The following is a 57,671-nucleotide window of genomic DNA, read 5'->3' as shown; positions in this document are numbered from 1 at the left end:
AGTGGGTCATCGAGCAGGGCTGGGCCGAGCGCGACACCACCACCAGCCTCTACAGCGGCCAGGCCGTGACCCTCACCGCGATTGGCCAGGCGATCCTGGCCGCCTGACCGGCCGCCACCCGGGCGGGGCCACCAGCCCCGCCCCTCTGGCCTGCGATTTCTTCCGAAAGCCCTGGATCACCCCGGTGCCCCAGGGTGTTCTACGCGTTGAACATAGTGACCACCCAATAACCCTCCACCCAGGGAGCCACCATGGACGCCACCGCGATCACCGCCATCTTCACCGCAGCGGCCACCGCCACCGCCTGGAAGCAGACGAACCTCGGCCCCCGCACGAGCGTCCGCATCGACGGCACCGAGTGGACCGTCCAGCTCCCCAAGTGCAGCGGCAAGGCGTACATCGCGGGCAGCAGCGGCCAGGGCGGCGACACCGCCGCTTTCGTCGAAGCCACCTGGGCCGAGACCTTCCCGATCGTCGAGGCCGCCCTCGCGGCCGCCCGCATCCACTGACCTCCCCACCCACCGACGGCCCGGCACCCGCCGGGCCGTCCCCATTCCCGAAAGGAAGCCCGCCCATGACAGACGTCGAGATCACCCACACGCGAGCGGAAGGCACGATCCTCGCCGGCTCGGTGAAGGGTGACGGCATCTTCGCGATCGTCCGGCCCTTCGGCTTCTGGTTCTCCCAGGACGTCGACGGCCTGTACGTCAAGCGGTCACGCGACCGCGAGGCTGACATGTGGAAGATCAACCAGGCGGCCGACGCCCTGCGCGCAGCCGGCCACACGGTCACGATCGAGATCCGCGAGGAGGAGCGGCGCTCCTTCGAGGATGCCGAGACCGACCGCGTGGTGCGCGCCTGGGAACGTGCCACCCGGTTCGACGACCGGGCCGGGCGAGCAGCTGCCAACTCCGACGCCCGCCGCGACAGGGCCAACGACATCGGCCGCCGCTTCGCGATGGGCCAGCCCATCCTCGTCGGCCACCACAGCGAGCGCGGCGCCCGCCGCGACCAGGAGCGCATGCACGACAACATGCGGAAGTCGATCGAGGAGGGCCGGAAGGCCGGGTACTGGGCGGGCCGCGCGAAGGCGGCGGAGGGCTACGAGACGTTCCGGAACAACCCGCAGCGCACCCTGCGGCGCCTGCGCAAGCTCGGCGCCGACCTCCGCGCGCAGGAACGGCACATCGAGCGGGCCGCGAAGGAAGGCTGGGACAGCGGGCGGCACGAGCGCCTGGCCGAAGACCTCCGCGAAGAGATCGCCTACTGGGAGGCCGTGGTCGCCAAGGCCGAGGCCGACGGGGTCAAGCTGTGGGGCCCGGACGACTTCGCGCCCGGCGACTACGCCCTGTACTCGGGGTCCTGGTACCAGGTGGAGCGGGTCAACCGGCAGACGCTGTCGATCGCGTGGAACCTCAGGCTGGCCCCCAAGCAGGTGATGAGGCAGGAGGACGCCACCCAGCGCGGAAAGGTCTGGACGCACCCGGCCGACTACACCAACGTCCGGGCCCGATGCCCCGAGGCGGCGATGGACGCCTTCCTCGCGGACGGCAAGGTGCCTGGCATCAAGACGGCCCGCACCGCCTCCGACGAGCAGCTGGCGAGCGCCGTGCGCGAGGCCCAGGCGGCGAAGCCGAAGCCGAAGAAGAAGAGCGACCCGAAGGTGCCCAAGAAGGTGTTCGTCGTCTGCCCGATCAGCGGGGAAGAGGCGACGCTGACGTGGCTGAACGGCGGTAGCCGACCGCACAAGGACTTCGAGCCGGTGACGATCACGCCACCGGAGGGGGAGAACTTCCGGCGGGCGATCTGGTCCCGTGCCCTGAAGGCCGAGATCGCGCGGGTCCTCGGCGAGCAGGGCTACGAGTGCGGCGAGGACGACTGGACGTACGCCCGCGACAGCAGCGGGTACGTGCGGACCATCAAGCCGAAGGAGGTCGCACCCGAGGCGGAAGCCGAAAAACCTGCTCTGACCTGCGGAAACTCCGAATCTCCCCGGAACCAAACGGATGTCTCAGGCGTTGTACATAGTGACCACCCACTAGCCCCCAACCCTGAGGAGTCCGCAGTGACCGAGGAAAAGGCCCCCGGCCGCAAGCTCACCCGCAAGGAGCTCCGCGCCGCCCAGTTCGCCGAGATGGCCGAGCGTGCCGCCCAGCGCCCGGAGGTCGAGCGCACCGACCAGCTCGACGCCGCCTACCGCGCGTACGTGGACGAGGGAATCGCGTCCACCGACGGCTATTACGCCCCGCTGGACTTCCAGGCGTGGGCGGCCACCCTCGGCGCCCACCTCGTCACCGCGGCCGCCGAGGAGCCCGCCGCGGCGGACGTCGAGCCCGAGGCGGCGGCGCCCGCGACCGGAGACGGTGAGGGTGCCGGGAGCGAAAAAACCCCCCTGACCTGCGAAAACTCCGAGGAAACCCGGAACCCCAAAGCCTCCACGAGCGTTGTACATAGTGACCACCCACTAACATCCCTCATCGAGGAGGCCCCCACCATGACCACCACCGCGCCCGCCAAGAAGGCCACCACCCCCGCCAAGGCCGCCAAGAAGGACGCCCCCAAGGCCCCCGCCAAGAAGGCGCCCGCCCCGGCTGAGGTCAAGAACGTCCAGAAGATCGTCCCGCTCGACCGCATCGACCGGGACCCGAGCCAGCCGCGCGAAGAGTTCGACCAGGCCAAGCTCGAAGAACTCGCCGGCTCCATCAAGGCCCTGGGCGTCCTCTCCCCGATCGGCCTGCGGTACGTCAAGGAGACCCGGCGGTACGTGATCCTCGTCGGCGAGCGGCGGTGGCGCGCGTCCAAGATGGCGGGCCTTACCGAGATCCCTGCGGTCGTCACCCACGGCGTCGCCGAGGGCAGCCGCGAGACCCTCGCCAAGCAGGTCGCCGAGAACGTCGGCAGGGCGGACATGACCCCGATGGAGGAGGCGAAGTCCTTCCAGCGGCTGATGGACGCCGAGTACACGGTCGACGAGATCGCCGAGATGTGCGGCAAGTCCCCCGCCTTCGTCGGGTGGCGCGTCGACCTCCTCAAGCTCTGCGACGCCGCGCAGGACGCCTTGAGTAAGGCGCTCCTCCCGGTCGGCATGGCCTGGTACGTCGCCAAGCTGAGCTGCGAGAACCAGATGCGCTTCCTGGCGAAGTACACGCGGGGCGGGTTCCCGAACGACCGGGCGGCCGACGAGTTCGTGAAGGCGTGCCTGGCCGAAGAGAAGCGGCGCGCCTCGCAGGGCTCGTTCTTCGTCCTCGCCGGCGAGGACGCCGAGGGCGACGGCAGCGTCCAGGAGGCCATCCCCGGTGCGCACGACGTCACCGAGGAGGAGCGCGAGCGGATCGCGGACGAGCGCTCGAAGATGTCGAAGAAGATCGACCGGCTGTCGACCGCAGGCGAGATCCTGTCCGAGCTGGCCACCGCGGACCCGGAGGAGCTGGCCCTCCTCCTCGCCGGGACCCCGGGCGGCGTCCCCGGCCACCAGCTCCGGATGGAGCACCTCCAGAAGCTCATCGGCAAGGTGAGCGCGAACCTGCGCAAGGCCCAGGCGGTCGCGGAGGTCCGCGCGGGCGGCATCGTCGTCAACCCCGAAGCCGCCGCATAGTGACTAGTCACGGAGGCCACCCGGGCGGCGGCCCCCACCCCCTCTCTCCACCCCGCACCCCAGGAGGCACCATGATCTTTCCGACCGACGTCCTCGCCGCCCTCACGGACCCCCGCACCGAGATTCGCGGCGACCTCGTGCGCATCCCCTTCGGGCTGGACCGGCCCACGTACGAGCAGGTCGACCAGGTGCTCAAGGACATGGGCGGCCGGTGGGACGGCCGCAAGCGCGTCCGCGGTCACGTCTTCGGTCACCGGATCGAGGAGCTCATGCGCCAGTGCCTGGCGGCCGGGGAGTACCCGTCGAGGCGCGAGCAGGGCTGGTTCGCCACCCCGCCCGCCCTCGTCATGCAGATCGTCGACCTCGCCGGGATCTGCGCAGGGGAGACCGTCCTCGAGCCCTCGGCGGGCGCAGGCGCACTGACGAACGAGATCGCCCGCCGCGGCGGCCTGGTCGACGCTTACGAGATCGACGAGCGGCGCGCGGGCATCCTCCGTGGACAGGGCGACTGCCGCAGGGTCTTCGCCGCCGACTTCCTCGCCCAGGACCCGCTGGAGTACGAGGAGGGCTTCGACAAGGTGGTGATGAACCCGCCCTTCAGCAACGCCCTGGAGCACATCCTGCACGCGGTCCAGTTCATGAAGGACGACGGTGTCCTCGTCTCCGTCGCGAGCAACGGCCTGCTGTGGTGGGAGGACCGGCGGTCGACCGAGTTCCGCGAGATCGTCGAGGAGGTCGGCGGCGAGATCGAGGCCCTGCCCGAGGACTCCTTCGCGGTCTCGGGAACGCGCGTCCGCACGTGCCTGGTCTTCCTGCCCGGCTACGCGGGCAGCCGGCTCCGCACCCACGACTGGCTGCTGCGCCAGCCCCGCCAGCTCGACCTCTTCAGCTTCGCCGCCTGACCTGGCTTTCCTTGCGCCCATTTTGCAAAGTCAACTTTGGAAACCTGGTTAGCCAAAGCTGGCTTCGGGAACGATCAAGGTAGAACATCCCACCCCCACAAGCCCCCACGAAAGGGACAGCGTGAGTACCGACATCCGCCTCGCAACGTGCACCTTCCAGGAGTTCCAACCCGGCATGGGCACCCCCGTCCGCACCACCGTTGGACGGCCCCGGTTCGGCCTCCCGTACCCCATGACGGCCCACGCCCAACTCGTCACCCCGACCCGCGAACTCCTCAAGATCAACGCGCGCGACGCGTACGAGTTCAGCTACCGCCGGCTACTCAACGCGCGAGGCGGCATCGAAGCGATCCAGGCCGAGCTGATCCGCATCGCGGGCGCCTACGACCTCGACAGCCCCCTCGTCCTCCTCTGCTTCGACCGGTTCGACAAGCTCACGCCCCCCGGCGACTGGTGCCACCGCCGGATGCTGGCCGACTACATCACGGAGCACACCGGCCAGGAAGTGCCCGAGCTGGGCGCCCCGCCACGGACGTCGGCCCCGCCGTCCACCCTCTTCTAGCCGCCCCGCCCCGACAAGGAGAAAGCCATGGCCGGCGCCTACTGCAACTTCTGCGGACACCGCTGCTTCGTGTACCGCGTGATCCCGGACGGCCTCCAGAAGGGGTGGGTCGGACACCTCGCCACCTGCGCTGCCGGGATGGCGCACGACCGGAAGCAGACCGGCCACGACCACACCACCGCGACCAACCCGCAGAGCGACGACTGAGCCGCCTGACCAGCACGTTTCAACCGGCCGGGACCCCAAGGGTCCCGGCCGGACCCATGCCCGGACGGAGCGAAGGACCCACCGTGCGCGAAGAGATCACCACCCGAGTCTGCCTGGACGACTTGCTCGGCCCGTTCGACTGCAAGCTCGACCCGACCAACCGCTGGAACGGCTGGATGTCCCCCCGGTTCACCCTGGACGTCGCCCGGAAGCTGTCCGCCCAGACGCTCGCCATGGCCGACGAGTACGGCTACGACTGCACCGACACGATCCACGTGATCGAGGGCCGCGCGGACAGCCGGGACACCGTCCACATCATCGACAGCGACATCAAGCGCGAGACGGACGACGGCTGGGGCGAACGCGAGCCGCTCTCCATGGCCATCCGGATCAACTGGCGCGACCTGGGCAAGGGCGCCGAGGACGCGACCACGATCGCCATCGCCACGAAGGCCGCCCGAAAGGCGGCCCGCAGGCGCAAGCCGAACGGCAACGGCGAGACGCGCGCGGTCGTCGTCCACGTCCGCTGGCAGTGGGCGGACGAAGGCGGCGACGCCGCCAACGTCATCGAGCCCGCCCGCGACGGCCTCTACTCCATCGGCGGCTGGGAATGGTGCTGGAGCCTGGCCCCCTGGTGGTGCGCCGGATGCGGCAGCTACGCGGACTGGCACGACACCGAGTGCACGTGCGGCCTGACCCGCCCGAAGACGCCGCTCGGCGCGACCGGCTGGGGCGTCGCCTGCGTCCTTCACCGCCTGGTCCCCGAGACCACCTCGGTCCTGGTCGACCTCCACGACGACAGCGCCCGGATCGTCGGCGCGTTCGCCGGTGACGCCGAGATCGACACAGCGGACACCGGCCGGTTCGACACCGAAACGCTCGGCAAGGCGGACGGCATTCTCCGCCGGGCTCTGGTCTTGGCCGAGCCCGGCGACATCGAGGCGGCCGGCTGGGTGCACGTCCCGGACCCGGACACGGAGCACCTGTACCGGATCACCTTCCCCGCCGCCCGCAAGTAGCCCGCCCCGGGCCGGTACGGGCGCCCCACAGCGCCCGCACCGGCCCCACCTCCACCCCACCCGAACGGAATCGAGGAGGTCACATGGACACCCAGCCCCCCATCCGGCCCGCCTACCAGATCCCCGCCAGCCTCGGCGCGGCAGCGCACGCCGCGCTGGACGCCGACCGCGCGGCCCGCGAGCAGCTTGCCCGCACGATGGTCGTCGCGGCCGCCGCGGCGGTGCGCGACATCCTGACCGGCCACCAGCCGGGCGCCGCGTTCGACGCGAGTGCCGCCGAGCTCGTCGAGGGCGAGGACGGCGACCTGTTCCCCACCGGCCGGTACTGGACGCTGTCCGGCACCGAGCGGACGTTCACGGAAGCGGTCGGGCTCACCGAGGCCGGGAACGGCATCCACGGCATGAGCGAGTGGACCGCGTACCTGAACGACGAGAACCGCACGGTCTGGGGCCCGCTGTGCGCCGACCTGCCCGACCGCGACGGGCGGCCGGCGTACGCACTCGACCTCGTCCGGGGCGCCACGCTCCTCGAGGAGCCCGACCCCCGATGGGTCGAGGTCCTGGTGTCCGCGAACGAGGTCGACCGCTACCCGGCCCTGGTCGACCCCGCCGACCAGCGCGACGGACTGGTGAGGCCCTGGTTCGACCTCGACACCGTCCGCCGGATCGCCGAAGACAGCGAGGACCGCGCCGGGTGCTTCGGGCACGGCGCGGTCGACACCGTCCACGTCCTCGACGGCCAGGTCGACCAAAGGGCGCGGGCAGTAGTCCTGGTCATCTGCTGGATGTACCTCGACGGCGAGAAGCACGAGCAGGCGGTCGAGGTCCTCCAGCCGAACGAGAACGGCCGGTACGCGGTCGGCGGCCACGACTGGGGCTGGTACGCGCTCGACGGCCACCTGAACCCGATCATCCCGTTCCGCGCGGACGCCGTCTGACCTGGGCTCCTTTGTGGTCCCTTTGCGGATCATGACGGATATTCGAAAGTCAACTTGGGAAAGCTGACTTTAGAAACGCTTTCCATCCACCCCCCAGGACCGGGCCCCGCGCCCGGTCCTGGCTCATTTCCCGCGGGAGGCCCCACCCATGACCGCCGCCATCAGCCCGACCTTCCGCTCCTGGGAAGCCGCCTCGAAGGAAGCCAACGCGCCCCGGCGACTGAACGCCTACAAGCACGACAGCGGCGACCTCTCCGTGATGGATTGGTTCGCAGGTTGCGGCGGCAGCGGCCAGGGTGCGGATGCCGTCCCCGGCCTGCGCGTGACCCGCGCCGCGAACCACTGGAAGCAGGCCATCGAGACCCACCAGTTCAACTTCCCGGGCGTCACGCACTACATCGGCGACATCCGCAAGGCCCCGGTCTGGGCCTGGCCCGTCACCGACGTCCACTGGGCGAGCCCGGAGTGTTTCCCGGCCGGGACGATGATCCTGACCCGGCGGGGCCAGGTCCCCATCGAGGACGTCGTGGTCGGAGACGAGGTCTTCACCCACGAGCGCAGGTGGCGGCCGGTCGCGACCACCATGCGCAAGACGGCCGACACTGTGCTGGTGAAGGGTGTCGGTCACGCCGGTGGCATCGAGACCACCGCCGAGCACCCTTTCTACACGCGGCAGCGCGCCCGGGTCTGGCAGAACACGAAGCAGGGATACCGCTGGGAACTGACCGGCGACACCGAGTGGACCGAAGCCAAGAACCTCGAAGGCCGCATGTGGTCCACGCCGATCGACTTCGGCGAGGAACTGCCAGTCCCGGAGATCGGAGGACGCGGCGGCATCGAGTTCACCCCCGAGTTCTGGTGGCTCGTCGGCCGCTGGCTGGGAGACGGCTCGCTCCGCGTTGAGACGGCGGCCGATCGCAAGCGCGGCCGGAACGATCTGCTCGTCACCTGCGGACACCACGAGGCTGACGAACTCGCAGAGCGGCTGGATGCGATGCTGAGTGGCCTCACCTGGTACCGGCGCACTCAGCGTACGGCTACGGTCTTCGCCACGACGCACGGTGGCTTGATCAGGTGGCTGGTCGAGCACTTCGGACAGCATTCCTACGGCAAGACGATCCCGGCCTGGGCATTGACCATGCCGGTCGCCTGGCGGGAAGCGCTGCTCGCCGGCTACCTCTCGGCCGACGGCAGCGAGAACGGCGTCTACACGCAGATGGATACGGTCTCGAAGCGCCTCGCGATCAGCCTGCGACTGATGGCCAACTCCCTAGGCGTCGTGGCGAACCTGTCCGGACCGCGCACTCGTAAGCCTGCCAAGATCGAAGGCCGAGCGATCAATGCCCGGCCGATCTGGCACCTGAACTGGATCACGGAGGGGCCGAAGCGCGCCTTCCATGTCGACCAGGACGGATACCGGTGGGCGCCGGTCAAGTCGGTCGAGCCCACCGGCCGGACGGCCGAGGTCTTCAACCTGAGCGTCGCCGAGGACGAGTCGTACGTCGCGGATGGTGTGATCGTTCACAATTGCACTAACTGGAGCGTCGCGAAGGGTCTGAAGCGGTCGTGGGCCACGGCCGTCCAGGGCGACCTGATGAGCCTCTACGAGGAGCAGGAGGAGAAGTTCAAGGCGGCCGACGAGATGGACGACGGCCCGACCGAGGAGGAGGTGGCCAGCCGCGCCCTGATGGAAGAGGTCCCGCTCTACCTGCGAGGCGTCATCGAGCGCGGCGGGCTGGTCAAGGCGGGAGTCGTCGAGAACGTCGTCGACGTCCGCGCCTGGACCGAGTGGGACGCGTGGTTGAAGGAGTTCCACAAGCTGGGGTACCGGACGCGGTTGATCGCGCTGAACAGCATGCACGCCGACCCGCGCAGCGTGCATCGCGCCCCGCAGTCCCGTGACCGGCTCTACCTGGCCTACTGGCACAAGAGCCTCGGCCGTACGCCCGACTGGGACAAGTGGCTGCGCCCTCAGGCGTACTGCACGGGCTGCGGCGAGATGGTTGCCGCGCTCCAGGTCTTCCGCAAGCCGGGCAAGGACATGGGCCGGTACGGGTCGAGCTACGACTACAAGTGCCCCAAGAAGTCCTGCCGCACGATTGTCCACCCGGACGTTCTGCCCGCCGCGGCCGCGATCGACTGGTCCATCAAGGGCACGCCGATCGGCTCCCGGAAGAAGGACGAGGAGTGCCCCGAGGGTCTGGCCCCGGCGACGATGGCTAGGATCCGCGCGGGCATCGCCCGGTACTGGCCGCAGCCCGGCGAGCAGGCCGGACAGGGCTCGCTGTTCGGAGAGGGTGGCGGCGACGTCGGCCCGATGCTCGTGCCCACCGGCGGGACCTGGCGCAAGGACGCGGCCCGGGTCGACGTCCCGATGTCCACGCGGACCACGGTCGAGAGCGACGCCCTGGTGACCCCGCCGTTCCTCGTGCCCTGCGAGGGCCGCGAGGGCAAGCAGCCGATGCCGCTGGATGCCCCGCTGCGCACCCAGACGGCCCGCCTGGAGACCGCGCTCGCCTACGTCCCGTTCGTGGTGCCCATGCGAGGCGGCGGCGACAAGGAGAAGGCGCGGCACGTCACCGGCCACCCGCTCCACACCGTCTCAGCCGGCGGCAACCACCACGGCCTGGCGATGGCCCCCGTTCCGCTGGTCATGCGGAACAACACGCCCAAGGGCGACCCCGCCCAGATGGTCACCCCGGCCAGTGAGCCGCTGCGGACCATGACGACCACCGGCCACCAGTCGCTGCTCACGGCGGACCCGCTGCTTGTCCCGTACTACGGCAACGGCCAGGCCCGCACGGTCGGTGAGCCCGTCGGCGCTCTGCCCACCCGGGACCGGTACGCGCTGCTTGACGCGGACGGGAACTACGACGTGTCCAAGGTGCTTTTCCGGATGCTCCAGCCCAAGGAGATCCAGCGGGCGATGGCCTTCGGGGACCGGTACAAGATCCTCGGCTCCAAGCGGCACCAGATCCGCCAGCTCGGCAACGCCGTTACCCCGAATGCGGCCGAGGTCCTGCTGTGCGCGCTCGTCGAGTGCATCACCGGCGAGCCCATAAGCCGATACGCGCTGGCCGCCTGACCTGCGGTTTTTCTCGAAAATCCCACGTCACACCGGTACCTCACGGACAGTCACGCGTTAGGCATAGTGACTCACCAATAAACCCCCTCCCTGAAGGAGCCCGCCATGCTCGCCACCGCTATCCGCGAAGAGGCCGAACTGATCGCCGGAGCCGGGGATGCCGAAGACGCGCTCGACCTCGTGCGGCGACTGATCCGCTCGAACCAGGTCAAGACCGCGGTCGCCATCCGGCGGGCGGTCGTCAAGGGCGTGCTCGACCGGGACGCTCTCGTCCGGATCGGCGAAGAGATCGCGGCGGAGGCCGCCGCGCGGGAAGCGTGGGCGCAGGCCGAGTTCAGCGCCGTCGCCCGACAGATGGCCCGGAGCGGAGTGCGCGTCATGGCCGACGCGGGCCGCGCGGCGCTGCACGTGTCCTGACCTGCGGTTTTTCTAAAAAATCCCGGAGTTCAACCCGGAACCCCAGGGGTGGTCACGCGTTGAACATAGTGACCACCCACTAACTCAACTTCCCAAGGAGAAAGCCATGAGCATCAACCTCATCACCACCGTCCGCGCGTTCGTCCCCGCGGGCCCGACCTTCAACACGACCGGCCTGGTCACCATCCCGCTCGCGCCGCCCGTCCCGGTCGTGGAGGTGTGCGAGGACTGCGGCAGCGAGCTGGAGATCCACTGCCCCTCCTGTGTCCCGGTCGTGGAGGAGGTGTGCGAGGACTGCGGCGGCGAGCTGGAGATCCACTGCTCCTCCTGCTCCGCGACCTACTGCGAGAACTGCGAGTACGGCACCGGCATCTGACCACCACCTGGCGCGGACGGCCCCGGCCGTCCCCTGAGCAGGAGTCACGGCAGGCATCGCCGACCGTGCCCCCTGCCTGGAAGCCGCTAGCGACCGAACTACCGGAGGAAGACATGACCACCGTGACCCGCGCCCAGATCACCGCAGCGTTCGCCGCCCTCGCCATCGACGACGACGCCACCTACCTGTGCGTCATCAGCGAAGGGCGGCCGGCCGCGTTCCTCCGCCAGGACCGCATGACCGGTCTGAGGGTCCGCAACCTGATCCAGCGGGAGACCGAGTACGCCCGGAGCATCGAGCAGGACGCCACCGGCCAGATCACCGTGCGCGACGACAACGACCGGGTCTACGCCTTCTCCCTCGCGGGCGAGATGCGCGAGTTCATCATGGTCGGCCAGTGCCAGGGCACCGGCTACACCCTGTGGGACATCGCCCCCGCCCCGGTCGACCTCACCCGCCGCCAGGCGGTCGTCGAGGAGCTGGGCGTCGAGGCGGCCGACGCCTTCGGGTCGGTCAACATCGTCAGCGGCGCCACCTCCCGCGAGGCCGTCAACGGCTTCCTGACCGACCTGCGCCAGATGTCCGGCCTGGACGACTACGGCCTGGCCGCCGACAGCCAGGCCGAGCGGATCGACGAAGTCGACGCGGTCCGCGCGCACGGCGCCTCGCCGGACGGTATCGCCGACGTCCTTGCGACCGTGACGAGCGGCAGCAGCTCCTTCGCGGTGCCCGGCGCGCACCCCCACGAGAGCGGGATCCTCCGCCAGCGCGTCCGCTCCAGCATCACGAGCGCGGGCCTCACCTTCCCCGCCGGCGAGGTCGTCGCCACGATCGACAACCACCGCAACTACGCGGGCAACCTCGACCTGGCCGTGGCCTGCGCGGTTCTCGCGGCGGGCGGGCAGGTCGACCGGTACGCCCTCGACCGGATCGTCTGCCTCGCGGGAGTGAGCTGGGACGGCTTCCTGGTCCGGGCGTACGGCACCGAGCGCGCGGTGTGCGTCGCGTACGAGAACGGCTACCGGGCCGCGCTGGTCCCCGCCGCTCAGGTCATGGACGTCCGGCGCATGGGCCTCGACGGCCTGAACGTGATCGGCGCCCGCCACCTGGGCCAGGCCGTGGACGCCGTCAACGAGCTCGCCAGCGCGAGCTGACCGGAGGGGGTGTAGGGCTCTGACCTGCGCCTTTCTCGAAAAACCTCGCGTTACCCCGGTACCACCTGGAGTCCTCACGCGTTGTACATAGTGACCACCCAATAAATCCCCTCAGTAAAGGAGCCCCCCATGGCCCTCCCCATCACCACCCCCCTCCCCACCGGCACCGAGGTCTTCACCGTCGGCACCTTCTACCCGGCCGAGGTCATCTCCTCGGAGGTCGGCACCAGCAAGTTCCTGAAGGTGGCCAGGCGCCGCTCGGTCGTCCGCTGGACCCAGAGCATCCCGGCGGCCGGTGTCGTCAAGGGCGAGACGGACGTGATGGTCGAGATCCAGGGCCGCGTCTCGCGCTTCTGCGTGGGCTCCTGACCGACCGCCACCCGGGCCGGGGGACAGGCAGCGTCCCCCGGCCCAGCCCACTGATCCGAGAGGACCCACCCATGACCGACACCCTGCACACCGCCCCGACCGCCAGCGCCCTCACCGGCGCCTGCGGCAAGTCCCTGGAAGAACTGCTCGCCGCCCGCGCCGCCCTGATCACCGAGGTCGTCGCGAAGGTCGCCGACGTCGTCCGCAAGGCCCTGCCCACCGCGGCCGCCATCACCGTCGACACCGAGTACGCGGTGATCCACGAGATCCACGACGCCAATGGCCAGGCGCTCTGGTGGGCCCCGGCCGCGGTGACGTGCCCGTCCCGCGAGTTCAACGAGCGCCTGGTCCGCGAGGTCGACGACCTCCTGAGCCGCGCGGTGCCCCTCGGCGGCCTGCTCGACGCCGGGTGGGAAGCCCGCGACGAGGACGACGTGTACCTCACCGTCCGGCTCCCCGAGCCGCCCCCGGTGAAGCGCCACGCGCGGGCGTACGTGAACCACGAGGCGATGGTCTGCCACGTCCACGCCGACCTGACCCCCGCCGACCGGCCCTCGTTCCGCCTCGCCTCGCCCTACGGCGAGATGCCCGAGACTCGCGACCGCGTGCGCGCCGCGATCATCAACAGCGGCTACGACTGGCCCGAGGGCGAGCTGACCGTCGAGCTCCACATGGGCGAGCAGCGCCCCGGACCGTCCTGCGACCTGGCCATCGCCTGCGCGATCCTCGCGGTCGCCGGGCTCATCCCCCCGAACAACCTGAAGCGGACGATCCTGATCGGCCAACTCGGACTCGACGGCGGCGTGCGCGAACCGCGCGTGAACATCCGGTACGCCGACATCTGCGGCGGCCGGCGAGTGATCACGACCGTCGCGGCGGCCCAGGACTGCCCGGTCGTCCCTGGCGGATCGCTCCACGCGGTCCTCGACCTGCCGCAGGTCCTCGAAGTCCTCGCCCGCCCCGCGATCTGAGCAGCCAGCCGGGCAGAGGAGCAGGCAGCGCTCCCCGGCCCGTCCCTCGATCCAACCAGAACCGCAGAGAGGCAAGCAGCATGAGCCAGCAGTTGTTCACCGTGGACGGCACCATGTACGGCCCGTACTCGGCCCAGCCCGTTCCCGGCGGATGGCACGCCAACGACCCGATCAGCGTCACCCGGGCCACGGCCGAGGCCATCGTCCACGACCTCAACGTGCGCGACGCGGGATGCGGCCTGACCGCCGAATGGGACGGCGACCGCCTCACCTTCACCTGGACCGAGGACTACCGCTCCGAGCCCGGCACCGAGACCGTCGCCCCCGACGAGAACGGCCAGTACCGGCTCGGCGGCCTGTGGCCGTGGGCCGAGTGGGCGGGCTCGCTCTGGAAGGTCGAGATCACCGCCGAGGCGACTCTCGTCATCGCCCCGGGAGCGATCGGCATCCTGGCCTGTCAGCCGGCTCCGGACGCGACCGCGTACTGCGTGCGCGACATCGACGGCGCCGAGCCGTACGAGATCCGCGCGGATGCCACGGTGTTCCTGCGGACGACATCGGTCGGCGTCCTGCACGGCGGCTGCGAGTGCGAGGCCGAAGGGGCCAAGGAGTTCGAGACCAGAGTCCAGGCGGAGGCGTACGCCTGCGCGCTGACCGCCTGCTACCCGTGCGACGAGATGCCCGAAGTCTGACCGGCCACCGCTCACCGAGGCCCGGGACACCCGTCCCGGGCCTCACCCGTACCCAGCGAGAGGACCCAACCGATGCGCCCGTTCCGCCTGCCCGACGCCCACCTCCCGAGCATCGCCGACGGCTGGACCTGCCGGGCCTGCTCCACGCCCTGGCCGTGCGCGGAGGCCGCCGACCACCTCACCTCCAACCCGTGCCAGTGCGGCGAGAGCGTCTACCGCGAGAAGCGCGGCCCGAGAGGCTGGCACCTGGGGGAGCGCTGCTACACCCCGAAGGACGTCGTCGTGCGGGAGGCCACCGAGCTGGCCGCCGCCCGGCGCCCGCACTTCCCGCCGAGCCACCACTACCCGCCGAAGCCTGCCCGGCGCCGCCGTCAGTGCCCGCCGATTCCTCGGCACCGGGTCACCGGCCCAGGCGACGTCGGCGCGGGCACCTGGGCGTGGGTCAAGCCCGGCGGCCTGCACGCTGGCTGGGGCGACATCCACCACCTCGCCCTGGTCATCGCGGTCGGCGACTGGTGCGAGGTGTGGCTGATCCTCGACGGCACCGTCCACGACGTGCGCGCCGACCGGCTGCTTCTCGACGGCGGCCCGCGCAGGGACCGGCCCCGCTGGTGGAACTGGACGATCGCCGAGCACCTCGCCCACCGGGCTGCCGAGGAGCCCGCCCCGGCCCGCCCGCCGGTCCAGCCCGGACTGTTCGAAGCGTCTCTGCCCGTCTAAGCCGATCACCCCCCTCAGCCCTCCTCCTCTCCACGTGGCCGCCGAGAGGCGGCCACAGGCGTTTTCACGGCCTTCTCCGGTGCCCTCATCAGCGCAAACGCATCCAGTCAAGGCTTGACTGAGCAGTTCGGGGGTCGGTCAAGCCTTGACTGGGGGTACGCTTGGTGCATGGACATGGAACAGAAGCACCTCACGCCAGCGATGGTGAGAGTGCTCCAGACCTTCCTGGAAGATCCGGAGCGCATCTTCTACGCCACCGAACTCGCCGATGCCGCGCGCGTCGGTGGCGGCTCGCTCTACCCGGCCCTCGCCCGCCTTGAGAAGGCCGGATGGGTCACCTGCACCGAGGAAGACATCGACACGCGCAAGGAGAGGCGCCCCGCCCGGCACTACTACGAGATGACGGGTGAAGGTGCCCGCGAAGCCCACCTCGCCCTCGTCGAGTTCAGCGAAAGCGTCCGCCCGCCCGCCTCGTCCCCCGGCTGGGGCCTGCCCCAGGCCAACCTGCTCGCGCGCGTCCTCGGATGCTTCTCGCCGCGAACCTCGCTGAAGGGCATCTGAGCACGTGGAAAAGCTCTCGATCCTCTCCGCCGGCGGGGCCGCCGCGAACGGATTCATGCTGCTCGGTCACGACCTGAACGGCTGGAAGGTCGCCATGGCCGCGGCCTTCGTCGCCGCCGTGGTCTACGAGGTGACGATGGCGCTGACCAAGATGGTCACGCTGCGCATCGCCTTCCTCGTCCTTCAGATCGCGCGCGTCGTCACGCCGAAGGACGTCCGGGCCGAGCTGTACGGGAAGTGGAAGTCTCACCTCTGGTACATCCTGCGCGGCGACGGCATCTGGATCACGAAGTTCTGCAAGGGCATGTGGTTCGCCCTTCAGCTCGCCTTCTACGGCGCACGCTCGACGGCCGCCGCCGTCACCATGGACGGCGTCAGGCGGAGCTCGTTGCTGGCGCTCGCCTCGCGGGCGGCGGCCCACTGCGGGGTGCTGGTCCTGACCGGCTACTCCATGACCAGGACGTTGGACTTGGGGCCCACCGTCACTCTCGTCGCCGTGGTCGTGAGCGGCGTCGTCGGGGCGATGATCGGGCTCGCGGCCATGGGGCTTGAGAACTTCAGCGAGAGCTCAAAGCGCGACTTCAACGAGAGCTCAAAGCGCGACAAGTGAGGTAATGTCATGACATCCGGTCGTCCATAGCAGCGGCGCGACCGGAGATGCGCTGGTTGTGTAACTACTGCACGCACTGACTTCCAGTCGTGAGGTCCAGGTGTAAGCCCTGGCCGGCGCTCCACCCGAAGGCCCCCGCGCAGTGGCGGATTCAAGGGGTCGTCGCAACACGCGGTGAGTTGATCAAGCCGCGAGCAGTTTAGACAGACGCTCGGCTGGGGTTTCCCAGCCGAGCGTTTTGCGTGGGCGGCTGTTGAGTTCGGCGGCGACGGCGTCCAGGTGTTCGGGGGTATGGACGGACAGGTCGGTTCCCTTGGGGAAGTACTGCCGCAGCAGGCCGTTGGTGTTTTCGTTGGAGCCGCGCTGCCAGGGGCTGCCGGGGTCGCAGAAGTAGACCGGGACGTCGGTGGCGATGCTGAAGGCGTGGTGGGCGGCCATTTCGGCGCCCTGGTCCCAGGTCAGGGACCGCTTCAGATGCGGTGGGAGGGTCTGGACCGCGTCGGTCAGTGCTGTGCGGACGGTGGCGGCGCTGTGGTCGGTGGGCAGGTGGACGAGCAGCAGGTAGCGGGTGCTGCGTTCGACCAGGGTGGCGATGGCGGAGCGGGAGTTGCGGCCGACGATGAGGTCGCCTTCCCAGTGGCCGGGGACGGCCCGGTCGGCTGCTTCGGCGGGTCGTTCGCTGATCATCGCCATGGGGTGGGAGAAGCGCGGCTGGCGCTTGGCGGCGTGGCGGTGCGGGCGGCGGATGACGCGGCCGGTGCGCAGGGCGTGGGTCGTTTCGCGACGCAGTTCACCGCGTCCTTGGACGTAGAGAGCCTGGTAGACGGTCTCGTGGGTCACGTGCATCTCCGGCCGGCCGGCAAAGTGTCTGCGCAGAGCGTGCGAGATCTGCTCCGGGCTCCATCTCAGGGTCAGGTGGTCCTGGATGAAGTCCCGCAGTTCCGGGTTCTGGCCGATCTTGCCGGGCTTGGGGCGCGGCCGGCGGGCGTCGGCGCGGGCCTGGGCGGCATGAGGCCGGTACTGGCCGTTGGCGGGATGCCGGTTGCGGCGTATCTCCCGGCTGATCGTCGAGGGGCTGCGGCCGAGCTCGGCCGCGATGGCCCGGACCGCAGCCTTCTCACGCAGCCGGTCGGCGATGTGGATGCGGTCGGCCTCGCCCAGGTAGCGCGAGGCAGTCGGCGTCGCCTCAACGACAGGCGGCACCACCGCGTTGACCGGTGGTGCCGCCTTGTTCCTGCCCGAGGCGCCGCGTCCGTTCCGCCATCGTTTGCCGGTCCGGACGTTGATGCCGATGACCGCGGCGGCCTCGAAATAGCCCATTCCTTGATCCACGAGGCGGAAGTATGCCTCCCGCTCCCGGACCAGCCTCCTGGGTCCTTGCGGCCTCCGGTCCTCCCGGATCTCGAAGTCCATTGCCACCCCTGAACTGGGGTGTTGCAACGACCACTAGAACCTAAGAGTGAGCGGGGGCCTTCGGCGTGCCCGGGAAGCGAAAGCGCCCGGACGGACAAATGAGCTGTTCAGCTACCATCGCCGCCCAATTCGGCAGCGACCGCCCGGGAGTGGTGGCCCCATGTTCCACGGATCGATCCCAGCACCCCTCCGCTCGATCATCTACGAGCACGCGGGCACCTGGCCCGGCGAGGACATCTACGTCGGATGCTCCGGGAACCTCACGATCGAACGGGTGCTGCACGCCCGGTTCGGCAACGAGCGACGGATCCACGGCAACGACATCACCGCCTACAGCTGCGCCCTCGGCTGGTACCTCGCCGGCGACCCCCTCGACTACACGCTCCGCGAGGAATACGAGGAGCCCCTCGGCTGGCTCCACCCGTACCTGGAAGACCGGACCGACCTCCTCGCCACCCTGATGCTGGGGACGCGGTTCCTCCAGTACGTCGGCAAGGACGGTGTGTACTACCGGCGGATGATGGCCGCGACCCGCGAGCAGTGGCCGCGCATGCACGAGAAGACGGCCACCAAGCTCCGGAACCTGGAGACCCGCCTCGGCTCGTTCTACGCGGGCGACGTCCGCGACTTCCTCGACGACGTCCCGGCCGAGGCGCCCGTGGTGATGTTCCCGCCGTTCTACTGCCTGTCGCCCGAGCACCGGCTGCTCACCGCGGATCTGCGGTGGGTGCCGTGCGGCGAGTTGAGCGCCGGTGACCGGCTGCTCGCGTTCGATGAGGAGGTGCCGGAGGGCCGCACGCACCGGCGCCTCCGCTGGTCCGAGGTCGTACGGTCCGAGCCCGCCGTGAAGGAGTGCGTGCGCGTCGTCCTGGCGGACGGGACCGACATCGTGTGCACCGTCGATCACCCCTGGCTCGCCGACACCCACGACCGGCCGAGCCGCACCCCGCGCCGCTGGGTGCGAGCGGACCGGCTGCTCACCGACGCTCCGTACGTCATCCGGGTAACGGACACGTGGGAGCCGGTCCGGACGTACGAGTCCGGCTGGCTGGCGGGCATGTTCGACGGCGAGGGAACGGTCTCCGTCGGGAAGTCGACGACCAAGGCCGGGATCGCCCAGCTCCCCGGGCACGCGGCCGACCAGTTCGTCATGCGGATGAAAGAGCTTGGCTTCGAGACCAGCCAGTCACCGCGACCGAGCAAGGTGATCGGCATCGACGTCGCCGGGGGCTGGCCCGAGATCCTGCGCGCCCTGGGCACCGTCCGCCCGGACCGGCTGATCAACCGGCTCCAGGCGCAGGAGATCGAGCGGCTGAGCCTGCGCTCGCGCGGCAACCCGCGCGTGAAGGTCGTCGCCGTCGAGCCGGTCGGCCCGCGCCCGATCCAGTCGATCATGACGACCACCGGCACGTACGTCGGCGAGGGCTTCGCCATGCACAACAGCGGCGACTATCAGTCGCAGTTCGCGCCGATTGACGCCGCGTTCGCGTGGCCCGAGCCGTCGTTCCGCAACCTCGACGAGGACGGCAAGGAACGGATCATCGAGCAGGTCCAGGACCGGCCGAACTGGGTCCTCGGCCTGCACATCGAGCGCCCGGAGCTGCGCCCCCAGCTCGCCGGCGTCGTCCAGACCGCGAACCGCGGCCTCCCGATCTACGTGTACGCGGCGGCCGGACCGCGCCGCATCGTCCGCCCCAGGCAGCCCACCGAACCGATCCCCATGCCGAAGATCGGCCGCGACGACGAGCTCGGCGACCGCATGACGATCCACGTCCTGACGGGCGGGCAGTTCGCGGCGATCCGCTCCCAGTTCATGTCCAAGAGCATCAAGCCGGGGAGCCCGCTGATCGCGTGCGCCGTCGCGGTCGACGGGAAGGTGATCGGCGCGTTCGCCTACCTGCCGCCGAAGTTCGACCCGAACACCGCCTACCTGATGAGCGATTTCCCGGTGTCGTGGACTCGGTACCGGCGCCTCGCCAAGCTGATCGTCATGGCCGCCTCGACGAAGGAGGCGCAGCTCCTCGTCCAGCGCAGCCTGTCGAAGCAGATTGACGGGTGGGCGACGACCGCGTTCACGGACCGGCCGAACAGCTCGAAGTACGGGCGGGGCATCCCCGGCGTGAAGCTCCACAAGCGGACCGAGGCGTCCGCGAAGGACCCCGGCGACGGCATCCATCGCTACCAGCTCCAGTACGGCGGGCCCCTCGGCGCGTACACGCTCGCCGAGGCCCTCAACCTGTGGAAGACCAAGCACGGCAAGGACATGCGATGACCGACAGCCCCGCCCCGTTCCGCCCGCGCCTCGTCCGCCGCGACCCGCGGCTCCTCACCCGCCTCGAAGTGAACGCCCGGTACTTCCGCAAGGAGGAGTTCGACCGGCTCGTCGCCAACGTGCGGCGCGACGGCTGCCTCACCTCCACCCCGCTGATCTACGCGGGTGGCGAGTACGCCGAGGAGCGCGAACTCGTCCTGTCCGGGAACCACCGCACGATGGCCGCGATCGAGGCCGGTGTCGTCGAGATCGACTGCATGCTCATCGAGGAGTACCAGTCCCCGCAGGAGCTGATCGCCCGCCAGCTGTCCCACAACTCGATCGCGGGCGAGGACGACCCGGCCACGCTGAAGCAGCTGTACGAGCAGCTCGACGACGTCGACTGGCGCGCCTACTCCGGCCTGGACGACGACCAGCTGAAGCTCCTCGCCGAAGTCAGCCCCGAGGGCCTGTCCGAGGCGAACCTGGACTTCGCCACCGTGAGCCTGATCTTCCTGCCCCCAGAGCTGGAGGCCGCCCGCACCGCCTTCGACCAGGCCCGCACCGGCCAGGACGAATCCTGGCTCGCCGCCCGCGCCGACTACGAGCAGACCCTCACGACCCTCGCCTCCACCCACGCCGCCCACAAGGTCGGCAACGTCGCCACCGCCCTTCACGCCATCCTCGCCATCGTCGAGAACCACCTCGACGAACTCGCCGCCGGCTACACAGCCCCAGACGGCACCCCCCAGCACACAGGACACGTCGGCCTGGAGACAGTCCTCGGCACCCGCACGCTTCCCGCCCCCGCAGCCATCACGATCAACAAGGCCATCGCCGCAGCAGAAGGCAGAGACGAGATCTCCCCAGGGCAGGGGTGGCGTCTCCTTGAGCGCCTAGCGGGCGAGTACCTGTCGGGGGAGCAATTCACGCCCCAGGGGGACCCTGACACCGCACAGGGCCAGCCGTGACCCTTAAGCCCCCCATCGCGCTCGCACCTGACATCGACCCCTGGGAACGACAGCCCACCGAAACCGCCCGCAGACACGGCCAGTTCACGACGTACCGCGACCTCGGCCGCACCCGCACCCTGACCAAAGCCGCCGAGACCCTGACACTCGCGTACGGGCACGTGAGGAACCTGGCCGTCGAGGGCCGCTGGCGGGAGCGCGTAGAGGCGTACGACGGGCACCTGGACCGGCAGTACGAGGCCATGTGGCTGGAGGAGCGCAGGAAGGCCGCCGAGACCGACGCCAAGGTGCTGGGCGCAGCGATCGGCAAGCTGGTGCAGCGGCTGGCCACCCTGCGCGCCGAGGACCTGAGCCCCGGGGACTTCATCCGCCTGATGGACGTGGCCATGCGGCACCGGCGCGTCCTGTTCGGCGATCCGACCGAGACGATCGCGCTCGCCGGCGACGGCTCGAACCCGCTGGCCCAGCAGTTCGCCGAGTTCGCGCAGCTCACACCGGAGGCGCGGCGGGAGCGGCTGTCCGCACTGTCCGCGTCGGTGAACCGGCGCCTGCGCGCGGTCGACGGCTCCGACGACGACGAGGAGTAGTCATGACGACAGCCGTGCGCGAGCTGGAGCACCTGGACGACACCGCGGTCTTCCAGGAGCTGCGCGCAGCAGAACGGTCGATGAGCGAGGCCCTGCTCGTCGACCCGGTGACGCTCGCGCGCGGCCTGGACCCCTCGTACCGGATGCGCCCGCACCTGAAGGTGATCGGTGACGCGCTGATCGGGGTCACCAGGGGCGACTACGACCGGCTGCTGATCCTGACCCCGCCGCAGGTCGGGAAGTCCACGACGGTTGCGGAGTGGTTCCCGTTCTGGTGGCTGTGCCTGTTCGCTCGGGACCGGGTCGCGGTCACCTCCTACGGTGACGACCTGGCGCTGAAGCGCGGCAAGACGATCCGGGACTACGTCGAGGAGTACGGCGGCGAGTTCGACCTGCGGCTGGCGTGGGGCTCGACGGCAAAGCAGGACTGGTCCTTGACGGCGGGCGGGGGCGTCCGGTCAGTTTCCGTCGGCAAGGGGCTCACGGGCCACTCGGTCAATTTGCTGATCGTCGATGATCCCCATAAGGACCGGGCGGATGCCGAGTCGGAGGCGTCGCGGCGGGCGCTGCACGACTGGTACTCGTCGACGGCCCTGAAGCGACTTCAGCCGGACCGGAATGCGGTCGTCGGCATTCAGACTCGCTGGCATCCCGATGACTGGGCCGGGCGCCGCCTGTCGGAGGAGGGCCGCCTGGAGGAGGGCGGCCGGTGGAAGGTCGTCCACCTGCCGGCTCACGCGGACCCCAAGTTCGGGCCGGACCCGCTTGGTCGGGAGCCGGGGGAGCCGCTGCCGCACCCGAAGATCCCCACGAAGGACAAGCCGAAGCTGCGGGCCTGGTGGGCGGACATGAAAGTCACGTCGATCCCCCGGGACTGGCACGCCCTGTGCCAGGGCGACCCCCAGCCGGCTGTGGGTGCGCTGGTGTCGGAGGAGCTGCTGCGCCTCATCCGGGACACGACCACAGTGGTGGAGCCACAGAAGATCGCTGTCAGCATCGACCCGTCGGGCGGCGGCCGGGACACCGCGGGCGTGATCGGCGGGTTCCTCGGTGATGACGGCCGCGTGTGGGTCACCGACGACGTCTCGGCGCCCATGTCGTCGGCGCAGTGGTCCACGGAGGCCGCCCGGCTCGCCCACCGCACGAATGCGGCGGTCATCTACGTCGAGTGGAACTTCGGCCGGGACATGTGCGTCCTGGCGGTCCAGACGTCGTGGGAGAAGCTCCAGCGCGACGGGGAGATCCCCGAGGGTGTGCTGATGCCGTCGATCCTGCCGGTCCGGGCCAAGCAGGGGAAGCTGCTGCGCGCCGAGCCGGTCGCCCAGCTGATGGTGCAGGACAAGGTGCGGCTGCGCGGCCTGTTCACCGACCTGGAGCGGGAATGGGCGACGTGGCAGCCCACCGACCCCAGCTCGCCGGGCCGGATCGACGCCTCATGTGTCCTGGCGTACGGCCTGATCCCGGAAGCGAACAAGGGCGCGATTGTCCATGCGCCGCTGCCGCAGGCCCCTCAGCCGTCGAGCCCGGTCCCGCAGCCCGAGGGCGCGGCCGCCATGTACGGACGCCGTATCAGCAGGTAGCCGGAGCCGCACAGTCATCTCCACTCAGGCTCCAAGATTTCTTCACACTGCATTTACAACTTGATCACAGTGGATCTAGGGTCATGCCAACTTGATCTTGCTCCGTCGCGGGGAGTGACGGAGACAACACTGAGGACGAACACATGCTCACTCGCTTCACCACGGCCGCAGTCGCCGGCGCTCTATCCCTCGTCGGATTTGCCGCGCCTTCAGCGGAGGCGTCCAGCGGGCCCTCCATGTCCAGCCTCATAGTCAACGGTGGCAAGCCCGTCGTGCTCGACAACAGCCACGATGTGTGGGTTCCGATCACATACAGGCTGCACGGGATAGCGGGCGACTCCATGAGCGTGAGGTTGAAGGACCCCAAGAACTCCGCATACGACAGCTGGAATGACTTCTACTGCACGCTGAGTTCCGGGCAGACTGTGCGCGCCTGCTCGGGCAAGGTCCTCCTCAAGCAGGGGGCGTTCAGGATGGGCGCCCACGCCGGCTGGTGGGACCTGAACTACGGCGGTTCCCACACGGGGGGTACGCGCCAGGTGCACGGCACGATGGTGGACGCGGCGCACGTCGTCCACGCTTCACACCTGTCGGCCAACGCTGGTCCGGAGCCGGTCAAGAAGGGCAAGACGGTCACCGTGACTGGCACGCTGTCGTACTCGGCCTGGGACTTCGAGCGGACGAACAAAGCCAATGCCAACCAGCCGGTGAAGCTCCAGTTCCGTAAGAAGGGCTCCAGCACCTACTCCACCGTCAAGACGGTGAAGTCCGGGAAGAACGGCGCCCTGAAGACGACCGCCACGGCATCCGTCGACGGCTACTGGCGTTGGTCCTTCGCAGGTTCCGCCGCCACGGCCGCGATCAACGCCGCCGACGACTACGTCGACGTGAAGTAGCCCGCACGCGAGGGCGGTGGAGCCATCCGAGGCTCGCGCTGCGCCGACGAGGCCCCTGCCGATTACCAACGGTGGGGGCCTCGCTGCATTCTCGGCATGGAGATCCGCCTGCTGCACGACTCGATCCCGGAAGCGAACAACGGCGCGGTTGCCCACGCGCCGCTGTCGACGGCCCCGCAGTCGGCCACGGTCCCGCAGGCTACCGGCGCGGCAGCCGCGTACGGGAGGTGTATCGCGAAGTGACAGGCGAGGGAGGAATTCGGGCGTATCGGGCCATCGGGAGGCGCCGCAGCCTGGGTCGTGATCTTCACGACCCCTTCACTGATATGCCGCACAGGCCGGACTTGAGTGCATTGTTGCAGGTCAGTGGCGTTGACAGGGCTTCATGATGTGTAGATCATGTGCGCATTGATCATCAGTGCGCCCGGGGTCATGGGTGCTGCGAGGTGGGGTGGGTCGTGGATCAGGGCTGTATGCATGTAACGTACAACAGTTGGTGTCCGGGGTGTCGCGAGTTCGAGAATTTCACCCAGGACCAGAGGCAGGCCGATCGTGCCCATGAGGACCGGATGCGGGATCTGCAGCGGAAGGCGGCACGCGGCGAACTGTCTGCACAGGAACTTGATGAGTTGGGCCAGCCGTCGGCGCGCAGGAAGCCGAGTAACGACGCCCGCTGTGGCCACATGACCTACCACAACGACTGCTCGGCCTGTCGCCATGCCGACCTTTCGGAACGGGCGGCCAAGAAGGCCAATGCGCGGAGCGGCGAACTCGAGAAGAACGCCAGGCGCTTGGCCCGAAATGCCAGAGAGGCTGACGAGCGGACCGCCAGAGCGGCCGAAGAGCGGGCCGCCAGACAGGCCGACGAACGGACGCCCTCAAGGCCGACTCACCAAGGCGGAACCTGGTCCGACCTGTTTGACGATCTGTTCAAGGGCATCGCCATGGTGGTCGTGGGCGCCATGCTCGTCGCAGTCATGGCTACGTGCCTCGCTCCGGTCGGAGTCGTCATCTGGGTTGTCCGAGGGCTGATGCTGGCGACGAAGACAACCGACCAGCTGATCCCCGAACCTGACACAAAGCAAAACGCGTGTCTCCAGTGGTCGATGTGGACCGCGATTCCCGTTGTCTTCGTTCTGGGGCCATCCTCGGTATTCAACTTCATCCCGGGCGCATTCGCTGGAGTCGTCGCCATCGTCACGATCTCGGCGATCGTCTTTACCAAGTGGCGGAAACTTGAGCGCCGCCGGGCCCAGGGCGAGCCCATGTGACCCGCTGGAGCGCGTCGCGAAGTGCCCACGGGGCTTGGCTGCTTGTGCCAGCGTAAGCGGCCTACGTCTAGCCGAGGGGGCCCATTGACCGAGCGACCCGAGCGGAGAGTCCGGCTGCGACTGGCTCGCCGCCGGCCTGCGCCGCTGGTGGTGCGGGCCCGCGTGCCGGAACCGCGGGGGCCCGAGCCCGAGGGGCGGCCCGACCCCACCCCAGCTCCCGAGCCGGAACCTGCCCCCGAGCCCGAGCCCGAGCCCGAGCCCGCAGCGCCGACTCTGCGGCAACGTCTGCGGAGGGTCGGGTGGGCCCACACCATCACGATCGGCGCGGCGGCCCTTGCTGCTGTCGCCGCGATCGGCGGGCTCTGGGCGCAAGCAGTCGCCACGTACTGGACCCAGCAGACAGCCAGGGACCAGCTCAGCCAGTCCAGGGAGGACAGTCAGCGCGAGGAACAGGCCCAGGCGTCACAGGTCACGTTCTGGACGGAGGAGCTGAACTCGGGCGACAACAGTGAGCTGCACGTCCTGAACCGTTCCCTCGACTCGGTGACGAGCGCCTACCTAGTAGTTGTGGAATACGGCGCTGGACTCTACATCTCGCCGAGACTCGATCTGCCTCCCTGTGTCGAACAGGTTTACGACGTCGGGAAGATGAGCCTGGTCCCCAGGGGTGGTGTGGTCACCAGGAAGGGCGAGGACGTACTTGCGGATCAACTCGACAATCTGACGTTCATCGACAGCCACGGAAAGTCGTGGGATCGCACGCCGACCGGCCTGTTTGAGAGCCAACGGCTGAAGTCGTCGGACGTAGGTGGATACCTCTTGTTGCAGTTCGAGCCTCCTCGTGTGAAGAAGGCCGACAACTGCGGCGACAGCCACTGATGAGCCGGACCGGCCCGGACGTACGGGCGGCGCGCCAGTAGGGGGAGGAAGGGCGGAGGCCCGACGGTGTGACGCGGCGGGCCTCTGCCGTTCGTAGCTGCACCGGAGGGGGCCTCCGATACCCGGTCTGCTGTACGCGGCAGGCCGGGCATCGGCACACTGGTTTGTGTGAAGATGCCCCAGGTTGAGTGCCCGTGCTGCACTCGGATGATCGCCGCAGGGATCGTCGCCGGCGCCCCCAGCAAGGGCCGCGTGTGGCGGCACGACCCGCTGGAGCGCCCCAGTCGGTTCGGTGACGCTCTCGTGTCCTGTGATGGCTCGCTGGAGATCGTCGACCTGAAGGCGCCAGGCATCCAGATGGAGTTCGGCGAGGACGAGCCGCAACTGGAGATGGAGCGGGCCCCGGACGGGCCGATGGGTACAGCGGCCCTGTTCTGACCTGCGGGCGTCCGCCCGGCGGCGTGCTCGGCCGCCGAGCAGGTCAACCCGCGGAAGTGTCGCCCATGCGGAGATTGGCCGCACGACGGGCCAAGTTTCCTTCGTAGGCGCGCGGAAGCCCGGGTGCGGGCAGCCCCAAGACGGTTCGCGCCGTTGACTGAATGAGTTCAACAGCCACCTGCTCCAGGGTGGTCGGCGCGGATTCCGGCAGGTCGAGGGCTTGGAACTCGTCGTGATTGAGCGGCCGTGGCGGTGTGTCGCGCAGTACTGTGAGGCGCGGATCGCCGGGGTTCGCGGTGAACAACACCAGCGTCGTCCAGTTGCAGCCCGCTTGCAGCCGAGCCGGGTTCGTCGGAGAGGCGGGGTCCAGCGGAGAGACAGAGCCCCTCGCAAGCCATTGCACGCGCGCTGTGCACCACTCGTGATCGCCGACGCGGTACGTCTGCAAGTCGTCGACAGAGGTTGCGGTCGCACTGATGGTCTTCCATCGGAACGCTGAGACAGTGGCCGGCTCGTTCGGCCCGAGCGCATAGGTGCAGTCGAACGGCGCTTGAAAGGCAAGCCACAGATCGGCGGCCTCCCCGATGGCTGTCACCGCTTCGGGGGCTGCCAGCGCCTTCCTTGCCAGCGTCTCGTCCGTTGCTACGGCCTCGGTGAAGTGTGTGACGACCTGATCGAAGCTGGTGAAGTGCACGAGCCGGCTGCGGACATCGAAGACGTCGTCGCTCATTGGCTCGGGATACGACGTGCCGTCGCCGAAGTCCCTGGTGTTCGCGCTGACGAAGTAGACCGTCTCTGCCGGGTGCTGGCGTGCGTACTCCAAGACGGACAGCCAGATGGCGGCATCCCGGGAACCGGTCTTCTCGCCCTTCGACGTCTTGCACGGGGCGAGCCCGTTCGCCTCCCTGAAGATCGCTTCCCGCAAGACTGTCTCGCTGGTGGGCAGGACTTGAACGATCTCGCTCCATCGCGCGCGCCAGTGCGTGCGAACCGTTTCCGGGTCACACGGATCGAGTTCCGCATTCAGCTGCCATGGTGTGGCTTGCTGCAATGAGCCGAGGGCCTGCTTGGCCAGCTCGTACTTCTCGGTGTACTTGATCGCCTGCTGGGCTGCGAGTTCCTCCATGACGACCCACGGGACGGCGATCTGTTCGGCCCCCATGGCTGAAAGGGCGCGCAGCAGGTCGGCGCTGCTGCTCTCCGGGCTGAACGACCGGAGAATGCTGGTGTCCAGGATGATCACGTCCGGCTCCTCGTGTCTCGCGGCTGCGGGATTGAGGATTTCAGGACTGGGTGCATGTGTGCACCGGCTTTCTGGACCGGAACAGTCCAGGCTCTCGCGCTTGGGGATGGGGGCGAGAGCCCTGCGGGCCTGCATCCGGGCCCCCGCGCTCGGGGGCAGCGGGGGCCCGGGGGACACAGGCGGGAGGAGGGGGCACCGGCGGCCGGGGGCGCGTGATCCCTGCCGTCCGGACGCTGTAGCGGCATGACCGCCGGTGCCGTTCTCCCGGTTGCGCGCTTGCTCAAGGCGCGCGGTCGCGGACTGTAGCAGACCCGGCATTCCGTGCGCAGATACACAAGAGAGATCAAAAGCCGTCCCCAGAAGATCAGTTGAGGGCTGCATTTGTCGCGTATGACCTATAGTGCCCGGTCGCAACGCAAGATCCTCTGCAAGGGGCCGGTCATGATCGATGCTCTGGAACTCGCCGTCCTCGCCGCCGCCGGCTACCGGGCGACCCAACTGATCGTGCACGACGCGATCCTCGAAGCCCCCCGCGACCAGGTCGCTGCCTGGCACAGCAGGAAGCCCGACAGCGCGATCCGCACCGCGGTGCTGACGCTCATCAGCTGCGTCTACTGCACCGGCTGGTGGGTGTCCGGGATCCTCCTGGCGACCTGGCTCCTCGTCACCGGCCAGTTCGACGACGCCCCGCTCCTCGTCCACGGCATCCAGTGGTTCGCCGTCGCAGGAGCGGCCGTCCTCCTCAACCGGATCGACGACACCCTCGGCGAGGTCGGGAAGTGACGACCCGGCAGCTGACCGGCTCAGCAGCCCGGTACGTCACCCAGACGGTCCGCGGCTCCAAGGCCGCCGTCGACGCAAGCTGGCAGGGCCGGGCCTGGCAGCTGTACCACGCCGTCCCCGAAGTCCGGTTCGCCGCGACGTACATGGCCAACGGCATGGCCGGCGCCACCCTCTACGCGGCCCGCCGAGCCGACGACGGCACGATCGAGCCCGCCCCCGACGACCATCGCGCCTCGGAGATCGTCCAGCAGATCGCGGGCGGCCCCGACGGCCAGTCCAAGATGCTCGGCGCGTTCGGCAAGCACCTGACCGTCACCGGCGAAGGCTGGGTCGTCGTACGCCCCAACGGCGACGTCCTCAGCCCTGACGTCCCCGAGGACGGCCACGACTGGCGGGTCCTGTCGACCCGCGAGGTCAGCCAGAAGTCCGGGAAGCTCACCGCGGAGATCGACGGCAAGGACGTCGAGGTCCCGCCCGGCGACGAGGAGACCCTCGACCCGAACTCGCCCGTCGCCCTCCGCGTGTGGGAGCCCGACCCCGAGCACTCCATCGAAGCCGACAGCCCCGTGCGGGCCAGCATCGACCTCCTCGAAGAGCTGCTCCTGCTGAACAGTGCAGTGAAGGCGATCGCCCGTTCCCGGCTCACCGGGCGCGGCCTCCTCCTCGTCCCCAAGGGCGTCCGCTTCCCGACCCGGCCCGGCCAGGGCGACGCCGAGGACGACCTGATCGAAGTGCTGATGATGATCGCCGAGACGGCGATCCGTGAGCCCGAGAGCGCGGCCGCCACCGTCCCGATCGTCCTCGAAGTCCCCGCCGACTCGATCTCCGACTTCAAGCTGCTGACGTTCGAGAGCAACTTCGACGAGTTGGCGCTGAAGCTCCGCGAGGAAGCGATCAAGCGGTTCGCCACAGGCTTGGAAGTCCCGGCCGAGATCCTGCTTGGCCTGGGCGATGGAAACCACTGGTGTACTTTGCCCACTGTGCAGATCATGACCGAAAACGGGTGGAAGACGCACGATCAACTCGAAGAGGGCGAACTGGTCCTCACGCTCAATCACGACACTGGTCTGTCCGAATGGCAGCCCCTCCAGCAGGTCTTCAGATGGCAGGTCGTCAACGAGCCGATGGTCCGCATCAAGGGCAGGCGGCACAGGTCCCTCACCACCGCGGCGCACCGCTGGCCCATCCTCACTGGCCGCCCAGAGCACCAAGGGCGGGCATGGACGACCAGCGGTGACCTCTTGGCCGACCGCGCGAGAGGAGGCGCCAGACACAGCCTCGAACGCATCGTGTTGGCCGCACCGCATGCCGACCTGCCGACCGAACCGAAATACGCTGACGCACTCGTGGAACTGGTCGCCTGGTTCTTCACCGAGGGCCGTTGCGACTTGCGTGAAGGCCGTAAGTCCACCCGCGTGGACATCTACCAGTCCCACGAGGCGAACCCGGACAACGTGGCCCGGATCGAGCGGGCGCTGACCAGTCTCTTCGGGCCGGCCAGTGAGAAGCTCGACAAGGGCGGCCGGTATTCCACCCCGGAATCCGAGGCGCGGCGAGCCGAGGCCCGCCGACTGCGTCACGAGAACCCGAAGATGTCGCTGGCGGCGATCGCCCGCGAGATCGGCGTCTCGGCCCCGATGGTCAAGAAGTACCTGACGGCCGAGGCCAAGACTGGCGACGAGACGCCCCGCTGGCGCAAGATCGGCCGCCGCAACGGCAGCAGCCCGATGACCATGTTCCGGCTGAACGCCGCAGCATCCGCCGTCATCGTTGACCACGCCCCTGAGCGCTTGGTCCGCCTCGGCTTCGTACGCCAGCTGACACCGTCACAGCTGGAGCTGTTCATCGACACTGCCGTGCGCGGCGACGGCCATCTCATGCACGGCCGGACGCCACTCCTAGTGCAGAAGGACCCGGCGATGCTCGACGCCTTCGAGCTGGCCGTCATCTTGTCCGGCCGGTCCGCGCTGCGCCGAACGCACACCGGCCTGGGTGTGTCGGCCAACGGCCCCCGCGAGAGGACGCAGCACGTCGTCTCGGTGTCGGACAGTACGGCCTTCGCCCCGCAGGCTAAGCACCTGGCGGAGGAGGAGTACACGGGCACCGTGTGGTGCCCGATGACCCCGAACGGCACCTGGTTGGCCCGCGATGGCGGATCGGTGTTCTTCACCGGCAACTCCGCCTGGATGCTGACGTCCGAGGCGATCCGCATGGGCATCGAGCCCAAGCTTCAGACCGTCGCGCACGCCCTCACCCAGCAGTGGCTGCGCCCCCTCCTCCAGGCCGAGAACGTCGAGGACTGGCACCGCTGGCTCGTCTGGTACGACACCGCCGGCCTGCGCGTACGCACCAACCGCAGCGAGACCGCCCTCCAGGCGTACGACCGAGGCGTCATCAGCGCCATGGCTCTGCGTCGTGAGACCGGCTTCGAAGAGTCTGACGCCCCCACCGCCGAGGAGCAGACCGCCCGCAAGCCGCAGCCCGCCGACGACCAGTCACAGGACCAGGACCAGGAGCAGGAGCAGGAGCAGGGCGAGGACCAGCCCAGGCCGAAGCCCGACCTGCCGGTCGACGAGACCCAAGAGGAGCCCGACAGCTTGCCCGCCTCCGCCCGGCCCGCACCCAGCCCGGGACTCCTCGCAGCCGCAGACGGCCTGATCTGGGCCGCCCTGTCCTCGGCCGGGGACAAGCTGATCCGGACCCCCGCCTGCCCCCGCAGCGAGCGCGGTCGCGCCCGGGAGATCCAAGCCGCCGCCCTCCACACCGAGATCCGCGTCGAGCCCGGCCAAGTCGAGCAGTTCCGCCTCCTCGACGGCGCCTGGGCGCGCGTCCCCGAGATCGCCAAGCGGTACCAGGTCGACTCCTCATGCCTCACCGCCGCCCTCGACGCGTACGCCCGTGAGCTCATCGCCGCTGGCATCGAGCACTCCTACGACGTGGTGCCCGCCGTCGTCACCTCCTGCGTGGGACTGGCGGCATGACCGGCCAGCGAGGGAGAACCACCGTGGCTGACACGCCACCCCTGACCATCCACGTCGTCCCCGGCTCGGCCCGCGAGGACTGGTGCCCCACCTGCAAGGCCTGGACCCGCTTCACCGGCGACGTCCTGATGCTCACCCCCGGCGGGGTGTCCGTGATCGGCACGTGGACCGCGTGCGAGATCTGCGACGAGCGCGATGGCGAGGAGGAACCCCATGTGTGACACCCCTGACGAGCCAGCCGTTGACGAGCCGGTCAGGCTCCAGACGGCGCCGTCCGGCCACTCGCGGGCCGGGCACCGCACGTTCGGCTGGTGCTCCCGCTGCCCAGGTCGCGAAGTCTGGGAAGAACTCCTCGCCTGGCGGCAGCGGGACAACGAGGCCGCCGACGAGTCGCCCACCCTGGACCGAGCGCCGAGCTCCAGCCCCGAGGCGGAGGCGGTGAGCGCCGGTGGCTGATCCCGCGTTCGTGACGGATGAGGCCTCGCCCGAGAGCGCGGCCCCGATCGTCGGCCTGATCGAGAACGCCGCCACCGTGGCGGTCGCCTACTTCGACCTGCTCCCCGACGGTGAGGAAGCCAGCGTCTACGTCACCCTCACCGGCCGCACCTCGTACGGGACCATCCCGCTCGGGATGTGGATGTTCCTGCGCGCAGCCGACGGCAGCGTGACCCTCGCCGGTTCAACGCCGGAGGGCACCGATGGATAAGGAACTGGCACAGCTCCTGCTGGACGCCGAGGACGCTGTGGCCAAAGAGGTCTCGGCCGTACTGACGGAGGTCGCCGACGAGTTCGCCCACCAGCTCGCCGACGCCACCGAGCTGGTCGCCGCACGGTTCTCCGTGTCCCGCATCGCCCGGATGTTCACGGACCGGATGCCGCGCATCGTGCGCCGCCTCCTGCGCGTCTCCGAGCAGGCCGCCGAGCACACCGCCGACGCCACCGACAGCGACCTGCCCCCGGAGTGGGAAGACCTGCCCGGCCGGTACGACGACGGCCGCGACCTCCCCCCGGCCATGTCGGAGTACGTGGACATCACGCAGCACCTGCTGCGCGCGGTCGGCGACCGTCTCGCCGAGGTCGCCCGCGAGGAGCTGGCCGCCGGTGTCGACGCAGGGGAGGACCTGGAGCAGCTCCGGGTCCGCCTCCGTGCAGCGTTCGCCCGTGAAGGCGCCCAGCTCGGGGAGATGCGCGAGGAACGCATCGCTCGCACCGAAGCTGGCCGGGCCTGGAACACGGCCACCCTCGGCGCGGCCCGTGACGCCACCGGCAGCCCCGCGCCGATCGTGAAGCAGTGGCTCAGCCGGCGCGACGACCGGGTACGGCACGACCACCGCGACGCGAACGGGCAGATCCGCCTCCTGGACGAGCCGTTCCAAGTCGGCGACGTGAAGATGGACGCCCCCCACGACCCGACAGCCCCGGCGGCGCAGGTCGTGAACTGCCGGTGCATCGTTGCCGTCCACCCCGAGACCAGCGCCGCAGCCTTCGAATCTCAGGAGGCGCCTGCGACCGGAATTTCAGAAGCAAGACGGGACGGCCGCACGGCCGCCGCTGATGGGAGTCACCTCATGGGCGGAATGATCGCCCTCCTGCCCACCGCTGACGACGCCGCCCGCCTCGCGATCGAAGGGGGCGAAGAAGCCGACGAGCTGCACCTGACGCTGTACTTCCTCGGCGACGACGGCGCCGCCTGGACCGAGGACCAGCGCAACGAACTGACCGGCCTGGTCCGCGACGCCGTCACCGGTCTGCCTGGCTCGTTCACGGCCCGAGCGTTCGGCGTGAACCACTGGAACCCAGACAGCAAGACCCCGTCCTGGGTGTGGGCCGTCGGCGACGACCGCGACCGGCCCGACGACGCCCCGGCCCTGGAGCACGTCCGGAACCTCGTCACCGGGGCCCTGGAAGACACCCACGAGCGGCCGGACATGCCCGTGCAGCACTCCCCGTGGGTGCCGCACGTGTGCGCCCAGTACGGCGACGACGCGAGCGTGCTGCCCGAGCTGGTCGACCGCATCGGCGGCATCACGTTCGACCGCATCCGCCTCGCCTTCGCCGGCGACCACACGGACATCCCCCTCGGCCCCCAGCAGGAGGAAGAACTCATGGCCACCGATGCCGTCCAGGCCGCCCCCGCGACGGCGGTCCGCACATGGTCGACGCCCGACGACACCGCCATCGCCTTCGAGGACCAGGAGACCGGCGACGGCAGGATCTTCGCCAAGGGCGCCATCCAGTGGGACCGGAGCCCGATGCCGCTCCAGTACGCCGACGAGATGCTGATGGGCCACCAAGGCGCCGAACTCGCCGGGGCCATCAGGACCGTGAAGCGAGACGGCAACCGCATCACCGCCACCGGCCCGCTGTACGCGACCCGGCCGGCCGGTGCCGACGCCATCCAGCTCCTCGAGGAGGGCGCCCCGCTCGGCATCAGCGTCGACCTGGACGACGTCGACATCCAGTTCGTCGACAAGACCCTCGGCCCCGAGGACGCGGAGTACCTGTTCGCGTCCGCCGTGCTGCCGCACGCCTCGCTGCTGCCGATGGACGACGGGTCCGTGATGCTGTCCGCGTCGACCCGCGCCGAGTGGACCGCGTCCGACGGCGCGCTCTCCCGGTCCCGCTACGACCTCCAGCTGATCACCGGACCGGGCGGCGCCCTGACCGCGAGCGTCGTCCGGGACGCGTTCGCCGGGACCGGTGTCCTCACCGCGGCGGCAGGCGACGCCGACGACCCGGACGCCGGTCTCGTCGTCCACGAGATGAAGGCCGGGGATGTCCTGGTGCGGATCACCCGCGCCCGGCTGCGCGGCGCGACCTTGGTGTCGATGCCGGCGTTCAAGGACGCCCGGATCGTCCTCGACCCGCTCGACGAGACCGCCGCCGCACCCGTGCCGACCATCACGGCGGCCGGGGAGACCCGAGACCGCGTCGTCGTCTACGTGATCACCTCCCCGGGGGCCGTCGGAGCCCGCGACGTCTCCCGCGCCCTCGGCATCGCCATGAGCACCGCGCGCGGACACCTCAACGGCGCGGCGAAGGACGGCAGGATCATCCGCCTCGCCCCGGGCCTGTTCTGCGGCCCGTCGTCCATGCCCGAGGGCCACGAAGAGCCCACCGCGAGCGCCGAGGACCGCATCGCGGAGAGCACCTTCCACGGCACCAAGGGACGGCCCAGCTACCGCAAGTTCCACCCGAGCGGCCGCAACGCGGCCAGAACCCGAAAGACCCATCACGCCAGCGGCGGCTGGCTCGGCAGCAACCGGTTCACCGAGGACCAGCACGAAGACGCCATGCTCGACTACATGGGCAGCGGCTACCGCGACATGAACAGCCACCTGCGGTCTGGAGCCGATCCCCAGCGGTCCACGCTGGACGAGACCCGGGATCAGATCGCCGCCCTGGAAGACCTCATCGCGCTCCAGGACCCGCTCCCGGAGGAGATGACGCTCTTCCGGGGGACTCGGCAGCTGCGGATCGGTCTCCAGCCGGGCGACGTCTTCCACGACCGCGGGTTCAGCAGCACCTCCGAGGACGAGAGCGTGGCCAGCTCGATGACGGGCGTCGGAGGCTCTCTGTTCCGGATCACCGCCCCGTCGGGCACGCAGGCCCTGAGCGTGACGAGCCTGGGCGGCGAGGCGTCCGAGGCGGAGTTCATCCTGCCCCCGGGCACGCAGTTCCGCGTCACGGCTGCCAACGAGCCGGAAGACCCGTTGCAGACCGCCGTCTACGACGTGGAGATCATCAACGGCCGGGTCGCCTCGTCCGAGAGCAGCACCGCGCAGCCCGCACCCGAGAAGATCACCGCAGCCACAGCTGACCAGTTCGAAGAGCGCATCTCCGACTGGGACCCAGACAGCCTCGTCATCGACCGTCGCGCCTCCGCCGAGGACGATGACCTCGTGGCGTCGGCGTGGACGGCCATGCAGGGCCTCGACCCGATGCCCACCGCCTGGTTCGCCGAGCCGACCGCAGACGAACTCCCGCCCGGGTCCGGCGGCGTCCACTACAAGGACGGCCGCGTGTACGGGTGGGTCGCCCAGGCCGGTGAGCCCCACGCGGGCTACCCCGGCAAGAACCTGACGATCGAAAGCCTGGGAGTGCTCGACCTGACGCACTTCCTGCGGGCCCGGTTCGCCCTCGATGACGGCTCGTACATCAAGGCCGGGGCGATGACCATGAACGTTGGCCACCACCGCGACGGTGCCGAGTGCGAGACCGCAGCCTGCCAGTTCGACGACACGAGGACCGTCGGGGCGATCGTCACGGTCGGCATGAACGACGGCGGCCTGTGGTTCTCCGGCGCGGCCGCGCCGTGGCTGTCCGAGTGGGACCGGGCGGTCTTCGCCGCCTGCCAGCCGTCGTACCACCTGCGGCAGGCGCACGGCGGCAAGTGGCAGCTCCGCGCGGTCCTGACCGTGCCGGTGCCCGGCCACTCCTCCGCGCTCCTCGCGGCGATGCTCCCCACCGTGGCGGAGCGGTCGAACCTGGCGCTCGCAGCCTCCGCGGCCGGCCTCCTCCCCGCCCTGGACGACCCGTCCGGACAGGATCCGGATGCCCATCCGGATGCCCGTCCGGATGGTGCCCGGACCGTATCCGGGACCTCGACAGCCACCCCAGCTGACCTGCCGGGACAGCGTCCGGACATCGCATCCGGACAGCATCCGGATGCCGAGCCCGCACCGGCCGTCGCCGTAGACGTAGAGGCCCTCGCCGCAGCCCTCGCCGGCGGCCCCCTCATCGACCTGATCGCCGACGCCGTGACCCGGCGCCAGGACGACCGCCGCGCCGAGATCGCCGCCATGGCCGCCCTCGTCGCCCAAGAGCCCGTCACCCTTGCCGCACAGAACGGACTGACCTGAGATGGCGTGCAGCTGCCAGAAGGGCAACAAGGCCCGGTACGAAGTCGTCGTCACCACCGACGGCAAGGAGAAGGTCGTGTTCACCTCGGCCAGCAAGCCGACCGCCGAGACCGTCGGCAAGCGCTACCCCGGAAGCACCCTCCGCGAAGTCCCCCCGAAAGACTCCACCTCGTAGGGCCGCGCCGCTTGCGACCAGGCCCGGGGCCGTACGTACGGAGGGGCCCGCACCATCCGGTACGGGCCCCACGCACGCCTACGGCATCACGAGCGCTGGCGCCTCCAGATGAACCAGCACACCGCTGCCGCCGTCACCTGCGACACGGTCATAGCGGGGGACAGCCCGGCCCCAGCACCGAGCGCAGCGGAGTACCCCGCCGCGTAGGCCCCGGCCAATGCGAGATCCAGCCGCTTCGGGCCCTCCGGTCCGGCGCCAGGACTTGACGACGGAGTAATACTGGACATGGGTCGACTTACCTTCCCTTCAACTGGTGGGTATTGATCCGCCGCCGCCCACTGGTGCTTCTTCGCGGGATTGCCAGGGGCGGCGGAAGCTTTTTCAGCGCCGTTCGCTCTCCGCGGCCTCCGAGGGCGGGGCGGCGGTCACAGCCTCCGGCGAGCGCTGGACCTCTTCGTCCCCAGCCCAGGTTTCCCTGAGGCTTGGCCTCGTGGGGTAGTGCGTGATGATCGGCGCCACGGCACGCAGGTCGCCCAGACGGTCCAGGTCCGCTTTGCTGACCCAGGTGATGAAGTGCCCCGCGGGCTCGGAGGGGCGGTCGGGGCTCGACGCTGCGGCGGACTGCTGCTGGACGCTTACCGAGTGGGTGGGGGACGGATATCCCGGCAAGGGTGGCCCTTCCCCCACCGCATGGGGCGGGAGGTTGCGACGGCTTGTTCGGGCGGCCGCTCTCCGCTCTTCCGTGCGAGCCCAGCTGTCCGCCGCGAACGCGCGTGCTTCCAGCGTGCGGACCCGATCCTCCAGCTGGTCGAGACGTTCGGAGGAGGAATCCTGTCCGCTCTCGCCAGCAGGCTGGTTCTCTTCAGAAGGCTTCGCGGCGCAGTGCGGACAGGTCCCGACGGCCTGCGGACCGGGATAGGCCGGATACGTTTTTACCTGGACGACGGTGTGACGTCCGACGTCGACCCCAGAGACGTCGCCATCAGCCTGCGAGGCAAAGGCGTGGGCCATCTTGTTCAGGCGCGGGAACCAGTACTGGCTGTCGCTGTCGCCGCTGCTGACGACGGCGCCCGACGCGGCAGCGGTGGCGTTACTCAGGGCTGCAATGTGCTCTTGCAAGTGGATGATTCTGTCGGCGTTCTGCCACTGGTTGGCCAACTCCGTCCATGCGGCGCCGAACAAGGCCTCAATCTCCGGGCCTTGCCCCTGCTCAATGGCTTCCGTCATCCAGTCTCCGGTGCGCTGACCGAAGCGCTTCTGGGCAGCGGACTTAGTGACACCGTCGAGTACGGTGCCGATCGCCTCCCAAGAGGTGCCCTTCATGCGCTCGGCGATGACCGCGCGTTCGACGAGGAGCTGTGCCTGGTCCAGCAGCCGCTTGGCCTGGCTCACGAGATGCCCGGGTGCCGCGTCGTACGCCGCCTTGTCGGGAGAGCCGAATCCTGGGCTCGTGCTGGAAGTTGACATGCTTAAAGGGTCTCCCTGAGGTCGACGTTCTGTCAACTTCGCGGCGGTACCTCGTAGAAGTCGACTCGCCGACCTGGGGGAAGTGTTACCGGGCGCAAGGCGTGAGCCGGACGATCCAGCGAACGAACCTTCTGTGTATTCGGTTTGATCGGCGATCAGATGACGCCCGAGGCGAGCCTGCCGTGACGGCCCTCCCTGAAGTGTGGCGCCGACGTGAGCGGCAAGCGGGTGGCCGCGATGCAGTGAGGCCCGCCAGTCGGAACTGAAGGGCCTCGCCGCAGTCCAGGGTCAGCCGAACGTCAGCCCGGCCTCCCTGGCGCCGCGCCTCGTCGCCGCCAAGGCTGCGGCAGCGCCGACCGCTGTAGCGACGGCGCTCACGTGGTCCGGCGGGAGGACTGAAGCGGCTACTACCACCACCACGCCTACGAGGACGGACCTGAGACGGGGCTTGCGGTGGAGGGGGTGGCGAGGGCCATCATGGTTGGAGGGCGTTAGCACTGTTGTCGTCCTATCTGCCGCGAGAGCGGCGGTCCGGTCGCCAGGCGTCCTCACGATGCTTGCGAGGCAGAGGCGCCTGGTGACCGCCAAATTCATGGTTCAAGTCTCGCCGCGCTCTTGCCGCCCTACGAGGGGGTCGGGACAATACGCCGACAAACCGCGCTTTATGCGAGACAACAGGTGTAGACCAGATGCCGCGTCGCTCAACGCCCCTCGACCCCCAAGACGGCCCGCAGGCTCGATTCGCTCTTGCTCTCCGCCGGTTACGGGACGAGGCCGGCTTCGATGCCAAGACGGTCGAGGCCATTGCGGCCGAAAACCACATCCCGAAGTCGACGCTGTACGCCGCAATGAGGGGCACGCGCATTCCGACGGTCCCGGTGCTTGCTGCCCTCGTGCGCGCGTGGGGTGGCGACGAAAGAGAGTGGCTCGCGCGCCGCAGCGCGACAGAGGACGAGGTTGAACGGCACCGCTTGGCCAAACAGGTCGAGGCGTTGGAGCTTCCCGTGTGCGACGGCCCGGATGACGACGTTCGTTCGCGGCCGTTCACCTTTGAGGGCAAGGGGCCCACGTTTGGGGGCAATCTGTTCGGTGGAGACCAGGGCGTCCACGGTTACCAACGGGCGCTATGGCTGGGGGATCCGCAGGAGATTCCTGCGGGAAATCCCACGCCCGTGGTCGCGCTCGACGATCCGCGGGGTTATGTCCTGAGGCCTGAGCCGTACGCATCGCAGCTGCGTCACCTGTTGCACGATGATGACCGGGTGGAGCGGTGGAGGAATCTGCGGGAGCGTGCTGGAGCGCCGAGCCTGCGGATGATCTCCAGTGAGACAGGATTGCCGCAAGGCACCGTGGGGCGGGTCCTCAAGGGGGACTCGGAGAACCAGCGTTGGGTGGGCCTGATCCTCAAAGCCCTCCTCGAACTGGAGGACCGAGTCCATGGTCGGCCTCACAGGGAGTGGTTCCCGCTTGCGGGCTACTGAGAACAGCGATGAACCTGCCTGCCAGGGCATAGGGCTAATATCGGCACAGACGACCGCTGGTTTTGGGCCGGGTCTCCAAGATCGAACTTTTGGAGACCAGCCCCATGGAAGAGTTCTCGCTTCCCGAGGACATCACCGCCCTCAACGACGAAGAGCTGGACGCCCTTCTCGACGGCGCGGTCAAGGCGTTCGACTCGAAGTCGCGCAGCAGCACCGTCACCACCGACGACCTGACCCAGCTCCGCGAGCTGGCGACCGGCGTCGAGGCCATCCGCGCCGAGAAGGCAGAGCGGATCGAGGCCGCGCAGAAGGCCGCCGAGGAGATCGAGGCGCTCGCCGCCACCGTGCGCGGCGACGACCCCGAGCAGGCCGCCACCACCGTCGAGCCGACCGAGCCCGCCGCCGTCGAGCCGGCCGCCGAGACCGAGCCCGCCAAGGAGACCGTCACCGCGGCCGCCACGGTCAAGCAGCGCCCCCTGGACCTGTCGAGGGTGCGCGCCCACCAGCCCCGCGTACTGCCCGCGGACCCGAACCCGCGCCCGGAGATCACCGCCTCCGTCGACGTCCCCGGCTACCAGCCGGGCCAGGCCCTCGACATGGCCGGCGTCACCGAGGGCATCATCCGCCGCGCCAACGCCCTGAAGACGGCAGGCGGCGGCGTCGGCCTCACCGCCTCCTACCGGCTGCCGTTCCCCGAGCAGCTCATCGTCAACGACAGCTCCTCGGGCACTGAGGGCACCCGCGCGGTCGTCCTCGCCGGTGACCAGTCCCGCCTCAACGGAGGTGACCTCGTCGCCAGCGGCGGCTGGTGCGCCCCCTCGGAGACGGTGTACGAGCTGACCGGCATGTCCTGCCCGGAGATGCTGTGGGACCTGCCCGAGATCCAGCTCGCCCGCGGCGGACTCAGGTACTTCCCCATGCCGTCGCTCGACGTCGCCGCCATGACGTTCGTGCACACCGAGGCCGACGACATTGCCGGTACCGCGAAGCCCTGCTTCCGGATCCCCTGCCCGGACCCGGTCGAGGTCCGCTGTGACGCCATCGGCGCCTGCCTGGAGTCCGGCATCCTGACGCAGCGCCATTTCCCGGAGCTGGTTGCGTACTACCAGTCCCTCGCGATGGTCGCGCACGAGATCCGCATCCGGCAGGAGCTGTTCACCGCGGCCGTGGCGGCGTCGACCGCCGTCACGATCGCGGCAACGTTCGGCGCGTTCTCGGCGATCTTCGCCGCTGTCGCCCTCCAGGCGGCGGACATGACGGAGAAGCTGTCGCTCTGCCAGAACATCAGCATCGAGGTCGTCTTCCCGTGGTGGGCGAAGAATCTGTTCCTCGCGGATATCGCCCGCCAGAACGGCGTCTCGGTCAGCGACATCAGCACCCGGGACATCATCGGCGCCTTCGCCGAGCTGGGCATCTCCATCCAGTGGGCGCGTGGCCTCAACCCGTCCGTGCCCGACGAGATCGGCGGCCCGACCGCGGCCACCGACTGGCCGGCCAGCATTCCGTTCCTGATCTACCCGGCGGGCACGTTCGAGGCCGGACGCGGCGGCGAGATCAGCCTCGGGGTAATTCACGATTCAACAAAATTCAGTGTGAATGACTACACAGCGTTGTTCACCGAGGAATGCAGTGCGCTGATCACCCGCAACAGCGAGGCCCGCGTCGTCACCGTGCCGGTCTGCCCCGACGGCCGCACCGGCGAGCAGCTCGGCGTCACCTGCCCGATCGCCTGACCCTCACCCCGACGCACAGCGGGCCCGCACCGAAGGCGTGGGCCCGCCGACCCCACCCGGAGGTGAGGCAATGAATGCTGCTCTACTGCACGTGCGCCCATGTGCGGCGGTGAACGACGGCTCGGATCGTCTGAGGCTTCACGCCGAACTCGGTAGCCAACTCCCCGACATTGCCGTCGAACTGGTTGGTGCCGCCGACGTACCGGCGCCGAATGTCACGGACCTTGGCGGCGTCGAGCCGGGAGCGGCCGTTGCTCTCACCCCGCGCTCCTCGGCCCTTCGCTTCCCGGTCCTGGGTGTTTTCAGCGGAAGTGCCCTCCCGCAGGTGAGTGGGCTCGACGCACGGAGGGTTGTCGCAGGTGTGGCATGCCTGAGTCCGGGGACGCATCGGGCGACCCAGCGTGCAGGCAACCACCACGCGCGTCACGAGCGTGCCCGGTTTACCGGCAACGCTCGTGACGGGGTATCCGTGCGGTCCCTCCGAAAAGGTTCCGATGCCGTTGCGGCAGCCGGTCATGGGGTCGGGGGCGATCTGCATCACCAACTCCATGATGTCGGCGGGACTACGGTTGTACCGGTAGCGGCGGCCAGTTGGGTCAGCTCCACCGTTGCGAAGGCTCCAGTCCCGGCACAGTGCACACCATCCGCGACTCGCGGCTGGCGCTTCGCACCATTCGGTCTTGCACGTGCTGCCCTTGTTCGATTCGTGGAACGGGCGGGCTGCGGGGTCGTTGCCGCGTTGTGTGCGCTGGTAACAGCGGTTGCACAGGCCGCTCACGTGCACCGACCGGCCGCACTCCGGGGTTGCGCAGTGGGTCTTGCTCGGGTCGTTCCTGCGGTGCCACTCGTAGCAGTAGCGGATGTGCTTGCCCGCCTTGAGGCGGTTGTCGGGCTCTGCGGGTTTCGCGCAGACGAGGCAGGTAGCCTCGGTCATGGCCGTACTCCTCTGATTCAGGGGTTCGGTCGGGGTCGGCGGTGTTCGCTGCACCGTCGGCCCTCTCACCTGGTACAACGTCTGTCGTCGGCGTGTCGGTTGCTCCCCGTGGGGGTGAATTGACGTGGCGGCAGGTATGCGGCGCCGCGTCGAGGCGATCTCCGGGCGGCCGCTCCCGTACGGGATCCTCGGCGGCTGTACCGACGTCATCGACGTCACCGACGAACACGAGCTGCTGGGCGTCGAGTGGTTGGCACTGGGCTGCTGCCCGGTCGGCGTGTGGACCGACCCCTGCGTGGGCGCCGACGAGAGTCCCGGCGCCCCCGCGCAGAAGGAGTTCTGCCGTCCGGTCGCCGAGCACGCCGATCCGATCACCGTCTACGCGGGCGCCGAGTGCTCGGCCATGGGCTGGAGCTACCCGGAAGCCCGCGCGCACGCCGAGGAGTCCCTCGAACTCGGCGAGCAGGAAGCCGTCGAGCTCGGCTTCTGGACGAACTTCCTCACCGCGAACGCCCAGGACCTCACCCCGGCCGCCGGACCGGTGTCCATCGCGCAGGGCGTCGCCGCCCTGGAGGGCTGCCTGGCCGAGCAGTACGGCGGCGTCGGTGTCCTCCACGTCCCGGCCGGGGCCGCGGCGCTCCTCGGCTGCTGCAACCTCGTCCACCGCGAGCCCGGCGGCAACCCGACCACGCTGGCCGGGAACTGCGTCGTAATCGGCGCCGGATACAGCACCGCGAACACCGGGCCCGGCGGCATCCCCGCCGACGAGGGCACCGCCTGGCTGTACATCACCGGCCCTGTGGTCGTCCGGCGCGGCCCGGCCGTGACCATCCCGGACCGGCCCGGCCCGTCGGTGAACATCCGCACCAACGACAGACGAGTCCTGGTCGAGCGGACCTACGTGGTCGCGACCACCTGCGCCGTCTGCGCGATCAACGTCTCGACGTGTTCCTCATGACCGGCGCCGTCCACGATCACGATGGGGGCTTCGCCCGTGAGTAGAGCGCACATCACCGTTCAGCCGGCCCGGGACCTGCGGACCGCCTTCGCCCGCTGGGCGGTCGCCCAGAAGCCGAAGGTGCGCACCGTGTCGACGCACGACTTCGCCGTCCCGCACGCCCTGTTCACCGGCCTGCCGGAGCATCTCCTGATCGGCGCGGTCGTCGACGGCCACGCCTACGTCAGCCCCGACGACGAGCCCGAGCCGACCGAGCCGGCCGACGGGCCCGAGCTCCTCGGCGTGGACCAGCCGTTCAGGAACGGGGGGATCCCCGGCGCGCCGCTGCCCGAGGTGCCTGCCGAGGCGTACCCGCCCGACGCGGTCCCCCTCGAGGTCCACCCCGCCGAGGCCAGCGACGAAAGCGACGCAAGCCCGGAAGACGGCCAGCCCACGTGCTCCGACTGCGACCGCCTCTTCAAGAGCGACCGCGCCCTCGCCGCCCACCGCCGTCAGGCCCACCCGGAGGACTGACCCATGCCGGTCTCGCCCGTCCCGTGCGCTCCAGGCGGCGACAGCACACCAGGGAGCTGTGCCTGCGCGCCGTCGATTGCGTCCACGCCGCTGTGCCGTGCGGACGGGACGACCGTCCTCGTCGTCATCCGCTCCGAATGCGTGGACTGCGGCGATCCGGCCGCCGACCCGGCCGTCATCGGCTGGATCGACCCCGTCACCGGCGCGTACACGGCGGGCGCGGTCCCGGCCGACGCCGGACCGTGCACCCTGGGCTGTTCCTGCTCACCCTCCATCGCCACAGCGACCCTGTGCCTGGCGGACGGCACGAGCATTCTCGTCGTCGTCCGCTCCGACTGCGCCGACTGCGACACCCCCGCCCCCGATCCGGTGATGGTCGGCTGGATCGCGGCGGCCACCGGCGTGTTCACGCCCGGAGCGCCGCCGGCCGACGCGGGCCCGTGCACGCAGGACTGCATCGACACGGTGTGCCGCCAGCGCTGCGACGACACCGACGGCGACGGCCAGGCCGACGCGACGTACAGCGAGCTGTGGTGCATTCACGCCGACGGCAGCGCCGAACTGGTCCTCACCTACCAGGACGACCCGTCCGTGCCGTACACGCCCGTGGCGCCCGTGGACTGCACGTACGGCTGCCCCGAGTCCGAGACGGTGATGCTGTGCGACGACGCCGGATCGTTCCTTCGGAGGTACTCGTTCCTCAACGGCAGCGCGACCTACGAGGACGTCGATCTCGACGGGCAGACCCCGCACGTCGTCATCGGCACCGTCGGCGCCTGCGCTAGTGGAGCAGACGCCCCCGCCTGCTGCTCCCCGTCGATCGCGTCGACGCCGCTGTGCCGCACCGACGGCAGCACCGTGCTCCTGGTCGTCCGGTCCGGCTGCATCGAGTGCGGAGAAGCACCTGAAGACCCGGCGGTCGTCGGCTGGATCGACGCCGTCACCGGGACGTACACCGCCGGGCAGGCCCCGGCCGACGCAGGACCGTGCGCGTCCGGCTGCATGGACACCGTGTGCCGCCGGCGCTGCGACGACACCGACGGCGACGGCCAGGCCGACGCCACGTACAGTGAGCTGTGGTGCATCCGCGCCGACGGCAGCGCCGACCTGGTCCTCACCTATCAGGACGACCCGTCGGCCCCGTACAGGCCCGTCTCGCCCGTCGACTGCGAGTACGCCGCTGAAGCGTCCGAGGTCCTGACGCTCTGCGACGACTCAGGTCCCTTCCTGCGCCGCTACTCGTGGCTCGGCAACACCGCGGCGTACGAAGACGTCGACCTCGACGGTCAGACCCCGCATGTCGTCACCGGCACCGTCGGCCTCTGCCCGGCCAGCCCGGACTGCGAGGCGCCCACCACCCCGGCCGCGACGCTCGGCCTGTGCCTGGCCGACGGCACCCCGATCGCCGTCCTGGTCACCCGGGACTGTGAGGGCACCGTCACGCAGGACGGCTGGCTCAACCTCGTCACCGGCACCTGGTCCGTCGGTGATCCGCCTACCGGGACGATGGCGTGCGGCAACCCGCGCAGCATCAGCACGACAGGCACCTTCTGTGACGTCGACCCGGTCAGCAGCAGCGTCCTCGGCCTGGTCCTGATCGAGTACACCTACGGCGCGGACGGCGCTGTCGAGGCAGTCCGCCTGGTCGACGCCGTCACCGGCAGCACGTACACCCCGCAGGGCGAGGTGACGACCTGCCCGGTCGGCGTCGAGCAGCCGGAACGCGACCTGGTGCAGCTCTGCGACACCGCAGCTGGCGGCACGGTCACCCAGTTCGTGCGCGACTACGCCCGCAACGAGAACGGGCAGATCACCGGCCACAGCGACTACCTGTTGGACGGCGTCCCGTACACCCCGACCGGCACCGTGGGCCGCTGCACCGACCAGTGCCGGGACTGCCAGACGGTCGTCCTGTGCGACACCGTGGCCATCCCGCCGGCCACCATCTCCGGGGCCGGTTCCTCCGGGACGCTGTCCAACGTCGTCACCTGGGCGTCCACCGGCCCGAACGCGTTCCCGGCGAGCAGGCAGAGCGGCGGCGCGTCCTGGTGGGACGTGGCCCTCTTCCCCAACCCGGCCGTGCCGCTCACGAGGTGGACGTTCGGCCAGCCGGTGAACGTGGACTTCAGCGTCGTCATGACCTGGTCGACCGGCACCGCGGCTGGAGAGAACCAGGTCCAGCTCCCCGTAGGCGCGGTCCCGCTGAGCCTGCCGTCCGGCTACAGCTACAACCAGGCCACGGGCATCCTGCGCGTGGACTCCACCGTCACCAACGCCGGATGCACCCTCAGCGCCCCCACCCGCGCGGCCAGCGCCAGGTTCCGCGTCACCGGGGTGACCACGTTCACGGCCCAGTACCTGGGCGGCCGGAACATCAGCGTGGAGTGCCGCCGGTTCGGCACCTGGGAGTTCGGCGCCCTGGACGTCTCCTTGGGCGGCCCGTTCCTGCGCACCGTGTGCCGGGACTGCTCGGGCGCTGTCATTTCCAAGACGGACACGCTCCTGGACGGGGTCACGCCGTACACCCCCACCGGCCTGGTCGGCGTCTGCCAGCCCTCGGCGGAGGATCCGGAGCCGGTAGAGCCGGACACCGAGGTCGTCGCCCTGTGCGACGTCGCGGCGAACGGCACCGGCACCGCGTTCCTGCGCCGCCTCACCTTCCCGGCCGGGGGCGGTACTCCCACCGTCACGGACACCGCGCTGGACGGGATCACTCCGTACACGGCGACCGGCACGGTGGGTCGCTGCCCCACCGACGTGCCCGGCCCGGTACGCGTCAGCCCGGACACGTTCCACGGCGAGCAGGTCCTGTGTGATGACGCCGGGCCGTTCATCCGAAAGTTCGTCCAGAACGGCGCGGGCGCGGTCACCGCGGTGGTGAACCTGACCCTGGCCGGAGTGCCGTACACCCCGGTTGGGGCGGTCGGCGTCTGCCAGCGCGACGGCCGGGACGTCGAGCTGACGCCCATGTGCGTGGTCGACAACGCGACCGGCAACGTGCTCCAGCAGGTCTTGGCCGAGGTCATCTACGACACCGTCACCGGGGACCGGCTCGGCGTCCGGTACGTGGACCCCGTCACCTGGGGGCCGGTTGCACTGCCCGGCGGCTCCCACCTGGACGTGTGCCCCGACGCTCCGCCTGCTGAGCCGTGCCGCAACAGCATGAGCCTGCTCCTATGCGACCTGCCGCAGGACGGCGCACCGGACCCCACGGTCACGGACACCAACCCGACCCCGCACGAGACGATCCCCGGATCCGATGCGCTCCCGGGCGGCGCGGCCGCGCTGTGGGCGGGCGGCACGCTCACGATCCCGCCGGACACCAGCCAGGCGTCAGACGGCACGGCGCAGCGCACCCGCACGTTCGCCGCCGTCGTCCAGGCCCCGCGGCCCGGCTGCGACACCGGCACCGCCACGGTCACCGCGTCCATCCAGGTGCGGCGCAACGGGCCCAACCCGGGCTGTGGCGGGACCGGGTTCTTCCAGCTCCACGTCGGGCCGGCCATCATCCAGTCCCAGGGCGTCGCGCCGACGAACGTCCCGGTGGGCACCGTCCAGACGCTCACCGTCACCGGGGAGGTCCCGGCCGCCGACCTGGCCGCGGGCAACGTCGTGCTGCTCGGCACGCTGGAGACCTACCACCGGTCGCCGTCCTCCTGCCCTGGCGGCAGCAACCCGGACGGCGCCCGCATCGGCGGATGGACCGTCGACGAGTTCACCGCCAGCGTGGTCTACGACCAGACCGGCTGCGACACCCAGTTCATCCGTAGCCTGACCGTGGACTGCGAGACCGGCGCCGTCACCGCCGTCACGGACACCACCCTGGACGGCGACCCGTACACCGTCACCGGAGACCCGGCACAGTGCACGGCAGCCGGCGGCGGCACCTGCTGTCCGCAGGAGCCGTGCCCGGCGCAGACCGTCATCGAGCAGTGCCGCTGTGACGACACGGACGGGGACGGCCTCCCGGACGTCGGCTATGTGGAGCTGCTCGCCGTCGACTGCCAGGGCACCTTGACCAGCCTTGGCACTTACACCGACGGCTTCACTGCCCCGTATACGCCCGTCGCACCGGTGGACTGCAACGCCCTCGATCCGGAGGAGGGCGCCGACCCGGCGGTCGGCGTGCAGGCCCGCCGCGTGGAGCTCGCGGCCGGTGCTTCCTGGGACGCCACGGCGTACCCGACCCTCCAGTCGGTGACGGCGGTCGCCCACGGCGGCACCGGCACCGTCACCACCTCCGACGGGCCCAGCTCCCTGCACACCGGAGAGGCGGCCACCTGGAGCGTCGCCCGGGACGTGGACGCGGCCCTGACCGGCCCTCTCACCATCACCGCCGACAGCGGCACGGTGACCGTGACCTGGACGCAGGGGGTGACCCTGTGACGCTATTCCGCGCCGGAGGTAGCAGCCACCCAGGTCTTGCGCCTGCCGTTCGCAACATCGGAGATCAGCGACGGAACGACGCCGAACTCCTCGGCGAGTGCCAGACGGTTCCCAGGGTGCCACCCGTTGCCACGCACGAACCGGCGGCGGATGTCCGCGACCTGCTCGTCCGTCAGGATGGCGCGCGCTGCTCGAAGTCCGCGAGGTGGCACGCGTCGGCCCGCTGCATCCATGTCGGCCATGTTCCGGGTCTGGTCACCGAGGTAGAGGTGACGGATGTTGATGCAGCCTTCGTCCCCGCGGTGGCATCGGTGGAGAACCCAGTCGTCGCCCGGGTCGCCGTTGGCGATGATCCATACCGCGCGGGAGGCGAACATGCCCTTCTCGTTGAAGTTCACACTGGGGCGGCCAGTCCAGCCGTTGAGCATGACGCAGTCGTCGGTGGTTGCGCTGGCTGCGGCGTGAAGCTTCGCAAGCATCGCGCCGTTCCGCTTGTGCCGTGCGCGCCCGTTCGGGTCGGCGCCGGCGTTCGTCCTCGACCACTCGTAGCAGGCGTGGCACAGCCTTCGGGCCTTCACCTTCACGGAGCGTGGGCACCAGCCGCCGTCGCTGAACACCACACGGCACGTAGCCTTTTCCATGCCGGACCTCTCACCAGGTTCGGCCATGCCCCCGGACGGTTGCCGCCGTCGCGGGGGTCTCGTATGCCCCAATTCTACCGACGTCTGTGCTCTGACCAGGCGGAAAAGCCCTCACTGCAACGGCAGTACGCCCCTACCTCCCCCAAGCAAGGAGACCGACTGTGAGTGGATGCTGCGGGCAGGGACCCGTCATCGTCTCCGGGGCGGCGGCCACGCCCCGCGTTGACGTGGAAACCGTCCTGCTGTGCGACGTCCTACCGGACGGCACGGTCGCCGGCGTTGCCCTCGTCGAGCCGATCTACGACACCAGCACCGGTGCCCGCGTCAGCACGCGCACCGTGAACCCGACGACCGGCGCACCGTACGTGCCGACCGGCACGCTCCAGCCGTGCGTGACAGGTTCTGCCGCCTCGGACTGCGAGGCGCTGACCACCCCGACCGCCACGGTGGGTGTGTGCCTCGCGGACGGGACGCCCATCGCCGTGACTGTAGTCCGGGACTGCGCAGGCGTCGTCACCAGCGAGGGGTGGATCAACCTCACCACGGGCGCGTGGTCGGCAGGTGCCCCGCCAGCCGGGACTATGGCGTGCGGAGACGCACGCACGATCAGCGTTTCAGGGACGTTCTGCGACGTGGACGCGGCCGGGGACGTCGTCGGCCTGGTCCTCGTTGAGTACACCTACGACGACACCGGCGCCATCGCCTCCGTCCGCCTCGTGGACGCAGTCACCGGCGGCATCTACACGCCGACCGGCACCGTCACCGCCTGCCCGGCCGGGGTGGAGCAGCCGGAGCGCGACCTCCTCCAGCTCTGCGACACCGCCGCAGACGGCACTGTGACCCCCTTCGTCCGGGACTTCGCCCGCGACGAGACCGGCGCGATCGTCGGGCACACGGACTACACGCTCGCCGGCGCCGCGTACGCGCCGACTGGCGCGGTCGGGGTGTGCTCCGAGCCGTGCACCACCGAGGCGACGCTCCTGCTCTGTGACTCGACTGCCGTCGACCTCGGGCCGCTGCTCACCCTCACCGAGACCGACCCGACGCCGCTGTTCCAGCCCAACCCGCCGGACGGCAACGTGAAGCGGGTCAACCTGGCCCCGGGACAGTCGTTTTTTGACGGCGGCACCGTCACGTTCGCCCCACCGCCTGGCGGCGAGGGTACCGGCACCGCGGGTACGCACCGCTACATCGCGGCCAGCATCGGCGCCGACGCCGTGGCCTGCCCGCCCTGCGGACCCGCCGGAGACGTCACGATCACCGTCACCGGTCGCGCCTGCAATCAGGGCCCGGTCTCTGGTGTCCTGACGTGCGGTCGGTGGCGGATCGTCGACTCCAGCACCGTCCCGGCAACCACCCTGGCGAACCAGACGCTCAGCAACGTCGGCGCGTCCGGCGTCTTCCCGTCCTGCCGCGACCTCTCCGTCACCGCGACCGTCCCCTACGACAAGCTCCTGTCCGGCGACCTTGCCGTGTCGCTCGACCTGGAAACCCACGACGAGAACACGAACGAAAAGACCTGGACCGCCGACAGCTTCGGCGTGACGGCCGTCCTCGCCCCGGCCGCCGGATGCGGTGAGCAGTTCCTTCGCACGATCCGCACCGCGTGTGACACCGGAGTAGCGCTGTCCATCACGGACACCGACCTCGCTGGAGCCCCGTACACCCCGAGCGGTGACGTCGCCCAGTGCCAGCCGCACGCGAGCAGTTGCAGCAGCGGCGACACCTGCCAGGACTGCGAGCAGCTCGTCCTGTGCGACACCGTGGGCACGGCGACGACCTCATTCCTGCGCACCCTGTGCCGGGACTGCACCGGCGCCGTCATCAGCGTCACGGACACCGCCCTGGACGGCACCTCCACGTACCAGGTGGCGGGCACGGTCGGCCGCTGCTGCGACACGGAGGTCCTGGCCGAGTGCACCTACAGCCTCCCGGACACCTCCACCGGGTGGAACTTCGCTGACCCGGCCTATCCCGGCTGCTGGCTCCCGACGGCCTTGAACCCCTCGTACACGTACGGGGACCGGGTCTCGTCGTGGGCGGCCAACTACCGGGCGGATGCCGGTAGCGCGTCGGTCGTCCTGTTCTCCAGCCCGGACCTCGGCGGCCCGATCAACTTCGCCGCGTTCACCCCGGCCCTGCCGGCCAGCCCGGCCAACTCCTCCCCGACGTACGTCGGTACCGCCGTCATCGCTGGCGTCACGGTCACCCTGACCGCGACGGGCGGCGACGGTCTCGGCCGCTGGTCCGCGAACAGTAACGGCCTCTACCTCAACGGCACCGACGCGTTCCGTCTCGACTTCTCCGAGCCGGTGCGCCTGGCCATCACCACCAGCGCGTTCGGTGACCCGCTCACGGTTCACGAGCGGTTCTGTGGCGTCACGGCCAGCACGGTGCCGTGGCAGGCGGTCAGGCTCGCGGACTGCAACGGCAACGTCTCTGTCGTGGACCCGGACACCCGGCTCCCGATCCCGGCAACCGCCACGCTGGACTGCACCCCCAGTGCCTCGTGCGGGGACGTCGAGATCGTCCCGCTCTGTGACCTGGTGGCCGCACCGGCGACGCCCATCGCGGTCCCGGCCAACTCGTTCACCCTGACGGGGAATGTCCAGGTCTTCGGTGACCAGCTCCAGTTCTCCCGCAACAACCTCCCTGCGAACGGGGTGGCAACCCGCTCCGTAACCGGTCTGATCAGCGGCGCGGCCAGCACGCTGCTGTTCGATGCCGGGTGGGGTGGGGGCGGCAATCCGCCGGCCACCAACAATGCGATCTACCGGGTGGACGTCCTTGACGGGGCGACCGTCCTTGCGACCAGCACCGTCAACCTGTCCAACGGCAGTGGCTCGGCCGGGGCGGTGGTCGCCCAGCCACCCCTGGCGTTCACGGCTCCTCCGAGCGGCACCGTCACTGTGCGGTTCACCGACCTCAGCACCGGCGGCGCCCTGAACCGTGACCTGGTCATCCGCCCCCTCACAGTGGAGACGGAGGGCGTCGAGGTCACCGCGATCCCGTTCCTGCGGGCGTACGCCTATGACTGTGCCGGGCTGCTCCTGACCACCACGGACACGGAACTGGACGGCAGCACCGCGTACACGCCCCAGGGCGAGGTCGGTGTCTGCTCCGGGTCGAGCACGGGGACGACGGCGGACACGAACGTCAAGCAGCTCCTGGAAAGGTGCGGCTGTGACGACACCACTGGGGACGGTATCGGTGACGTCATGTACACCGAGCTGTGGGCCATCGACCCGAGCGGCACGGACACCCCCGCGCTGCTCGGCGCCTACCTGGACGGCGACCCGTCCCAGCCGTACACGCCGGTGGCCCCGGTGGAGTGCACCGTGGAGGACGCTTCCACGGACACGAACGTCAAGCAGCTCCTGGAGCGGTGCGGCTGTGACGACACCACCGGGGACGGCATCGGTGACGTCATGTACACCGAGCTGTGGGCCATCGACCCGAGCGGCACGGACGCCCCCGCGCTGCTCGGCGCCTACCTGGACGGCGACCCGTCCCAGCCGTACACGCCGGTCGCCCCGGTGGAGTGCACGATCGAGGACTCCGACACCACGCCGTCGCCGCTGAACACGGGCGTGCGGTCCGTGACCGACACCGCGGCGCAGAACCTCGCCACGGCGTTCCCCGGCCTCCAGAGCGTCACCCTGACCGTCCTTGCGGGCACCGTCAACGCGACCACGACCAACGGCGCTGCCGTGCCGATCCCGGCCGGGGTCACGATGACGTGGTCCGTCGCCCAGGACGCCGACTCGGCGCTCGCGACGGCCGCTTTCGCCGGCGCCTCGGCCGCCGCCCAGTACCTCCTGAACTTCACCTACCGCTGACCGCCCCGGGCCGCCGCCCACCCCGGGCGGCGGCCTCTCCCCTCCCCATTCATGAGGAGACACACCGCCATGAGCGACGAGCCCGCCACCCCGCCCCAGAACGTCCACTACTTCACGAAGCCAGGCCACAGCGCCCAGGTGGTCTACAACCTGCGCGACGCCACGCCTTACCTCGACCTCGGATACACCGAGGTCGACGAGGCCGCCTACCAGGCGACCCTGCCCGCCCCCGAGGCCCTGCTGACTGTGGATGGTGACTGATGGCCGGTAAGTGCTGCGGCGGCGGAACGCTCGTCGTCCGTTCCGCCTCGTCCGGAGGGTCGGCCACCGTCGACCCCGCCGCCTGCAATGCCCTGACGGAGAGCGCCGCCGGCCTCCTCGTCCCGTCCGTCGCCGTCGCGGGTGTCGCGCCCGGCGGCGCCGTCTCCACGGAGCGGTCCGTGGACGTGGACGTGACCGCACCGGCGGCCGGAGCCTGCCCGGCCACCTGGCAGGTCGGGGCCCGGCTGACGCCGGTCTTCGGGGAGTCGCTGCTGCCCGCGTTCGTGGACCTGGTGGCTACGGTGAGCGGTGCATGGGTCGACAGCGGCCTCACCGCCGTGCTGCCGGAGGCGGGCATCTATGACGTCTCGGCCACCCTCCACACGGTGATCTCGACCAACCCGTCCAGCGGCTCGTACAACATCGCCATCGTGGGCCGCCTGTGGAACGTCACCGGCGGCAACGTCGTCGGCGGCAGCCAGTACACGATCCAGCAGAACTCGGACAACAACCCCACGAGCTTCCAGGCCGACTCGGACATGGGGACCTTCCACCGGTTCGTCACCGCCGCCGGGCCCACAACGCTGCGCCTGGAGGTCATGCGACTGGACGGCAGCGGCACCCCGGTCTCCACCACCGGCCTCCAGACCGCGAACACCCGCCTCGGCCTCCAGAAGATCAGCGACTGATGACCGGTACGGACGCCTCGCTGCGGCCCCAGGCCACCCCGTTCGTGGAGGACTACGTCACCACCACGGACCTGCTGCCCCTGGCCGACAACACGTACGGCCCGGTGGCAGGCTCCGCCCTGGTGCTCCCGGCCGCAGGGCTGTGGGTGGTGAACATGGTCGTGCGAGGCGTCCTGTCGTTCACGGGGATCGCGGGCACGTTCGTCGTCGCCCGCCTCTTCAACGTCACTGCGGGCGCCGTCGTCGCCAGCACCGAGACGTTCGTGACACAGGTCCGGCAGAACGTTGCGGGGGCGGGCCAGACGACCGGCGACAACGACACGAGCACCATGACCAAGTACCTGCGTGTGGCGGGCGCGACCATCCTGCGGATGGAGGCCAAAACGGTGTTCCAGCTCGGCACGCAGCCGACGCAGGCGAGCATCGTGTCCGACGCCAGCGGCCGCTCTGGCCTCTTCGCTCACCGGGTGGGTGACTGATGACCGGCACCAGCGCCAGCGTGCGCCTCGCCGAGCACGGGATCGCCGTGCTCACCGCGACCCTCGACCTCCAGCCGACCGCGTCCGGATCCTGGAACGACAGCACCCTTCAGATCATGCTGCCCGCTGCGGGCACCTACCAGCTCGACGCCGCGGTGCGCTCGGCGATCTCCGGTACCTCGCCGGTCAACGCGTACGTCGTGGCCCGTCTCTTCGACGTCACCGTGGGCGCGGCCGTGCCGAACTCGGAAGTGCTCATCAACCAGGTGGGATCCACCACGGCGACGGCCGTCCAGACCGGCCACAACCACACCTCACCGATCCTCGCCGAGTACACGGTGACGGCGCCCACCGTCATCCGCCTGCAAGGGCGCCGCGTCAACGCCGTCGGCGCCTTGACGACGGCCTCGCTCAACGCCAGCGCGGACGGCCGCACCACCCTCCGGTACCGGCGCATCGCCTGACCTCTGACCCCTCCATGGAGGCTCCACATGTCCGGAACCAGCGGCAGCGTCTCGGCAGCGGCGGCGGCCGACGCCGAGTACGAGATCCTTTGCGACACTCAGCCCGACGGCAGCTCTACGCCGTTCCTGCGGCACTACACGACCACCGGCACCGGCGCGCCTGCCGTGTCGGACACCACCCTCGATGGGACCACCGCGTACGCGCCGACCGGCACCGTCGTACGGTGCGGCGCCACCCCGAACCCGCAGATCGACAGCAAGGCCCAGCGGCAGACTGGCGCGGGCAACTTCACGATCACCGCGGGCGCCCGCTCGATCACCCTCATGGTGTTCGCGGGCGCGCCGACCGTAGCCATCGGCGGTGACCCAGCCGTCGCCTTCCCGGCCGGCTCCTCCGGCACCTGGTCTGTGGACCAGGGCGGGAAGAACGGCGAGAAGCTGGCGGACGCGTTCGTGTTCACGGGAGCCGCCGGCGGCGACTTCCTGGTGCTGTCCACCCGCGAGATTTGACGGAGACCGGTAGCTGATGGCGACCAGAGGCGACTACACGCCGATCTCCGGCCGCGTGGAGCGCGCGACCGGCGTGACTGACGCGTCCGGCAACGTCACCTTCAACTGGCCCGCAGGGACGTTCTCCGTCGCGCCGGTCGTAACGGTCGCGCTCCAGGGAGCGGCCGGATTCCGGTCACACGTCAGCACCGCGAACAGCGCGACGGCGACGACGATCAACGTCCTCGGTGCGCCCGTTGTGAGCCTCCTCGGCATTCAGATCCTCGCGGCTTCCATCCCGGCTTCCGGGGTCACCGTCCACGTCCACGCCACTGCCCCATGACGGCCGAACCGTGCTTGAAGTGGGGCCAGCAGCGTTTCGCAACATCGGATGGCGGGCGCTGCTGGCTCCTACTATGTGGCGGGGCCACGCCCTCCCGCAGCGGCCCACTGCGGAAGCCGAGGACGAGACCCCTTCGGTGGTGTGATCCCTGGCTGTTGCCTCAGCTGGGGATCACGCTGTTTCGCCTACGGCTTTTTCTCCCAGAGGTAGGCGATCACGAGGAAAACCTCGCAAGTCGCCGCCACCCTGTTTGAGGAGAGCTGCGGCCGCAGACTCTCTTGCCACCGATCCCTAAGCCACGTGAGTGCCTTCAAGATCGGCCCCTTCCCGGCCCGAAGACCCTGGATACGAAGCGCAGATGCGCTCCGCAGAAGCACCGGATCGTGCCTCTGCGCATCAAGCGCGGTCACGGTGCGTTCAGGCGGACACGTGCGTAGCGTCCTGTTCGGCACCACTTAACAGTCATCAGCCGTGCGGTTGGGGCTGAGGGGGCAAATCCGCGAAAGAGATTCTCCGGTGCCGTGACGGTCCCGCAGCTCACGAAAAGAGGATTATTCGGGTGCTGTGAGGTGAACCGACCACCACCCACCACTCGTCGGCTCGGCATCGTCGAAGTTCTTGGCGAGGTCGTTCACCATCCGGCCGATCTCGGCTTCGGCTGAGCTCCTCGGCGGCCTCTCCCGATGGTGCTTCGTCGCGTCCCAGTACTCCAGGTAAACGAGATTCGGAGAGATGGCGCGGAGCTGCTCGGGCAACTCAGAGACGGGGCAGGTGCTTGTCTGTACCGAATCAACCTTGACAGTCAACGAGTCAACTATGCACAGATACAGTCAAGATGGCCTGTTGTGGAGTGTGCCGACGTGCGTGGCTACTTCCTTGCGGGGACGCCATCGCGAATCGCCCGGGCGCGGTGGTGCTCGGTGGCGTATCAGAACTCGCGGCACGACGCGGCTTCGAGAGATCTCGCGGAGCTGGCTGGGCAATCCCGGGGGTCCGTAAGATTGAGGGAACGCTGCTGGTTGTGGGCCGGGCGGACTCCTTCCACCAGGAGCCTCCCCATGGCCAATTGCTGCGGCGCACAGCGCTGCACCTGCCGCGTCGTCGCCGGGACCGGGACCACCGTCACCGGGAACGGCTCTCCGGCCTCCCCCTACACGATCAGCGCCGACTCCGTACCGACCGCGCTCGCCGTCCAGGACTCGCCGACCGTCGACCTCGGTCTCACCGGCACGGGCGCGGCCGGTGACCCGTACACCGTCACCGCGGACGTCGCCCTCGATCCGGCCCCGCCCGGCGGCGGAACGAACCTGCTCCAGACGAACGCTGACGGCCTGTTTGTCGAGTGCGCCGACGTCTGGGGGTGTCTGTCTGCCGGGGACGGGATCGCCTACGACACGGCCACGGGGGAGATTGCCGCCCAGGTGTCTACGGACGCCGGGAACGCGACCTCGGTCGGGGCCGACGGCGGTCTGTTCACGCCCGTGGCGGCGACCGTCCTGGAGGCCGTCGACACGCCGAGCGTCGATGTCACGATCACCGGCACGGGCACGGCCGGGGATCCCTATCAGGTAGGCGCGGCGGCCGTTCTGGACCCGGCTCCGCCCGGGGGCGGAGCGAACCTGCTCCAGGAGTCGACCGACGGTCTGTTCGTCGAGTGCGCGGATGTCCGGGGTTGTCTGTCAGCCGGGGACGGCGTGGCCTACGACCCGGTCACCGGGGAGATCACAGCGAGCCTGTCGGCCGATGCCGGGAACACCGTCGCCATCGGCAGCGACGGCGGCCTCTACGCGCCGCCGAGCGCCGGGGGAGGTACGACGGTCGTCGAGGGGGGAGACACCCCCACAGCGTCCGACACCGTCAGCGGGACGGGAACGGCCGGGGACCCGTACGTCGTGACGACGGACGTCATCCTCGACCCGACCCCGCCCGGCGGCGGAACCAACCTGGTCCAGGCGGGTCCTGACGGCCTGTACGTCGAGTGCGCGGACGTCCGGGGCTGCCTGACGGCCGGGGACGGCATCACGTATGACGCGGCCACCGGCGAGATCTCCGCCCGCCCGAGCGGTGACGTCGGGAACGCGGTGAGCATCGGTACGGACGGTGGTCTGTACGCGCCGGCCGGGGGTGCCTCGGCGCCCACCGTTGTGGAGGCCACCGACACCCCCACGGTGAACACCACCGTGACTGGCACCGGTACGGCTGCGGACCCGTACGAGGTGAGCGCCGCGGTGGTGCTGGACGCCACCCCGCCCGGCGGTGGCAGCAACCTGGTCCACGCGGGCGCTGACGGTGTGTACGTGGAGTGCGCGGACGTGCGCGGCTGCATCTCTGCCGGGGACGGCCTGGCGTGGGACCCAGTCAGCGGCGAGATGAGCGCCAGGCCCTCGGCGGACGTCGGGAACGCGGTGAGCATCGGTACGGACGGTGGTCTGTACGCGCCGGCCGGGGGTGCCTCGGCGCCCACCGTTGTGGAGGCCACCGACACC

At 69.8% G+C, this 57,671-nt stretch carries 52 protein-coding genes and 1 pseudogene (1 of these 53 cut by a window edge); 47 read left to right on the top strand and 6 right to left on the bottom strand.

Annotated elements, in window-relative coordinates; genetic code table 11:
• The 18 genes from ACZ7OY_RS29480 to ACZ7OY_RS29395 form a co-directional block, all read left to right on the top strand.
• On the top strand, nt 1–107 hold the 3' end of the coding sequence (locus ACZ7OY_RS29480; RefSeq protein WP_471914199.1) for a hypothetical protein. 568 nt of this gene lie to the left of the window's left edge; only the last 107 of its 675 coding nucleotides appear in the window; the start codon falls outside the window, past its left edge; it ends in the stop codon at nt 105–107.
• Between the two features lie 144 nt (nt 108–251).
• Complete coding sequence (locus ACZ7OY_RS29475) at nt 252–509, top strand: hypothetical protein (protein WP_471914198.1); 258 nt, start codon at nt 252–254, stop codon at nt 507–509.
• A gap of 65 nt (nt 510–574) precedes the next feature.
• Nucleotides 575–3,595, top strand: coding sequence for a ParB/RepB/Spo0J family partition protein (locus ACZ7OY_RS29470; RefSeq protein ID WP_471914197.1), 3,021 nt, complete (start codon nt 575–577; stop codon nt 3,593–3,595).
• A 71-nt stretch (nt 3,596–3,666) separates the two neighbouring features.
• Nucleotides 3,667–4,497, top strand: a complete 831-nt coding sequence (locus ACZ7OY_RS29465) for a methyltransferase (protein ID WP_471914196.1) — start codon at nt 3,667–3,669, stop codon at nt 4,495–4,497.
• Between the two features lie 121 nt (nt 4,498–4,618).
• Nucleotides 4,619–5,059, top strand: coding sequence for a DUF488 family protein (locus ACZ7OY_RS29460; protein WP_471914195.1), 441 nt, complete (start codon nt 4,619–4,621; stop codon nt 5,057–5,059).
• A gap of 27 nt (nt 5,060–5,086) precedes the next feature.
• Entirely contained in the window at nt 5,087–5,266 is a 180-nt protein-coding gene (locus ACZ7OY_RS29455) for a hypothetical protein (RefSeq protein WP_471914194.1), read from the top strand.
• A gap of 83 nt (nt 5,267–5,349) precedes the next feature.
• Nucleotides 5,350–6,285: a hypothetical protein gene (locus ACZ7OY_RS29450; RefSeq protein WP_471914193.1), complete on the top strand. Its 936-nt coding sequence runs from the start codon at nt 5,350–5,352 to the stop codon at nt 6,283–6,285.
• Between the two features lie 83 nt (nt 6,286–6,368).
• Complete coding sequence (locus ACZ7OY_RS29445; RefSeq protein ID WP_471914192.1) at nt 6,369–7,223, top strand: hypothetical protein; 855 nt, start codon at nt 6,369–6,371, stop codon at nt 7,221–7,223.
• A gap of 148 nt (nt 7,224–7,371) precedes the next feature.
• Nucleotides 7,372–10,308, top strand: coding sequence for a DNA cytosine methyltransferase (locus ACZ7OY_RS29440; RefSeq protein WP_471914191.1), 2,937 nt, complete (start codon nt 7,372–7,374; stop codon nt 10,306–10,308).
• A 105-nt stretch (nt 10,309–10,413) separates the two neighbouring features.
• Nucleotides 10,414–10,725, top strand: a complete 312-nt coding sequence (locus ACZ7OY_RS29435) for a hypothetical protein (protein WP_471914190.1) — start codon at nt 10,414–10,416, stop codon at nt 10,723–10,725.
• A 106-nt stretch (nt 10,726–10,831) separates the two neighbouring features.
• A complete protein-coding gene (locus tag ACZ7OY_RS29430) occupies nt 10,832–11,101 on the top strand; it encodes a hypothetical protein (RefSeq protein WP_471914189.1) in 270 nt (89 codons plus the stop codon).
• A gap of 113 nt (nt 11,102–11,214) precedes the next feature.
• Nucleotides 11,215–12,255 (top strand): magnesium chelatase domain-containing protein, encoded by a 1,041-nt coding sequence (locus tag ACZ7OY_RS29425; protein WP_471914188.1) that lies wholly within the window; start codon nt 11,215–11,217, stop codon nt 12,253–12,255.
• A gap of 129 nt (nt 12,256–12,384) precedes the next feature.
• Nucleotides 12,385–12,624, top strand: a complete 240-nt coding sequence (locus ACZ7OY_RS29420) for a hypothetical protein (RefSeq protein ID WP_471914187.1) — start codon at nt 12,385–12,387, stop codon at nt 12,622–12,624.
• Between the two features lie 71 nt (nt 12,625–12,695).
• On the top strand, nt 12,696–13,595 hold the full coding sequence (locus ACZ7OY_RS29415) for a magnesium chelatase domain-containing protein (protein WP_471914186.1): 900 nt from the start codon (nt 12,696–12,698) through the stop codon (nt 13,593–13,595).
• Between the two features lie 80 nt (nt 13,596–13,675).
• Nucleotides 13,676–14,287, top strand: coding sequence for a hypothetical protein (locus ACZ7OY_RS29410; protein WP_471914185.1), 612 nt, complete (start codon nt 13,676–13,678; stop codon nt 14,285–14,287).
• A gap of 72 nt (nt 14,288–14,359) precedes the next feature.
• On the top strand, nt 14,360–15,007 hold the full coding sequence (locus tag ACZ7OY_RS29405; protein ID WP_471914184.1) for a hypothetical protein: 648 nt from the start codon (nt 14,360–14,362) through the stop codon (nt 15,005–15,007).
• Nucleotides 15,008–15,175: 168 nt separating this feature from the next.
• A complete protein-coding gene (locus ACZ7OY_RS29400; RefSeq protein WP_471914183.1) occupies nt 15,176–15,568 on the top strand; it encodes a PadR family transcriptional regulator in 393 nt (130 codons plus the stop codon).
• Nucleotides 15,569–15,572: 4 nt separating this feature from the next.
• Nucleotides 15,573–16,178 (top strand): hypothetical protein, encoded by a 606-nt coding sequence (locus tag ACZ7OY_RS29395; protein WP_471914182.1) that lies wholly within the window; start codon nt 15,573–15,575, stop codon nt 16,176–16,178.
• Between the two features lie 183 nt (nt 16,179–16,361).
• On the opposite strand, the gene ACZ7OY_RS29390 is transcribed toward ACZ7OY_RS29395, so the two are convergent.
• Nucleotides 16,362–17,498: an IS30 family transposase gene (locus ACZ7OY_RS29390; RefSeq protein WP_471914261.1), complete on the bottom strand. Its 1,137-nt coding sequence runs from the start codon at nt 17,496–17,498 to the stop codon at nt 16,362–16,364.
• Nucleotides 17,499–17,751: 253 nt separating this feature from the next.
• On the opposite strand from ACZ7OY_RS29390, the gene ACZ7OY_RS29385 reads away from it, so the two are divergent.
• The 9 genes from ACZ7OY_RS29385 to ACZ7OY_RS29345 all read left to right on the top strand — a co-directional run bounded on the left by ACZ7OY_RS29385 (nt 17,752) and on the right by ACZ7OY_RS29345 (nt 26,464).
• Nucleotides 17,752–19,863: a Hint domain-containing protein gene (locus ACZ7OY_RS29385; RefSeq protein ID WP_471914181.1), complete on the top strand. Its 2,112-nt coding sequence runs from the start codon at nt 17,752–17,754 to the stop codon at nt 19,861–19,863.
• The gene (locus ACZ7OY_RS29380) at nt 19,860–20,813 is read left to right on the top strand and encodes a ParB N-terminal domain-containing protein (RefSeq protein WP_471914180.1); all 954 of its coding nucleotides are present in this window, start codon (nt 19,860–19,862) and stop codon (nt 20,811–20,813) included. The genes ACZ7OY_RS29385 and ACZ7OY_RS29380 overlap by 4 nt, the downstream gene beginning before the upstream one ends.
• Nucleotides 20,810–21,400: a hypothetical protein gene (locus ACZ7OY_RS29375; RefSeq protein WP_471914179.1), complete on the top strand. Its 591-nt coding sequence runs from the start codon at nt 20,810–20,812 to the stop codon at nt 21,398–21,400. Before ACZ7OY_RS29380 ends, ACZ7OY_RS29375 begins: the two co-directional genes overlap by 4 nt.
• A 2-nt stretch (nt 21,401–21,402) precedes the next feature.
• Nucleotides 21,403–22,980, top strand: a complete 1,578-nt coding sequence (locus ACZ7OY_RS29370) for a terminase large subunit domain-containing protein (RefSeq protein ID WP_471914178.1) — start codon at nt 21,403–21,405, stop codon at nt 22,978–22,980.
• Between the two features lie 236 nt (nt 22,981–23,216).
• A complete protein-coding gene (locus tag ACZ7OY_RS29365; protein ID WP_471914177.1) occupies nt 23,217–23,876 on the top strand; it encodes a calcium-binding protein in 660 nt (219 codons plus the stop codon).
• A 96-nt stretch (nt 23,877–23,972) separates the two neighbouring features.
• Nucleotides 23,973–24,119: a hypothetical protein gene (locus tag ACZ7OY_RS29360; protein WP_471914176.1), complete on the top strand. Its 147-nt coding sequence runs from the start codon at nt 23,973–23,975 to the stop codon at nt 24,117–24,119.
• Nucleotides 24,120–24,445: 326 nt separating this feature from the next.
• Nucleotides 24,446–25,147, top strand: a complete 702-nt coding sequence (locus ACZ7OY_RS29355) for a hypothetical protein (protein WP_471914175.1) — start codon at nt 24,446–24,448, stop codon at nt 25,145–25,147.
• An 84-nt stretch (nt 25,148–25,231) separates the two neighbouring features.
• Entirely contained in the window at nt 25,232–26,026 is a 795-nt protein-coding gene (locus ACZ7OY_RS29350) for a hypothetical protein (RefSeq protein WP_471914174.1), read from the top strand.
• A 207-nt stretch (nt 26,027–26,233) separates the two neighbouring features.
• Nucleotides 26,234–26,464, top strand: a complete 231-nt coding sequence (locus ACZ7OY_RS29345; RefSeq protein ID WP_471914173.1) for a hypothetical protein — start codon at nt 26,234–26,236, stop codon at nt 26,462–26,464.
• 43 nt (nt 26,465–26,507) lie between these two features.
• Here the strand turns inward: ACZ7OY_RS29345 and ACZ7OY_RS29340 are convergent, their stop codons facing one another.
• Nucleotides 26,508–27,707 carry a PIN domain-containing protein gene (locus tag ACZ7OY_RS29340; RefSeq protein WP_471914172.1) on the bottom strand — a complete coding sequence of 400 codons (1,200 nt, stop codon included), beginning with the start codon at nt 27,705–27,707 and terminating at the stop codon, nt 26,508–26,510.
• Nucleotides 27,708–28,148: 441 nt separating this feature from the next.
• Between ACZ7OY_RS29340 and ACZ7OY_RS29335 the strand changes: the two genes are divergently transcribed.
• Genes ACZ7OY_RS29335 through ACZ7OY_RS29305 form a run of 7 tightly spaced genes read left to right on the top strand, consistent with a single transcriptional unit; the run spans nt 28,149 to nt 36,508 of the window.
• Complete coding sequence (locus ACZ7OY_RS29335; protein ID WP_471914171.1) at nt 28,149–28,490, top strand: DUF1360 domain-containing protein; 342 nt, start codon at nt 28,149–28,151, stop codon at nt 28,488–28,490.
• Complete coding sequence (locus tag ACZ7OY_RS29330; protein WP_471914170.1) at nt 28,487–31,471, top strand: Hint domain-containing protein; 2,985 nt, start codon at nt 28,487–28,489, stop codon at nt 31,469–31,471. The genes ACZ7OY_RS29335 and ACZ7OY_RS29330 overlap by 4 nt, the downstream gene beginning before the upstream one ends.
• A gap of 23 nt (nt 31,472–31,494) precedes the next feature.
• Nucleotides 31,495–31,692, top strand: a complete 198-nt coding sequence (locus ACZ7OY_RS29325) for a hypothetical protein (RefSeq protein ID WP_471914169.1) — start codon at nt 31,495–31,497, stop codon at nt 31,690–31,692.
• Nucleotides 31,685–31,927: a hypothetical protein gene (locus tag ACZ7OY_RS29320; protein WP_471914168.1), complete on the top strand. Its 243-nt coding sequence runs from the start codon at nt 31,685–31,687 to the stop codon at nt 31,925–31,927. Before ACZ7OY_RS29325 ends, ACZ7OY_RS29320 begins: the two co-directional genes overlap by 8 nt.
• Complete coding sequence (locus ACZ7OY_RS29315; protein ID WP_471914167.1) at nt 31,920–32,177, top strand: hypothetical protein; 258 nt, start codon at nt 31,920–31,922, stop codon at nt 32,175–32,177. Before ACZ7OY_RS29320 ends, ACZ7OY_RS29315 begins: the two co-directional genes overlap by 8 nt.
• On the top strand, nt 32,170–36,333 hold the full coding sequence (locus ACZ7OY_RS29310; protein WP_471914166.1) for an ADP-ribosyltransferase: 4,164 nt from the start codon (nt 32,170–32,172) through the stop codon (nt 36,331–36,333). Before ACZ7OY_RS29315 ends, ACZ7OY_RS29310 begins: the two co-directional genes overlap by 8 nt.
• Nucleotide 36,334: 1 nt before the next feature.
• Nucleotides 36,335–36,508, top strand: a complete 174-nt coding sequence (locus tag ACZ7OY_RS29305; protein WP_471914165.1) for a hypothetical protein — start codon at nt 36,335–36,337, stop codon at nt 36,506–36,508.
• Between the two features lie 381 nt (nt 36,509–36,889).
• On the opposite strand, the gene ACZ7OY_RS29300 is transcribed toward ACZ7OY_RS29305, so the two are convergent.
• Nucleotides 36,890–37,975: a hypothetical protein gene (locus tag ACZ7OY_RS29300; RefSeq protein WP_471914164.1), complete on the bottom strand. Its 1,086-nt coding sequence runs from the start codon at nt 37,973–37,975 to the stop codon at nt 36,890–36,892.
• Nucleotides 37,976–38,664: 689 nt separating this feature from the next.
• On the opposite strand from ACZ7OY_RS29300, the gene ACZ7OY_RS29295 reads away from it, so the two are divergent.
• A complete protein-coding gene (locus ACZ7OY_RS29295) occupies nt 38,665–39,456 on the top strand; it encodes a helix-turn-helix domain-containing protein (RefSeq protein WP_471914163.1) in 792 nt (263 codons plus the stop codon).
• A 104-nt stretch (nt 39,457–39,560) separates the two neighbouring features.
• Nucleotides 39,561–41,189 (top strand): major capsid protein, encoded by a 1,629-nt coding sequence (locus ACZ7OY_RS29290; RefSeq protein WP_471914162.1) that lies wholly within the window; start codon nt 39,561–39,563, stop codon nt 41,187–41,189.
• Between the two features lie 82 nt (nt 41,190–41,271).
• On the opposite strand, the gene ACZ7OY_RS29285 is transcribed toward ACZ7OY_RS29290, so the two are convergent.
• The gene (locus ACZ7OY_RS29285) at nt 41,272–42,123 is read right to left on the bottom strand and encodes a hypothetical protein (RefSeq protein ID WP_471914161.1); all 852 of its coding nucleotides are present in this window, start codon (nt 42,121–42,123) and stop codon (nt 41,272–41,274) included.
• Between the two features lie 124 nt (nt 42,124–42,247).
• Between ACZ7OY_RS29285 and ACZ7OY_RS29280 the strand changes: the two genes are divergently transcribed.
• From ACZ7OY_RS29280 to ACZ7OY_RS29270, 3 genes are read left to right on the top strand one after another with little or no spacing between them, the layout of a single operon-like run.
• Entirely contained in the window at nt 42,248–43,081 is an 834-nt protein-coding gene (locus tag ACZ7OY_RS29280) for a cupin (protein ID WP_471914160.1), read from the top strand.
• Between the two features lie 36 nt (nt 43,082–43,117).
• Nucleotides 43,118–43,594, top strand: a complete 477-nt coding sequence (locus ACZ7OY_RS29275) for a hypothetical protein (protein WP_471914159.1) — start codon at nt 43,118–43,120, stop codon at nt 43,592–43,594.
• Nucleotides 43,595–43,597: 3 nt separating this feature from the next.
• Entirely contained in the window at nt 43,598–47,980 is a 4,383-nt protein-coding gene (locus ACZ7OY_RS29270) for a hypothetical protein (RefSeq protein WP_471914158.1), read from the top strand.
• 2 nt (nt 47,981–47,982) lie between these two features.
• Here the strand turns inward: ACZ7OY_RS29270 and ACZ7OY_RS29265 are convergent, their stop codons facing one another.
• Nucleotides 47,983–48,648, bottom strand: a complete 666-nt coding sequence (locus ACZ7OY_RS29265) for a hypothetical protein (protein WP_471914157.1) — start codon at nt 48,646–48,648, stop codon at nt 47,983–47,985.
• 134 nt (nt 48,649–48,782) lie between these two features.
• Here ACZ7OY_RS29265 and ACZ7OY_RS29260 point away from each other — a divergent pair, with 134 nt between their 5' ends.
• The 7 genes from ACZ7OY_RS29260 to ACZ7OY_RS29230 all read left to right on the top strand — a co-directional run bounded on the left by ACZ7OY_RS29260 (nt 48,783) and on the right by ACZ7OY_RS29230 (nt 55,185).
• Nucleotides 48,783–52,460, top strand: a complete 3,678-nt coding sequence (locus ACZ7OY_RS29260; protein WP_471914156.1) for a hypothetical protein — start codon at nt 48,783–48,785, stop codon at nt 52,458–52,460.
• A gap of 69 nt (nt 52,461–52,529) precedes the next feature.
• Complete coding sequence (locus tag ACZ7OY_RS29255) at nt 52,530–52,721, top strand: hypothetical protein (protein ID WP_471914155.1); 192 nt, start codon at nt 52,530–52,532, stop codon at nt 52,719–52,721.
• Nucleotides 52,721–53,410 carry a hypothetical protein gene (locus ACZ7OY_RS29250; RefSeq protein ID WP_471914154.1) on the top strand — a complete coding sequence of 230 codons (690 nt, stop codon included), beginning with the start codon at nt 52,721–52,723 and terminating at the stop codon, nt 53,408–53,410. The genes ACZ7OY_RS29255 and ACZ7OY_RS29250 overlap by 1 nt, the downstream gene beginning before the upstream one ends.
• Nucleotides 53,410–53,889, top strand: coding sequence for a hypothetical protein (locus tag ACZ7OY_RS29245; RefSeq protein ID WP_471914153.1), 480 nt, complete (start codon nt 53,410–53,412; stop codon nt 53,887–53,889). Before ACZ7OY_RS29250 ends, ACZ7OY_RS29245 begins: the two co-directional genes overlap by 1 nt.
• On the top strand, nt 53,889–54,353 hold the full coding sequence (locus tag ACZ7OY_RS29240) for a hypothetical protein (RefSeq protein WP_471914152.1): 465 nt from the start codon (nt 53,889–53,891) through the stop codon (nt 54,351–54,353). Before ACZ7OY_RS29245 ends, ACZ7OY_RS29240 begins: the two co-directional genes overlap by 1 nt.
• Nucleotides 54,354–54,380: 27 nt before the next feature.
• Nucleotides 54,381–54,863, top strand: a complete 483-nt coding sequence (locus tag ACZ7OY_RS29235; RefSeq protein ID WP_471914151.1) for a hypothetical protein — start codon at nt 54,381–54,383, stop codon at nt 54,861–54,863.
• Nucleotides 54,864–54,879: 16 nt separating this feature from the next.
• Complete coding sequence (locus ACZ7OY_RS29230; RefSeq protein ID WP_471914150.1) at nt 54,880–55,185, top strand: hypothetical protein; 306 nt, start codon at nt 54,880–54,882, stop codon at nt 55,183–55,185.
• Nucleotides 55,186–55,736: 551 nt separating this feature from the next.
• Here the strand turns inward: ACZ7OY_RS29230 and ACZ7OY_RS29225 are convergent.
• Nucleotides 55,737–55,991, bottom strand: coding sequence for a DUF6082 family protein (locus ACZ7OY_RS29225; protein ID WP_471914149.1), 255 nt, complete (start codon nt 55,989–55,991; stop codon nt 55,737–55,739).
• A 252-nt stretch (nt 55,992–56,243) separates the two neighbouring features.
• Here ACZ7OY_RS29225 and ACZ7OY_RS29220 point away from each other — a divergent pair.
• Nucleotides 56,244–57,671, top strand: a pseudogene (locus ACZ7OY_RS29220) (hypothetical protein); the annotation flags it as partial.

This window comes from Streptomyces sp. NPDC107559, assembly GCF_055657365.1.
This window is presented reverse-complemented; position numbering and strand designations above follow the sequence as displayed.

Bases quoted from the DNA above. Each gene is read 5' to 3' on its own strand.
- ACZ7OY_RS29440 (WP_471914191.1), top strand. From the start codon at position 7,372: ATGACCGCCGCCATCAGCCCGACCTTCCGCTCCTGGGAAGCCGCCTCG.
- ACZ7OY_RS29445 (WP_471914192.1), top strand. From the start codon at position 6,369: ATGGACACCCAGCCCCCCATCCGGCCCGCCTACCAGATCCCCGCCAGC.
- ACZ7OY_RS29355 (WP_471914175.1), top strand. From the start codon at position 24,446: ATGCGGGATCTGCAGCGGAAGGCGGCACGCGGCGAACTGTCTGCACAG.
- ACZ7OY_RS29265 (WP_471914157.1), bottom strand. From the start codon at position 48,648: ATGGCCGAACCTGGTGAGAGGTCCGGCATGGAAAAGGCTACGTGCCGT.
- ACZ7OY_RS29335 (WP_471914171.1), top strand. From the start codon at position 28,149: ATGATCGATGCTCTGGAACTCGCCGTCCTCGCCGCCGCCGGCTACCGG.
- ACZ7OY_RS29290 (WP_471914162.1), top strand. From the start codon at position 39,561: ATGGAAGAGTTCTCGCTTCCCGAGGACATCACCGCCCTCAACGACGAA.
- ACZ7OY_RS29250 (WP_471914154.1), top strand. From the start codon at position 52,721: ATGGCCGGTAAGTGCTGCGGCGGCGGAACGCTCGTCGTCCGTTCCGCC.
- ACZ7OY_RS29475 (WP_471914198.1), top strand. From the start codon at position 252: ATGGACGCCACCGCGATCACCGCCATCTTCACCGCAGCGGCCACCGCC.
- ACZ7OY_RS29295 (WP_471914163.1), top strand. From the start codon at position 38,665: ATGCCGCGTCGCTCAACGCCCCTCGACCCCCAAGACGGCCCGCAGGCT.
- ACZ7OY_RS29320 (WP_471914168.1), top strand. From the start codon at position 31,685: ATGTGTGACACCCCTGACGAGCCAGCCGTTGACGAGCCGGTCAGGCTC.
- ACZ7OY_RS29420 (WP_471914187.1), top strand. From the start codon at position 12,385: ATGGCCCTCCCCATCACCACCCCCCTCCCCACCGGCACCGAGGTCTTC.
- ACZ7OY_RS29285 (WP_471914161.1), bottom strand. From the start codon at position 42,123: ATGACCGAGGCTACCTGCCTCGTCTGCGCGAAACCCGCAGAGCCCGAC.
- ACZ7OY_RS29255 (WP_471914155.1), top strand. From the start codon at position 52,530: ATGAGCGACGAGCCCGCCACCCCGCCCCAGAACGTCCACTACTTCACG.
- ACZ7OY_RS29455 (WP_471914194.1), top strand. From the start codon at position 5,087: ATGGCCGGCGCCTACTGCAACTTCTGCGGACACCGCTGCTTCGTGTAC.
- ACZ7OY_RS29345 (WP_471914173.1), top strand. From the start codon at position 26,234: ATGATCGCCGCAGGGATCGTCGCCGGCGCCCCCAGCAAGGGCCGCGTG.
- ACZ7OY_RS29305 (WP_471914165.1), top strand. From the start codon at position 36,335: ATGGCGTGCAGCTGCCAGAAGGGCAACAAGGCCCGGTACGAAGTCGTC.
- ACZ7OY_RS29385 (WP_471914181.1), top strand. From the start codon at position 17,752: ATGTTCCACGGATCGATCCCAGCACCCCTCCGCTCGATCATCTACGAG.
- ACZ7OY_RS29465 (WP_471914196.1), top strand. From the start codon at position 3,667: ATGATCTTTCCGACCGACGTCCTCGCCGCCCTCACGGACCCCCGCACC.
- ACZ7OY_RS29240 (WP_471914152.1), top strand. From the start codon at position 53,889: ATGACCGGCACCAGCGCCAGCGTGCGCCTCGCCGAGCACGGGATCGCC.
- ACZ7OY_RS29415 (WP_471914186.1), top strand. From the start codon at position 12,696: ATGACCGACACCCTGCACACCGCCCCGACCGCCAGCGCCCTCACCGGC.
- ACZ7OY_RS29390 (WP_471914261.1), bottom strand. From the start codon at position 17,498: ATGGGCTATTTCGAGGCCGCCGCGGTCATCGGCATCAACGTCCGGACC.
- ACZ7OY_RS29300 (WP_471914164.1), bottom strand. From the start codon at position 37,975: ATGTCAACTTCCAGCACGAGCCCAGGATTCGGCTCTCCCGACAAGGCG.
- ACZ7OY_RS29365 (WP_471914177.1), top strand. From the start codon at position 23,217: ATGTCCAGCCTCATAGTCAACGGTGGCAAGCCCGTCGTGCTCGACAAC.
- ACZ7OY_RS29310 (WP_471914166.1), top strand. From the start codon at position 32,170: ATGGATAAGGAACTGGCACAGCTCCTGCTGGACGCCGAGGACGCTGTG.
- ACZ7OY_RS29235 (WP_471914151.1), top strand. From the start codon at position 54,381: ATGTCCGGAACCAGCGGCAGCGTCTCGGCAGCGGCGGCGGCCGACGCC.
- ACZ7OY_RS29470 (WP_471914197.1), top strand. From the start codon at position 575: ATGACAGACGTCGAGATCACCCACACGCGAGCGGAAGGCACGATCCTC.
- ACZ7OY_RS29410 (WP_471914185.1), top strand. From the start codon at position 13,676: ATGAGCCAGCAGTTGTTCACCGTGGACGGCACCATGTACGGCCCGTAC.
- ACZ7OY_RS29435 (WP_471914190.1), top strand. From the start codon at position 10,414: ATGCTCGCCACCGCTATCCGCGAAGAGGCCGAACTGATCGCCGGAGCC.
- ACZ7OY_RS29425 (WP_471914188.1), top strand. From the start codon at position 11,215: ATGACCACCGTGACCCGCGCCCAGATCACCGCAGCGTTCGCCGCCCTC.
- ACZ7OY_RS29400 (WP_471914183.1), top strand. From the start codon at position 15,176: ATGGACATGGAACAGAAGCACCTCACGCCAGCGATGGTGAGAGTGCTC.
- ACZ7OY_RS29405 (WP_471914184.1), top strand. From the start codon at position 14,360: ATGCGCCCGTTCCGCCTGCCCGACGCCCACCTCCCGAGCATCGCCGAC.
- ACZ7OY_RS29430 (WP_471914189.1), top strand. From the start codon at position 10,832: ATGAGCATCAACCTCATCACCACCGTCCGCGCGTTCGTCCCCGCGGGC.
- ACZ7OY_RS29370 (WP_471914178.1), top strand. From the start codon at position 21,403: ATGACGACAGCCGTGCGCGAGCTGGAGCACCTGGACGACACCGCGGTC.
- ACZ7OY_RS29245 (WP_471914153.1), top strand. From the start codon at position 53,410: ATGACCGGTACGGACGCCTCGCTGCGGCCCCAGGCCACCCCGTTCGTG.
- ACZ7OY_RS29380 (WP_471914180.1), top strand. From the start codon at position 19,860: ATGACCGACAGCCCCGCCCCGTTCCGCCCGCGCCTCGTCCGCCGCGAC.
- ACZ7OY_RS29360 (WP_471914176.1), top strand. From the start codon at position 23,973: ATGGAGATCCGCCTGCTGCACGACTCGATCCCGGAAGCGAACAACGGC.
- ACZ7OY_RS29230 (WP_471914150.1), top strand. From the start codon at position 54,880: ATGGCGACCAGAGGCGACTACACGCCGATCTCCGGCCGCGTGGAGCGC.
- ACZ7OY_RS29270 (WP_471914158.1), top strand. From the start codon at position 43,598: ATGCCGGTCTCGCCCGTCCCGTGCGCTCCAGGCGGCGACAGCACACCA.